This is a genomic window from Micromonospora arida (assembly GCF_003857035.1).
Lineage (GTDB): Bacteria > Actinomycetota > Actinomycetes > Mycobacteriales > Micromonosporaceae > Micromonospora > Micromonospora arida.
In genome coordinates this window covers 1-56552 of record NZ_QGSY01000168.1, presented here as the reverse complement: position 1 = coordinate 56552, position 56552 = coordinate 1, and the positions used below count along the sequence as shown (strand labels likewise).

The 56552-nt window shown below is 71.2% G+C and carries 52 protein-coding genes, 1 pseudogene and 1 riboswitch (1 of these 54 running past the window's edge); of the genes and pseudogenes, 13 read left to right on the top strand and 40 right to left on the bottom strand.

All coding sequences use genetic code 11. The features are described 5' to 3' along the window. From DLJ58_RS14205 to DLJ58_RS14195, 3 genes are all read left to right on the top strand, one after another. Positions 1–851 carry the final stretch of a cation-translocating P-type ATPase gene (locus DLJ58_RS14205; RefSeq protein ID WP_244218933.1) on the top strand. It extends 1765 nt beyond the left edge of the window, so the window shows 851 of its 2616 coding nt (coding positions 1766–2616); the start codon falls outside the window, past its left edge; it ends in the stop codon at positions 849–851. Positions 852–901: 50 nt separating this feature from the next. Then, a complete protein-coding gene (locus DLJ58_RS14200) occupies positions 902–1792 on the top strand; it encodes a universal stress protein (RefSeq protein WP_124856566.1) in 891 nt (296 codons plus the stop codon). A gap of 168 nt (positions 1793–1960) precedes the next feature. Further along, the gene (locus DLJ58_RS14195) at positions 1961–2833 is read left to right on the top strand and encodes a universal stress protein (protein ID WP_124856564.1); all 873 of its coding nucleotides are present in this window, start codon (positions 1961–1963) and stop codon (positions 2831–2833) included. Here DLJ58_RS14195 and DLJ58_RS14190 read toward each other — a convergent pair. The 7 genes from DLJ58_RS14190 to DLJ58_RS14155 all read right to left on the bottom strand — a co-directional run bounded on the left by DLJ58_RS14190 (position 2826) and on the right by DLJ58_RS14155 (position 9838). Next, positions 2826–3461, bottom strand: coding sequence for an FMN reductase (locus DLJ58_RS14190; RefSeq protein ID WP_124856562.1), 636 nt, complete (start codon positions 3459–3461; stop codon positions 2826–2828). The genes DLJ58_RS14195 and DLJ58_RS14190 overlap by 8 nt on opposite strands. Further along, positions 3458–4600, bottom strand: coding sequence for an LLM class flavin-dependent oxidoreductase (locus DLJ58_RS14185; protein ID WP_091402257.1), 1143 nt, complete (start codon positions 4598–4600; stop codon positions 3458–3460). The genes DLJ58_RS14190 and DLJ58_RS14185 overlap by 4 nt, the downstream gene beginning before the upstream one ends. A 162-nt stretch (positions 4601–4762) precedes the next feature. After that, on the bottom strand, positions 4763–5038 hold the full coding sequence (locus DLJ58_RS14180) for a ubiquitin-like small modifier protein 1 (RefSeq protein WP_112584619.1): 276 nt from the start codon (positions 5036–5038) through the stop codon (positions 4763–4765). Between the two features lie 2 nt (positions 5039–5040). After that, positions 5041–6126: a WD40/YVTN/BNR-like repeat-containing protein gene (locus DLJ58_RS14175; RefSeq protein ID WP_124856560.1), complete on the bottom strand. Its 1086-nt coding sequence runs from the start codon at positions 6124–6126 to the stop codon at positions 5041–5043. 85 nt (positions 6127–6211) lie between these two features. Further along, the gene (locus tag DLJ58_RS14170; RefSeq protein WP_124856558.1) at positions 6212–6856 is read right to left on the bottom strand and encodes a DNA-3-methyladenine glycosylase; all 645 of its coding nucleotides are present in this window, start codon (positions 6854–6856) and stop codon (positions 6212–6214) included. A gap of 224 nt (positions 6857–7080) precedes the next feature. Further along, complete coding sequence (locus DLJ58_RS14160) at positions 7081–8214, bottom strand: helix-turn-helix domain-containing protein (RefSeq protein WP_244218932.1); 1134 nt, start codon at positions 8212–8214, stop codon at positions 7081–7083. 412 nt (positions 8215–8626) lie between these two features. Beyond that, a complete protein-coding gene (locus tag DLJ58_RS14155; RefSeq protein ID WP_124856556.1) occupies positions 8627–9838 on the bottom strand; it encodes a helix-turn-helix domain-containing protein in 1212 nt (403 codons plus the stop codon). A 152-nt stretch (positions 9839–9990) separates the two neighbouring features. Between DLJ58_RS14155 and DLJ58_RS14150 the strand changes: the two genes are divergently transcribed. Beyond that, the gene (locus tag DLJ58_RS14150; RefSeq protein ID WP_124856554.1) at positions 9991–10353 is read left to right on the top strand and encodes an effector-associated constant component EACC1; all 363 of its coding nucleotides are present in this window, start codon (positions 9991–9993) and stop codon (positions 10351–10353) included. An 8-nt stretch (positions 10354–10361) separates the two neighbouring features. Continuing rightward, positions 10362–11507 carry a caspase family protein gene (locus DLJ58_RS14145; RefSeq protein WP_244218935.1) on the top strand — a complete coding sequence of 382 codons (1146 nt, stop codon included), beginning with the start codon at positions 10362–10364 and terminating at the stop codon, positions 11505–11507. Here DLJ58_RS14145 and DLJ58_RS14140 read toward each other — a convergent pair. Both DLJ58_RS14140 and DLJ58_RS14135 read right to left on the bottom strand, forming a co-directional pair. Next, complete coding sequence (locus tag DLJ58_RS14140) at positions 11495–14149, bottom strand: site-specific DNA-methyltransferase (RefSeq protein WP_208741086.1); 2655 nt, start codon at positions 14147–14149, stop codon at positions 11495–11497. The genes DLJ58_RS14145 and DLJ58_RS14140 overlap by 13 nt on opposite strands. A 32-nt stretch (positions 14150–14181) precedes the next feature. Then, positions 14182–17241, bottom strand: a complete 3060-nt coding sequence (locus DLJ58_RS14135) for a BPTD_3080 family restriction endonuclease (RefSeq protein WP_124856548.1) — start codon at positions 17239–17241, stop codon at positions 14182–14184. Between the two features lie 194 nt (positions 17242–17435). Between DLJ58_RS14135 and DLJ58_RS14130 the strand changes: the two genes are divergently transcribed. Then, a complete protein-coding gene (locus tag DLJ58_RS14130; protein ID WP_124856546.1) occupies positions 17436–17861 on the top strand; it encodes a DNA-binding protein in 426 nt (141 codons plus the stop codon). Positions 17862–17953: 92 nt separating this feature from the next. Continuing rightward, positions 17954–18307, top strand: a complete 354-nt coding sequence (locus DLJ58_RS14125) for an MmcQ/YjbR family DNA-binding protein (protein WP_091402014.1) — start codon at positions 17954–17956, stop codon at positions 18305–18307. Positions 18308–18350: 43 nt separating this feature from the next. Here DLJ58_RS14125 and argH read toward each other — a convergent pair whose 3' ends face one another. The 17 genes from argH to DLJ58_RS14040 form a co-directional block, all read right to left on the bottom strand. Continuing rightward, positions 18351–19814: an argininosuccinate lyase gene (gene argH / locus DLJ58_RS14120; protein ID WP_124856544.1), complete on the bottom strand. Its 1464-nt coding sequence runs from the start codon at positions 19812–19814 to the stop codon at positions 18351–18353. Positions 19815–19890: 76 nt separating this feature from the next. Beyond that, positions 19891–21102 carry an argininosuccinate synthase gene (locus DLJ58_RS14115; protein ID WP_124856543.1) on the bottom strand — a complete coding sequence of 404 codons (1212 nt, stop codon included), beginning with the start codon at positions 21100–21102 and terminating at the stop codon, positions 19891–19893. After that, positions 21099–21614 carry an arginine repressor gene (locus DLJ58_RS14110; RefSeq protein ID WP_091402010.1) on the bottom strand — a complete coding sequence of 172 codons (516 nt, stop codon included), beginning with the start codon at positions 21612–21614 and terminating at the stop codon, positions 21099–21101. Before DLJ58_RS14110 ends, DLJ58_RS14115 begins: the two co-directional genes overlap by 4 nt. After that, the gene (argF, locus tag DLJ58_RS14105) at positions 21611–22594 is read right to left on the bottom strand and encodes an ornithine carbamoyltransferase (RefSeq protein WP_124856541.1); all 984 of its coding nucleotides are present in this window, start codon (positions 22592–22594) and stop codon (positions 21611–21613) included. The genes DLJ58_RS14110 and argF overlap by 4 nt, the downstream gene beginning before the upstream one ends. Continuing rightward, a complete protein-coding gene (locus DLJ58_RS14100) occupies positions 22591–23820 on the bottom strand; it encodes an acetylornithine transaminase (protein ID WP_124856539.1) in 1230 nt (409 codons plus the stop codon). The genes argF and DLJ58_RS14100 overlap by 4 nt, the downstream gene beginning before the upstream one ends. Then, on the bottom strand, positions 23817–24722 hold the full coding sequence (gene argB, locus DLJ58_RS14095) for an acetylglutamate kinase (RefSeq protein WP_091402003.1): 906 nt from the start codon (positions 24720–24722) through the stop codon (positions 23817–23819). Before argB ends, DLJ58_RS14100 begins: the two co-directional genes overlap by 4 nt. Positions 24723–24836: 114 nt before the next feature. Beyond that, positions 24837–26009: a bifunctional glutamate N-acetyltransferase/amino-acid acetyltransferase ArgJ gene (gene argJ / locus DLJ58_RS14090; protein ID WP_124856537.1), complete on the bottom strand. Its 1173-nt coding sequence runs from the start codon at positions 26007–26009 to the stop codon at positions 24837–24839. Beyond that, positions 26006–27007 carry an N-acetyl-gamma-glutamyl-phosphate reductase gene (gene argC / locus DLJ58_RS14085; RefSeq protein WP_124856535.1) on the bottom strand — a complete coding sequence of 334 codons (1002 nt, stop codon included), beginning with the start codon at positions 27005–27007 and terminating at the stop codon, positions 26006–26008. The genes argJ and argC overlap by 4 nt, the downstream gene beginning before the upstream one ends. Positions 27008–27193: 186 nt before the next feature. Beyond that, on the bottom strand, positions 27194–29740 hold the full coding sequence (pheT, locus tag DLJ58_RS14080; RefSeq protein WP_124856533.1) for a phenylalanine--tRNA ligase subunit beta: 2547 nt from the start codon (positions 29738–29740) through the stop codon (positions 27194–27196). Positions 29741–29780: 40 nt separating this feature from the next. Next, entirely contained in the window at positions 29781–30860 is a 1080-nt protein-coding gene (pheS, locus tag DLJ58_RS14075; protein WP_124856531.1) for a phenylalanine--tRNA ligase subunit alpha, read from the bottom strand. Between the two features lie 219 nt (positions 30861–31079). Then, the gene (locus DLJ58_RS14070) at positions 31080–31877 is read right to left on the bottom strand and encodes a TrmH family RNA methyltransferase (RefSeq protein WP_124856529.1); all 798 of its coding nucleotides are present in this window, start codon (positions 31875–31877) and stop codon (positions 31080–31082) included. A gap of 83 nt (positions 31878–31960) precedes the next feature. Then, entirely contained in the window at positions 31961–32353 is a 393-nt protein-coding gene (gene rplT, locus DLJ58_RS14065; protein ID WP_030488429.1) for a 50S ribosomal protein L20, read from the bottom strand. A 31-nt stretch (positions 32354–32384) separates the two neighbouring features. Next, positions 32385–32579: a 50S ribosomal protein L35 gene (rpmI, locus tag DLJ58_RS14060; protein WP_007458415.1), complete on the bottom strand. Its 195-nt coding sequence runs from the start codon at positions 32577–32579 to the stop codon at positions 32385–32387. Between the two features lie 20 nt (positions 32580–32599). Next, the gene (infC, locus tag DLJ58_RS14055; protein ID WP_091401946.1) at positions 32600–33250 is read right to left on the bottom strand and encodes a translation initiation factor IF-3; all 651 of its coding nucleotides are present in this window, start codon (positions 33248–33250) and stop codon (positions 32600–32602) included. 403 nt (positions 33251–33653) lie between these two features. Further along, the gene (locus tag DLJ58_RS14050) at positions 33654–34127 is read right to left on the bottom strand and encodes a PH domain-containing protein (RefSeq protein ID WP_208741083.1); all 474 of its coding nucleotides are present in this window, start codon (positions 34125–34127) and stop codon (positions 33654–33656) included. Positions 34128–34336: 209 nt separating this feature from the next. Next, on the bottom strand, positions 34337–35182 hold the full coding sequence (gene hisG / locus DLJ58_RS14045) for an ATP phosphoribosyltransferase (RefSeq protein ID WP_030488425.1): 846 nt from the start codon (positions 35180–35182) through the stop codon (positions 34337–34339). Positions 35183–35231: 49 nt separating this feature from the next. After that, positions 35232–35495 (bottom strand): phosphoribosyl-ATP diphosphatase, encoded by a 264-nt coding sequence (locus DLJ58_RS14040; RefSeq protein ID WP_030335709.1) that lies wholly within the window; start codon positions 35493–35495, stop codon positions 35232–35234. A gap of 133 nt (positions 35496–35628) precedes the next feature. Here DLJ58_RS14040 and DLJ58_RS14035 point away from each other — a divergent pair, with 133 nt between their 5' ends. The 3 genes from DLJ58_RS14035 to DLJ58_RS14025 are packed head-to-tail and all read left to right on the top strand — an operon-like array spanning position 35629 to position 38081. Beyond that, a complete protein-coding gene (locus DLJ58_RS14035; protein WP_124856527.1) occupies positions 35629–36492 on the top strand; it encodes an ABC transporter substrate-binding protein in 864 nt (287 codons plus the stop codon). Next, the gene (locus DLJ58_RS14030; protein ID WP_124856525.1) at positions 36489–37334 is read left to right on the top strand and encodes an amino acid ABC transporter permease; all 846 of its coding nucleotides are present in this window, start codon (positions 36489–36491) and stop codon (positions 37332–37334) included. The genes DLJ58_RS14035 and DLJ58_RS14030 overlap by 4 nt, the downstream gene beginning before the upstream one ends. 3 nt (positions 37335–37337) lie before the next feature. Continuing rightward, on the top strand, positions 37338–38081 hold the full coding sequence (locus tag DLJ58_RS14025) for an amino acid ABC transporter ATP-binding protein (protein ID WP_112584601.1): 744 nt from the start codon (positions 37338–37340) through the stop codon (positions 38079–38081). 37 nt (positions 38082–38118) lie between these two features. Here DLJ58_RS14025 and ribH read toward each other — a convergent pair whose 3' ends face one another. From ribH to rpe, 7 genes are all read right to left on the bottom strand, one after another. Further along, positions 38119–38619, bottom strand: a complete 501-nt coding sequence (gene ribH, locus DLJ58_RS14020; RefSeq protein ID WP_091401939.1) for a 6,7-dimethyl-8-ribityllumazine synthase — start codon at positions 38617–38619, stop codon at positions 38119–38121. 2 nt (positions 38620–38621) lie between these two features. After that, positions 38622–39887: a bifunctional 3,4-dihydroxy-2-butanone-4-phosphate synthase/GTP cyclohydrolase II gene (locus tag DLJ58_RS14015; protein WP_112584600.1), complete on the bottom strand. Its 1266-nt coding sequence runs from the start codon at positions 39885–39887 to the stop codon at positions 38622–38624. Then, the gene (pnuC, locus tag DLJ58_RS14010; protein WP_124856523.1) at positions 39884–40573 is read right to left on the bottom strand and encodes a nicotinamide riboside transporter PnuC; all 690 of its coding nucleotides are present in this window, start codon (positions 40571–40573) and stop codon (positions 39884–39886) included. The genes DLJ58_RS14015 and pnuC overlap by 4 nt, the downstream gene beginning before the upstream one ends. Further along, on the bottom strand, positions 40573–41217 hold the full coding sequence (locus tag DLJ58_RS14005; RefSeq protein WP_124856521.1) for a riboflavin synthase: 645 nt from the start codon (positions 41215–41217) through the stop codon (positions 40573–40575). The genes pnuC and DLJ58_RS14005 overlap by 1 nt, the downstream gene beginning before the upstream one ends. A gap of 1 nt (position 41218) precedes the next feature. After that, positions 41219–42280 (bottom strand): bifunctional diaminohydroxyphosphoribosylaminopyrimidine deaminase/5-amino-6-(5-phosphoribosylamino)uracil reductase RibD, encoded by a 1062-nt coding sequence (gene ribD / locus DLJ58_RS14000; RefSeq protein ID WP_124856520.1) that lies wholly within the window; start codon positions 42278–42280, stop codon positions 41219–41221. Between the two features lie 166 nt (positions 42281–42446). Beyond that, positions 42447–42617, bottom strand: a riboswitch (FMN riboswitch). A 78-nt stretch (positions 42618–42695) separates the two neighbouring features. After that, complete coding sequence (locus DLJ58_RS13995; RefSeq protein WP_124856518.1) at positions 42696–43652, bottom strand: response regulator; 957 nt, start codon at positions 43650–43652, stop codon at positions 42696–42698. A gap of 1 nt (position 43653) precedes the next feature. After that, entirely contained in the window at positions 43654–44334 is a 681-nt protein-coding gene (rpe, locus tag DLJ58_RS13990) for a ribulose-phosphate 3-epimerase (protein WP_124856516.1), read from the bottom strand. Positions 44335–44588: 254 nt separating this feature from the next. On the opposite strand from rpe, the gene DLJ58_RS13985 reads away from it, so the two are divergent. After that, entirely contained in the window at positions 44589–45479 is an 891-nt protein-coding gene (locus DLJ58_RS13985; RefSeq protein WP_124856514.1) for a septum formation family protein, read from the top strand. An 82-nt stretch (positions 45480–45561) separates the two neighbouring features. Then, positions 45562–46452 (top strand): septum formation family protein, encoded by an 891-nt coding sequence (locus tag DLJ58_RS13980; RefSeq protein ID WP_124856580.1) that lies wholly within the window; start codon positions 45562–45564, stop codon positions 46450–46452. A gap of 51 nt (positions 46453–46503) precedes the next feature. Here the strand turns inward: DLJ58_RS13980 and DLJ58_RS13975 are convergent, their stop codons facing one another. The 5 genes from DLJ58_RS13975 to DLJ58_RS13955 all read right to left on the bottom strand — a co-directional run bounded on the left by DLJ58_RS13975 (position 46504) and on the right by DLJ58_RS13955 (position 53366). Further along, positions 46504–47982 (bottom strand): RsmB/NOP family class I SAM-dependent RNA methyltransferase, encoded by a 1479-nt coding sequence (locus DLJ58_RS13975; RefSeq protein ID WP_112622036.1) that lies wholly within the window; start codon positions 47980–47982, stop codon positions 46504–46506. Continuing rightward, a complete protein-coding gene (fmt, locus tag DLJ58_RS13970) occupies positions 47937–48863 on the bottom strand; it encodes a methionyl-tRNA formyltransferase (RefSeq protein ID WP_112639917.1) in 927 nt (308 codons plus the stop codon). The genes DLJ58_RS13975 and fmt overlap by 46 nt, the downstream gene beginning before the upstream one ends. Positions 48864–48868: 5 nt before the next feature. Continuing rightward, positions 48869–49426, bottom strand: coding sequence for a peptide deformylase (gene def / locus DLJ58_RS13965; RefSeq protein WP_124856512.1), 558 nt, complete (start codon positions 49424–49426; stop codon positions 48869–48871). 45 nt (positions 49427–49471) lie between these two features. Beyond that, on the bottom strand, positions 49472–50740 hold the full coding sequence (locus tag DLJ58_RS13960) for a cytochrome P450 (RefSeq protein ID WP_124856510.1): 1269 nt from the start codon (positions 50738–50740) through the stop codon (positions 49472–49474). Positions 50741–50882: 142 nt separating this feature from the next. Further along, complete coding sequence (locus DLJ58_RS13955; RefSeq protein ID WP_124856508.1) at positions 50883–53366, bottom strand: ATP-binding protein; 2484 nt, start codon at positions 53364–53366, stop codon at positions 50883–50885. A 238-nt stretch (positions 53367–53604) separates the two neighbouring features. Here DLJ58_RS13955 and DLJ58_RS13950 point away from each other — a divergent pair, with 238 nt between their 5' ends. Further along, positions 53605–54885 (top strand): chymotrypsin family serine protease, encoded by a 1281-nt coding sequence (locus tag DLJ58_RS13950; RefSeq protein ID WP_124856506.1) that lies wholly within the window; start codon positions 53605–53607, stop codon positions 54883–54885. Positions 54886–54959: 74 nt separating this feature from the next. Here the strand turns inward: DLJ58_RS13950 and DLJ58_RS13945 are convergent, their stop codons facing one another. Further along, on the bottom strand, positions 54960–55943 hold the full coding sequence (locus DLJ58_RS13945; protein WP_124856504.1) for an AAA family ATPase: 984 nt from the start codon (positions 55941–55943) through the stop codon (positions 54960–54962). Positions 55944–56200: 257 nt separating this feature from the next. Then, positions 56201–56552 (bottom strand): annotated as a pseudogene (locus DLJ58_RS13940) (primosome assembly protein PriA); the annotation flags it as partial.

Here is a 56552-nt window from a genome sequence, read left to right as displayed (position 1 = left end):
CGGACCTGCAGGCCCGCGGTCACGTGGTCGCGATGACCGGCGACGGAGTCAACGACGCGCCGGCGCTGCGCCGCGCCGACATCGGGGTGGCGATGGGTGGCGGCACCGAGGTCGCCCGGCAGGCCGCCGACCTGGTCCTCGTCGACGACGACCTGTCCACAGTGGCCGCCGCCATCGGTGAGGGCCGCCGCATCTACGACAACATCCGCCGGTTCCTGCGGTACGCCCTCTCCGGCGGGGTGGCCGAAATCCTGGTGATGCTCATCGGCCCGCTGTTCGGGCTGGCCGTACCACTGTTGCCCGCACAGATCCTCTGGATCAACCTGCTGACCCACGGCGTGCCCGGGGTGGCCCTCGGTGCCGAGCCGGCCGAACCCGGCACCCTGCGCCGGACGCCCCGCTCGCCCCAGGAGTCGGTGCTCGGCGCCGGGCTCGGTCGGGACGTCCTGGTCACCGGCGCGCTGATCGCCGCCGTGGTGCTCGGCGCCGGTGTGGTCGCCGCCGCCCGGGAACTGCCCTGGCAGTCGGTGGTCTTCGTGGTGCTCGGGCTGGCCCAGCTCGGCGTGGCACTGGCCGTCCGGGCACCCCGGCCAGCGGGCGCGCGGCGCGGCAACCCCGGCCTCCTCGTCGCGGTCGCAGTGTCGGCACTGCTGCAGGTCGGCGGGGTGCTGTTCGCCCCGCTGCGGGACCTGCTCGGCACCGACCCCCTGGCACCGACCGTGCTGCTGGCCTGCGCGGTGGTCAGCGCCCTGCCCGGGTTGGTGCTGCGGCTGACCCGTCGCCGTCCGACACCGCCGAGCGACCGGGTCGACGGGACCAATGGCCCCCGGTTACTTACCTTCCGCCCCTGACCGTCCGGCCCGCACCGCAGGAGGATGAAGACGGAACTAAGGAGGACGTGATGACCAACAGATCCGGTGCCCCCGTGGTGGTGGCTGTGGACGGCTCGACATCGGCGCTGGAGGCGGTGCGGCTCGCCGCCCGGGAGGCCGCGACGCGCGGCCGCCCGCTGCGGGTGGTGCACGCGTTCATCTGGTCGCTCTACGGCGTGTCGTTGACACCGGCGCCGGGCGCTCCCGTCAACGCCGGGTTCCGGCACCAGGCGGAGCAGTTGGTCGCCGAGGCGGTGACCGAGGCCGGCAAGGTCGCACCGGAGGTCGCCGTCACCGGCGCGGTCGTCGAGGGCGCGGCCGCGCCGGTGCTGCTGGCCGAGGCGCGGGACGCGGCCCTGCTGGTGCTCGGCAGCCGGGGCCTGGGCGGCTTCGGCGGGCTGCTGATCGGCTCGGTGGCGGTGCAGGTCTCCGCCCACGCCGACTGCCCGGTGCTCGTCGTCAAGGGTGAGGCCCGCGCCGACGGGCCCGTCCTGGTCGGAGTCGACGGCTCGGCCCTGTCCGCCCAGGCTCTGGGGTTCGCCTTCGAGGAAGCCTCGCTGCGGGACACCGAACTGGTGGCCGTGCACGCCTGGATCATCCCGGTCGCGCCGAGCGACCTCCTGCCGGTGGCCTACGACGTGGAAGCGCTCGCCGCCGAGGAGGAGCGGGTGCTCGCCGAGGCGATCGCGGGCTGGTCCGAGCGTTACCCCGACGTGCCGGTACGGCGCCGCGTGGCGTACGGCGCCCCAGCGCGGATGCTCGTGGAGGAGTCGGCCGCGGCGCAGCTCACCGTGGTCGGTGCACGCGGCCGTGGCGCGCTGGCCGGCATGCTGCTCGGCTCGGTGAGTCACACGGTGCTACATCACTCGCACAGCCCGGTGGTGGTCGTGCGGCACCGCCGCGAGGATCGCAAGCACTGACACCTCCTCCCCCTCCGCGCCGGCCGTTCCCCCCACGGCCGGCGCGGACCGCGTTCGCTGTCACGTCACAACGCCTGGCCGGCGCGTTCGGTCGGCCGGTGCCGGCGCGTTCGGCGCCGTGACGGCTGCGAACCGCCGACAATGACCTGACCGACCCAGGGAGCGCCGATGAACCGACCTGTCGTGGTGGGCGTGGACGGATCGCCGTCCAGCCTCGTCGCCGCCGAACACGCGGCGCGGGCCGCCGTGCTCCGCTCCCGACCGCTGCTCCTGGTGCACGGCTATCTCCATCCGTCCGGCTACGGCGTGCCATTCAACCCGTACGACCTCGGGGTGCCGGCGCCGTCGGAGGAGGCCCAGCAGATGTTGGAGCGCACGGCGGCCGAGCTGACCGGCCGGTGGCCCGGCCTCGCCGTCGAGGTGCGTCAGGTCCTCGGGGGCCCGGGGGCCACCATGATCGAGGAGTCCCGCCGGGCGGATCTGGTCGTGGTGGGCAGCCGTGGCCTGGGCGGGTTCACCGGGCTGCTACTCGGCTCGGTCGGCACGCAGGTGGCCGCGCACGCGCACTGCCCGGTGCTGGTGGTCCGCCCGGACGAGCAACCGATTCCGGTGGACGGTCCGGTGATGGTGGGCGTGGACGGGTCCGAGTCGTCCCGACTTGCCGTGGGTCTGGGCGCCGACGAGGCGGCGCTGCGGGACGTGCCGCTGGTGCTGGTGCACGTCGGTCCTTCGGACGGGGACCGGGCGGTGCCGGAGGACATCGAGGAGTCGCAGGCCGCGTACCAGGCCGAGGTGGTGCGACTCCTGGCCGACGCCTCCGCCGTGGTGCGCGCCGAACACCCCGACCTTGTGGTCCGCGAGCATCCGGTCCGGGCGACCGGCGCGGCCCAGGGGCTCATCGAGGCCAGCGGCACGGCGTCGCTGCTGGTCGTGGGCACCCGGGGCCGGGCCGGGTTCGCCGGTCTGCTGCTCGGGTCGGTCAGTCAGGCGGCGATCCAGCACGCGCACTGCCCGGTGCTGGTCGCCCACCCGGTCAGCTGACCGGCGCGTCGTCACCTCGGCCGAGCATCTGCAGGAAGTCGGTGGTGAGGGCGAACGGGTCGGCCGGCCCGGTGGCCGGTGGCCGGCGCTCGATCTGGTCGGCCAACTCCCCGGCCGAACGTCGGATCCGAGCCCGCAACGCGCCATCGGCGGTGCCGTCGGACCAGTCCTCCGGGGCGGCGAAGACGGCGGTCGGGACGACCACCGACCGAAGGTAGGCGAACATCGGGCGGACGGCGTGCTCCAGTGCCAACGAGTGCCGGGCGGTGCCGCCGGTCGCGCCGATCAGCACCGGGCGGTCGACCAGCGACTCGGAATCCAACACGTCGAAGAAGGACTTGAACAGCCCGTTGTACGAGGCGCTGAAGATCGGGGTGACGGCGATGAGCCCGTCCGCCCCGGTCACCGTGTCGATGACCTCGCGCAGCGCTGCCGGCGCGAACCCGGTGAGCATGTTGTTCACCACGTCGTGGGCGTACTCGCGCAGGTCGACGACGTGCAGCTCCACTTCGGAGCCCCGCCGGACCAACTCGTCGCGGGTGGCCGCGGCGAGCTGGTCGGCGAGCAGCCGGGTCGACGAGGGCTGACTCAGCCCCGCCGAGACGACTGCCAGGGTGCGGCGGGTCATCGGGTCGCCCCCTCCGGCGCCTTGCCGGTCACGTCGTCGACGGCGTGCACGGTGCTGTCCTTGGCACCGCCCGCGGCGGCGACCAGCGAGGCGTGCGTCGGCGCCGCCGGCACGTGCGCCGGGCGCAGCGCGGCGAACTCCTTGCGCAGCACCGGCACGACCTCCTCGCCGAGCAGGTCGAGCTGCTCCAGCACGGTCTTCAGCGGCAACCCGGCGTGGTCCATCAGGAACAGCTGCCGCTGGTAGTCACCGACGTACTCGCGGAAGCCGAGCGTGCGGTCGATGACCTGCTGCGGGCTGCCCACGGTCAGCGGGGTCTCCCGGGTGAACTCCTCCAGCGACGGCCCGTGCCCGTAGACCGGGGCGTTGTCGAAGTAGGGCCGGAACTCCCGGACCGCGTCCTGCGAGTTGCGGCGCATGAACACCTGCCCACCGAGGCCGACGATGGCCTGGTCGGCGGAGCCGTGGCCGTAGTGCGCGTACCGCTGGCGGTAGAGCGCGATCATCCGCTGGGTGTGCTCCTTGGGCCAGAAGATGTGGTTGGCGAAGAAGCCGTCGCCGTAGTACGCGGCCTGCTCGGCGATCTCCGGGCTGCGGATCGAGCCGTGCCAGACGAACGGGGGCACGCCGTCGAGCGGGCGCGGCGTCGAGGTGAACGACTGCAACGGGGTGCGGTACTTGCCCTTCCAGTCGACCACGTCCTCGCGCCACAGCCGGTGCAGCAGGTCGTAGTTCTCGATGGCCAGGGGGATGCCGGCGCGGATGTCCTTGCCGAACCACGGGTAGACCGGGCCGGTGTTGCCGCGGCCCATCATGAGGTCCACCCGGCCGTCGGACAGGTGCTGGAGCATCGCGTAGTCCTCGGCGATCTTCACCGGATCGTTGGTCGTGATCAGCGTGGTGGCGGTGGACAGCAGCAGCCGCTCGGTACGCGCCGCGATGTAGCCGAGCATGGTGGTCGGCGACGACGGCACGAACGGCGGGTTGTGGTGCTCGCCGGTGGCGAAGACGTCCAGACCGACCTCCTCGGCCTTCAACGCGATCGCGACCATCGCCTTGATCCGCTCATGCTCGGTCGGCTCCCGACCGGTGGTCGGATCGACCGTGACGTCACCGACGGTGAAGATTCCGAACTGCATGACCAGCTCCTCGCGTGTCAACCGGGTGCCGTCGTGGTACCCGGACGCAGCTCACAACTTATTTGACGACGCAACTATTCCACCGGCGGGACGCCCCGCAGTGGCGCCGGTCACCCCCGTAGCCGGACATCCGGTCCGAGACTGCCCTCGGTGTCGACCCGGTCAGCCGCCCGCCACCGAGGGCAGCACCTGCACCTCCGCGCCGTCCTTGACCGGGGTGGCCAGACCGCCGGAATGCCGGCAGTCTTCCCCGTCGACGAAGACGTTGACGTAGCGGCGCAGCTCGCCACGCTCGTCGCGGATGCGCCGGGCCAGCCGGGGGTGCGCGACCGCCATCTCGTCGAGGACCGCCCGCAGCGTCCCGGCAGCGGTGACGTTCAGCCGACTCGCGCCCCCGGCCTCGCCGCGCAGCGGGCCGGGCAGCAGCACGGTGACCACGCTCAGACCTCCGCTGCGCGAACGCAGAGCACGTCGGGCAGGTGCGCCGCGACAGTCGACCAGGAGTCACCCTCGTCGCGGCTGGCGAAGACCGAGCCGGAGCGGGTGCCGAAGTAGACGCCGCCCGGGGTGGCGTCGTCGGCGCACATCGCGTCCCGCAGCACCGCCGGATAGAACGGGCCCTCGGGCAGCCCCACCGACAGCGGCTCCCACTTGCCGCCGGCGTCGGCGGAGCGGAACACCCGGCAGCGGTGGTCGGTCGGGAACCGCTCGCCGTCGGCCACCAACGGGAAGGTCCACACCACGCCCCCGCGCCCCGGGTGGGCCACCATCGGGAAGCCGAAGTCGCTGGGCAGCCCATCGGCGATCGAGGACCAGGTGCGGCCGTCGTCATCGGAGCGGTAGACGCCGTGGTGGTTCTGCGCGTACAGCCGCTCGGGATTGCCGGCGTCCCGGGCGACCTTGTGCACGCACTGGCCGAACTCCGGCCACTCGTCCGGCATGAAGTAGGCACGGATGCCGGTGTTGCCCGGTGCCCAACTCGCCCCGGCGTCCTCCGAGCGGTAGACCCCGCCGGTGGACATGGCGACCAGCAGCCGAGCCGGGTCACGCGGATGGGGCAGCACGGTGTGCACTGCCTGACCACCGAAGCCGGCCTCCCACTGCGGGCGGTGCGGGTGGTCCCAGAGGGAACGGACCAGCTCGAAGCTGCGGCCACCGTCGGTGGACTTGAACAACGCCGAGGGCTCGGTGCCGGCCCAGATGACGTCCGGCTCGTCGGGGCCGGCCGGCATCAACTGCCAGACACGGCCGAGGGAGACGCCGGTGTCGGCCGGAAACGCGACCGGCGCCTCGTCGGGCTCGTCCCAGGAAGCGCCGAGGTCGTCGCTGGTGGCGACGCTGGGGCCGAAGTGTGAGCTGGTCATGCCGGCGAGCAGCCGCGGGGTGGAACGACGGGTGTCGACCGCCACCGCGTAGACACCGGTCATCGGAAAGTGCGGACCGGTGATCTCCCAACTGCGCCGGCCGTCGGTGCTGGTGGCGAGAAACAATCCCTTGGCTGTGCCGATCGCGAGCAGTGTTGCCATGACGTCCTCCGAACCGTCGGTGAGCAGGTCCGGTGATTATGGCCACACCCCCCGACAACCTCCGCCGCCCACACGCCGGGGGCGCTCAGCGCCGGATGCGGGGCACGTGCCGGCGGTACGCGCTGACCGTGGGATCGCCGTCGAGCCAGAACCGCCAGGGCAGGTCGTGGGCACCGGTCACGCCGACCCGGGGACCCGCCACCACCGCCTCCGGCGGCACCGGCCGGGCCGGGGGCCGCAGCCGGACCGGCCCGTCGCCGAGCAGGTACGCCCCGTACGCCTCGCGGTCGACGCCGAGCGCGGAGCAGAGCCGGGCCGGCCCGCGGGCCAGGTCCAGGTCCCGCCGGATGGCCGGCCGGCGCTCCCGTGCCGTGGCCAGCCCGTCGACCACCTCACCGGCACGCAGCAGCACGGCGGAGGCCTCCCCCTCGACCCCGGTGACCACGTTCATGCACCAGTGCATCCCGTAGGTGAAGTAGACGTAGGCGTACCCGGCGGGGCCGAACATCACGGCGTTGCGCGGGGTGCGGCCCCGGTGGGCGTGCGAGGCGGGATCGCCGCCACTTCCCGCGTACGCCTCGACCTCGGTGATCCGGGCGGTGACCCCGCCGACGTGCAACCGGCAGCCCAGGAGCCCGCGCGCCGCCGGCAGCAGCGGGCCGGCGAGCAGGTCCGCCAGCGCCCCCAAACCCGCCTCGGCAGTGGGGGTGTCATCCGGCGTGATCTGCACGATCTAACGGTACCCAGGCGTTCGGCGTCTCAGTTACGGAGTGTCGCGCCAGCGCAGCTGCCGGATCGTTTCGAGCACGTCGCGGGCGGCAATAGCGGGCGGGCAGTCGGGTGAATGGCACAACGCACAGGTGCCGTCGAGGGCGGGACGGTGGTCGCGGAGAGTCCAACGGGCCGTTAGGGCCAGCCGGTTGAGGATCTGAGCCAGAGACAGAAACGGTGCGGTCATCCCACCGGCACCTGGAGTGCAACGGCGAGTGGAATGATCGCGCTCGGCGCGTCTGGGCTCCGCATCACCTGGGCAAGCACATCGCGGGCGACGGGCCGGTACCGTACCTCGGCCGGTGCGGCCTCCAGCAGGAGCTTCCCGGCGGCGGCCGGCTCGTCTGCCTGGAGGTGGGCGCGGGCGGCGTCGACCAGGTGGGCTGCGCGGTGTTCAGCCGGCAGCCACCGCCAGCCAACACTACCGACCGTCTTCTCGTGCCAGGCCAGCGCCTCACCTGTATCGCCCAGCTCCAACGCCACCAGCATCCGCGCCGCTGCGCTGGCGGTGGGTCCGAACCCGGTTCGGTGATAGTCGTGGCCGTCGCCCACCCGCGCCGCCAGCTCCACTGCCTCGTCGATCAGGCGCGCCGTGGCCTTCTCGTCACCGTGCTGGGCCGCCGCGAGAGCGGCCTGCACGAGCAGCGTGCCGCAGAGCGACAGCTGCGCCGCCGGGCCACCCTCAAGGTCCGGCGGGGCGACGCGGTACGCGGCAGCCAGCATGATCGGCACCGCCGAACGTGCCCGGCCGGCGCGCATCACCTGTCCGAGCTGCACCGCCGCGGCTGCCACCAGGACCGCGTCGCCGGTAGCAATCGTCATCGCTCGGTCGGCAGCGAGCCACGCCAGTTCGGTCTCACCCAGTTTCACTAATAGTGATGCGGTCACCCGGTACATCTCCACCAGCGACACCCGCATCGCCCTGGGCTCTCGGACGTAGCCGCGCTGCACCGCGACCACCAGGTCCGGCAACCCTTCGATCAACTGCGGGTACCGCGCGTGCTGATAGGTGGTCCAGGCATGCTCGACGCTGGCTGCGAGTTGCGCCGCCGGAAGCACGTCCCGGCCCGGCACCCGCCGGTCCAGAGCCATCTCGTACGTCGATAGCGCCGCCCGGACCCGCTCCACGCCGTAGGCCCGCTCACCTGTGTCAGAGGGTTGAGTGTCGCGATCGAGCAGGATCGCCGGGTCAATCCGGAGGATAGCGGCGATGTCAGCGATGGTGGAGATCTTGTTGAGCGACCGGGCGCCACGCTCGATCTTGTCCACCCAACTCTTCGACTTACCCACCCGGTCGGCGAAGACCTGCTGGGACATTCGGCGCCTACCTCGCCAGTACGCCACACGTCGACCGATGGGCAAAAACTCACTGCCCACGACGCCACCGCCGGTCCGGCACAGCCCGAGTCGTCTCCTCTACCGGAATCCGCTGGGCCTCGGCCTGAGCGAGCAATCGGCCTCTCGCCGCCCCCCGTTCTACAGCCTCAATGTGGTCACCCCTACTGGGTGTACCGGTGCCTTCCTGGCCGCTCATACCAACTCCCTCGCCATCGGAAGCGGCGGCAGACCGCCCGGCCGACTCCCGGGGGCGATCCGCCACTGCGTGCTCGTGGCTCGATTGGAGGACACAGCCGCCCTGACCAGGAACTCCCTAACGCCACTGTCCGAGTACGCTAAGCAACCATGCTGAGGGGATGGGGTACGCGGCGTACCCGGTGACCAGGTGTACCTAGTCAGTCGTGCCAATTCGACGTGCGAGGTCGAGCGCCTCGCCGCGTATCGCCGCCGGCGCTTCATGGCATAGCCGGGTGACCATCTCCTGGGCAGCAGGCGAGAAGCGGACTGTCTCCGGCGACGTTGCATCGGCTCGTCCGAGCAAGTGCAACGTCGCTTCCCGGGCACCCTCCAGGTCCGCCGAACGGGCCAGTTCCACATAGTGCCTTCCGCGGCGCTCGGTCGACGGGATCGTCGCCGGGTCAAGGGTGTGGGCACGGCGCTGCGCCTCGTCAGGGTCACCGAGATCCACTGCGCACATGATCGCGTACACATCAACCAGGGGCCGCGACACCCGGGTCCGCAGACCCACAAAGCCGTCGGGCAGGGCCCGGTCTACGACCAACCGCGCGGCGTCCCAATCCGACCAGGCGCCTTGGTCGCCGGTGCGGGCGCGGGTGAGCGCAGCACAGAGATGCAGGTCGGCCAGCATCTCAGCCCATTCTGTACCGCCCTCCGCAACGCGGGGCTCGATCAGCCCGCGCGCCTCACGAAGCCGCTCCAACGCCTCGTCACCCCGGCCGACCGCACGCAGCAGATGCGCGGCGTACCAACTCGCCTGCGCGATGGCCAGCGGGTCGTCCGCATCCAGGGCAGCGGCCATCCCGCGATCGACGGTCAACCAAACCAGTTCGCGGTCGCCATGCCAAGCGAGGTACGCCTGCGCAAGGTGATAGGCCTGCGCGAGCAGGGCGAGGCTCGCCCGCCGCTCGTCGCCCGAGTGCAGCCGAGCGGCCCGCTGGGTGGTGTCAAGCAGGCCGGGCAGGACATCCCCCGCCGCCGTCCGCTGGTGTCGAGAAGTGTGCCAGGTCTGCCAGGCGGAGTCGATCGCGCCGCGAAGGTAGTCAATGCTTTCCGGTTCGCCGTCGAGGACGATGTGCCAGGCGGTCAACGCACGTCGAACCTCGTGGACAGCGGGATGGCTGGCTCGACCGTCGAGAGACAACGACACAGATGGACCGAACAGATCGCCGAGATCCCGGACCCCGAGTTGCGGCGCCAACTGCTGTGCGGCCCGCAGGGTCAATGACCGACGGCCGTTCTCGATGAACTTCACGGTAGTCGCCGAAAGCCCGCTCAAGTTGGCTAGACGTTCCCGGGACAGCCCGGCGGCTCGACGTAGACGCTCGACACGCTGGCCTGGCGTGGGCTGCTGCTGACTGGTCACGAACGACACCTCACCTACTGGGGTACATCGTGTACCTCACCGTACGCGCGAGCCTCATCGGCGGGAAGAGTTGTGAGTCGATCAGCTAGACAAAGACCGAACGGTCGGCCACGTGCGTAAGCTGACGTTGCTCGCTAATGGATAATGGCGTCATGGCATTGATCAACGTGTCGCTACTCGACGGCAGCCCGAGTGATTTACATTCCCTGTTCAGTTGGCTTCAGCGCACCGACGAACTCCGCGGGAGAGTACGGACGCTGCCTCGCCAACCCGGCCCGCACGAGATGGGCGGCGCCGTGGAGATCGTCTCCGTGGCGCTGAGCAGCGGTGGCGCGGCTGCCGTTCTGGCCGGCGCCCTGACGACGTGGCTGCAGACGCGGCGCGCTCGGATCAGCGTGGAGTTCGTCGTCAACGAAACGGGCGAAACCCTTCGGAGGGTAGAGGTCGAAGCCCGTAACGAAGCCTCGGTCAAGGAGTTGTACGACTCACTAGTCTCGGAGCGGACGCTGCCGTGAGCGCGAGGATGCCGGAACGACAGACGTCGCGGGCGCTACTCATAGGGTCGTCACGGTTCTCCAACCAGGACCTGCACGATCTTCCAGCAGTGGTCAACAACGTGCAGGCGTTGGCCGAAGCGCTCACCGATCCGACTCTTGGCGGCTTCGATCAATCGGGTTGTCGAATGCTGACGGACCCAACGACGCAGCAGATCGGAGACCAGCTCCATGCTGTCGTGGACGAGGCATTGGACACGCTCGTGTTGTACTACGCAGGCCACGGGGTCCTCAGTCAGCGTGGTGACCTGTTTTTGGCCATCGAAGGCACCGATCCCGACTCGCGACGGGTGCACTACTCAGGTGTGCCGATGGAATGGTTCCGGTCCGCGCTCGCCGACAGCCCTGCGCATAACCGAATCCTGATCCTGGATTGTTGTTTTTCCGGGCACGCCGCACAGGCGATGTCTGGTACCGCCTCGGCGGTCAGTGGAAAGCTCGACATCCGTGGCACGTACACCTTGGCCTCCGCACCTGCACACCAGACAGCGGTCGCACCGGTCGGTGCGCAGTTCACGGCCTTCACCGGCGAATTGTTGAACACGCTGCGGCAGGGCGTCCCAGGTGGAGGGCGGCTGCTGACGCTCGGCGAGATCTACCCCGCGCTGACCCGGGCGCTGCTAGCGAGCGGCATGCCGCGTCCGCAGCGTCTCGGCACTGATCTGGCCGACCACATCGCCCTGACCCGCAATCGCGCCTATCGCCCAGCGACTTCACCGGCTGCCAAGCCGAGGCAGGCGTCAGACTCGCGTCGAAGTGCAACGGTGCCATCCCGGCGAGTCACCCAGGAGCAGGATCCGAAGGTCGCCGCCGAGTTCCACGCCGCCATGCTGGAGGGTTACCGCAAGGCCAAGAAAGAGCTGAACTACAACGCCGCCTACTTCCTGAAGATGGTGCAGGAGGTAGGCGGGCTGGAAGCGGCCCGGCGGTTAATCAGGGCAAGCTCGGTGTCCAGCGGCTTCACCACGCTGTGGGAGAAGGGCCGACTTGATCTTGCCGTGGAAGCGGTGGTTCTACAGGACCGCTTCGCTGGGCTGTTCACCGATGAGGAGATCGAAATTGCCCGCGATCGGTTGGCAGCATACGGCTACCACCTGCCAGCTCAGACCTCGTAGACCTTGACCACCTCGTCGCCGTAGTGATTGACCACCTTCACCGCGATCTTCCCGGACTCGGGTCGGGGGAACGCGCGGGACCGGTGCCCGTAGAGGCTGGCCCAGGCCGACTCGTCGATTTGCGCCCGGAGTGCCTTTCGTAGCCGCTCGTACGGATCCAGCCCGTCCGGCTTACCCTCACGGCCTGCGAAGTAGATGTGGCGGACGAAAAACTCTTCCCCGTTGTAGTCAGTGTCGATCATCCACAGAGCAATGTCTTCAACCCCGTTATCCGGCCGCAGCTCACCCGTGGTGGGGTTGTAGACGTCGACGCCACGGACCTCGACCACGAGCCCATCCGGTGCTGGGTCGATGGCGATGTCCGGCTCACCGAAGACCATGAAGAGGTTTGCCGTCCCGGTCTTCTTCAACAAAGTGTCGCCCATCGCCAGGTCCGCGTTCATTCGAACCAGCAGCACGGGAAGCCGGCCGAGCTGACGCTGCTCCGCAACGGTGGCGAAGTCGTCGCCCTCCGGCGCGAACTCGCCAGCAGCCTCGCTGGCACGCCCGCCGAAGCTGAACGCACACACCAGCAGCAGGTCGAACCCGACACCCCGGAGCGCCTCTCGGGCCGCGTCCTTGACCCAGTCGGCATCCACCGTGCCGTACTGCGGGCCGACACTCACGGCGATCCGCGCCGACGTACCGTCGTCGTTACGCCGGGCAGCTTCCGCGTGAATGAGCTTCCCCGGGTGCGGAGCCAGCGACGCGAACTCCAACCGTTCGTTGCGCCAGCCGTTCTGCACGCCGGCCTTGGCGAGGTTGTCCAGGATCGTCTTGTGGTACGCGTTGACGTCGGTACCGCTAGGTTGTTCCTCGCCCACCGAGAACGTCGCTGGACGGTGCGGTGACAGGCTCTCGACGGTGAACCTGCCGGCGACGCGGACGCGCTTCTTGTCCTCGTACGGCCGGTCGTACAGCAGCTCAGTGTCGGCGTGCCGGGCAATCGCCGCGTCGATCTCCTGGCGGGTCATGCCCTCCTTGATCTCCGGGTTGTTGGCAATGGATTTGAGGGTCACGTGCGGCACGCGCTCGTAGACGAAGCCCTTTCGGATGTCTTGACCAGGGGCGCTGGGCGGCGGTTCAGCGCCGGACAGCTGCCGCTCCTTGGCCCGGCCCTCGACGGAGTCCGCCAGCAGGTAGGCGGGGTACTTCGCGCCGATAAGCCGCTGCCGGGCGAGCGTGATCGCGACCCGGGAGGTGTCGATGGTGATCCACCGCCGCCCCCACTGCTCAGCCACATACGCAGTCGTGCCGGATCCACAGGTCGGGTCCAGCACCAAGTCTCCTGGGTCGGTTGCCATTAACATGCACCGTTGGACGGCAGTAGCGGAGGTCTGCACGACGTAGACCTTCGGGTCCACACGACTTTGGACCCCTCCGACGTCACTCCAGTTGTTGCTTAACGGAAAGGCGGCGAAGTCATCAAGGAACCGGACGTAGCTAAGAGAATTCCCGGTTCTTTCTACCCGCTTGGCTAGGGTGAGCTTTCGCATGCCTTCGCGGTGAGTCTTCCACTCCCCCGAATTCGGAATAAAGCTCTTACCGTCGATTTCAACTGGATAGTATCCGGTACGCGCTTCACGTACGCGGGGACTCGTTAAATTGTCCAGCCGATACGGTCGGCCAGTAGATAATGAGTCAGCACTCAACGGAAGACGCTGTCCGTTCGGCAGCTCAACTCGGTCGTATTTGTCAGCGCCAGCCCCTCGCAAGACTTTAGCCTGAAAAGGCCGACGGTATTTCACCACGCTTTTGTCTTTCGCGTACCACAAGATGAAATCACTGGTATTAGGCAATAGCTCCGCGGTTGCTCCACCAGTCTTGCTATATGTAATCAGCGAAACGAAGTTGTCTAAACCAAAGATTTCGTCCAGGAGGCACCGGACCAAGTGGACGTTCTCGTCGCCGATCTGGACGAAGATGCTGCCGGACTCCGTGAGCAGGTCGCCGGCGATCAGCAACCGGTCCCGCAGATACGCCAGGTAGGAGTTGATCCCCAACTCCCAGGTGTCCCGGAAAGCCTTGATCTGCTCAACCTCACGGGTCACGTCGGCAAGGTTGCCGTCCTTGACGTCCCGCTTCCGCGCCGACATTTGCCAGTTGGAGCCGAACTTGATGCCGTACGGCGGGTCGATGTAGATCATCTGTACCTTGCCGCGCAACCGTTCCTTCTCCGCGAGCGAGGCCATCACGCGCAGCGAGTCGCCGAGGATCATCCGGTTCGACCAGTTGGCCTCGTGCTGGTAGTACTCGACTGACTGCCAGTCGTCCAAGCCGTCGAAGTCTGCGTAGTCGTCAGCGAATAGGCCGAGCTGCTCGTTCCCCCGATCGCGGGAACTCTCGCTGGCCCTGCGCACCTCCTCGACCAGAGTGCGCGGGGCGATCTTTTCCTGGATGTAGATTGGTGGTGCCTCGACCACCAGATCTTCGGCGTCTTGCTGCTCCTTGCCGATCCAGACGAGCTGCGGGTCCAGACTTGAGTCGCGCTTCTTGACAACCTGCTCGATCCGGGCAGCATCGGGTGAGACGAACTCCTGGCCGTCAGCGGTCGGCAGATGCACTCGCCGGTCGGTCGGGTGCGCGATCGCTTGGACGGGCACGCCGGCGGCAGGCTTGCGACTCCTCGGGGGCATCAGACCAGTTCCTCCTCGGCGGACATGGCATCAGTAAGCGCCGAGGCACCTTGCAGGGCAAACAGCGCATCGATAGCAGGTCGAAGATCTCGTTTGGCGGTGGTCGGGTCATGGAGCTCGCAGAAGCTCCAGCGCCCGAAGGTGCCGCTGTTGTTGACCGCAGGCACCCAGAGTTTGCGGGCGGCCCACGCCTTTTGCGCGGCCTCGGCCTGCGACTTGCGGCCGCCGGACACCTCGACGATCAGAGTGCGGGTGATCCCGTCGCCGCCATCGGCCAACTTCAACAGGAAGTCGGGGTAGAACCGCCGGCTCCGGCCGGCGTGCTCGTACGGGATGAAGAAGTCGAGGTGATCGTTGCGGACGTATGCGGCGACCTGGTCCTCGGGTAACGACTCAATCGCCTGCGCCACCGCCCGCTCCCAGGCGTTGCCGTCCTTGCCGTCCAGCGTCACGAGGTTGACCTGACACCGCCTCGGGTCCGTCGGCCAGACCTCCCTGATCGTCCGGAAGTCCACCGTGGACGTGGTGCCGATCGGGTCGGTCGTCCGCAGAACCGGCAGCACCCACCGCTCCCGATCACCCTGCCGAACGATCGACTGCCAGATTTTCTCCACTGCCTCGGCCTCGCGCAGCAGGATGAGACCGATCGCCTGGTCGTCACGAAGGTCGACACAGCGCCGCAGCCACTCCTCGGCGATCTCCAGTACCTGCGGGAAGTACCACGGCCGCAGATCACCCTCATCGGTACGCAACTTGCGTTTGAGCACCTCGCTGGCCAGCCGGTACGCCACGAACTGTCCACGGTAGCGCTTCAACCTTTCAAGGTCATGGACTTCCTCATCGCCGATCTGTCCCGCCATCGTGGTCTTCGTTGGCAGGTCGGCTCGGGACAGGGTCAATCGCAGGCCTGGGTCCGAGAAGTCGGCAACCAGCCGCTCGTCCGGCACCTCCAGGTGGTAGCCGACCACCCGAGGGAAGGTGATCTCCAGCTTGCCCGCGTCCCGGTCCGGCTCGGCGCGCACGTTGCGAACCGGCTTCATTGGAAGCTCGCGGGTCACGGCCACAGTGGGGATGAACTGGAACGGAACCCCATAGACATCCGCATATTCGGGAGTGAACATGCCGTTCTCGTCGGCGACGTACGAGCGCCGCCGCAGGCCACGGCCGACCACCTGTTCGCACAGCAGTTGAGTGCCGAAGGCTCGGACTCCCAGGATGTGGGTGACCGTGTTGGCGTCCCACCCCTCCGTCAGCATGGAAACGCTGACGACGCACCGCACGGGTTCACCGAGCTTTCCCGGTTTCCCGACGGTGTTCATCACCTCTCGCATCAGTTCCGCATCGCCGATGTCGTCGGCGGTTCGACCGGGGAACCGCTCGGCGTACTCCTGCTTGAACTCGGCGATCTCACGGTCCGCCGCGCGCCGGAACTCCGGTGACAGGCTGCCGGACTCGAACTCCGCAGCGTCGACGAGGATCGTCCTCGGTCGATTCCGCCACTGCCCGTCGATCACGTTGCTGAACAGGGAGAGCTGTCCGGCCGTCGGTAGCAGGGCACCACCCTGTTCACGGTCGTAACCGCCGATCCACTCATAGACCGCCTTCGAGATCGTCGTGTTGCTGCAAACGACGATGAACACGGGCGGCGGTTGCCCGTGCGATGCCGCCGCTGACTTCTCCCAAGCCTCGAAGGCCCTTACGTAGGAGCCGTAGAGACTGTGCAGGGCGGCGGTCAACGTGCCGGGCAGATCCATTGCGGTGAAGCCCTGGTTGGACCTACGTCCGCCCTTGGGCAGAGCGTCCCGCACCTCTTGCCACAGATTCAGGTACGTCACCCGGTTGGCGACCCGGTCGTCGTCCACCGGCACCCGGGGAATCTTGACGATGCCGGCCTCGATGGCGTCGATCAGGGAGAAATCGCTGACCACCCAGGGAAAGAGCGTGCCTTCGCGGTAGCCGGAGCCGGACAGGAAGAACGGCGTCGCGGAGAGGTCGTACACCTTCTTAATGCCGATCTTGGCCCGAATTGCCTCCAACCCGTTGAACCAGACCCGAGCCTCCTCTGCCCGGTCGGCGGCTTCCTTACGGTCCTCGCCCCGCAGGTTCTCGACGGTGTCGGCGTCCGGCTCCGGGTCGCCGATCCGTCCCCGGTAGCAGTGATGCGCCTCGTCGTTGAAGACGACGATCTCCGAAGACCCGCCGAGCTCGCGGAGCACCCGGCTGACCATCTGCGCGGGTGACTCCTGGAAGGGATTGGGTCGACCAGGCGCGACCAGGAGCTTCGTGTTCCCGGTCGCGTTGCGACCGAAGCGGGTCTCTCGGAGTTGGAAGGCATGGAAGTTGGTGATAACGATCTTTGCCTGGCCGAGGTCGTCGATGAATTCGACCGGCACCAGGTCCCGCTCGCGGTAGTAGTTCCCGGTGTCCTCGGGAAGTAGAACCCGCAACCGGTCGCGGATGGTGAGGCCGGGTGCCACCACCAGGAATCGCTTGGCGAACGTCTTGTCATACGGTGCATGGACCTTGTTGACCGTCTGCCAGGCGATCAGCATGGCCATCACGACCGTCTTACCGGTGCCGGTCGCCATCTTCAACGCGACGCGCGGCATCCCGTTGTTGTACTCAGCGTTGTGCGCGTCCAGATCGTTGTTGATCCAGCTTCCGTGCCACTTGGTCGCGCCCTCGGCCAGGAAGATCGCCGTCTCGACAGCCTCAAGCTGGCAGAACAAGACTTTGTTGTCCCGCTCCGGATCGCTCCAGTACTCCAGCAGGCGCCGAGTCACCGGCGTGACGTTGGGCCAGCCGGCCTCCCGCCAAGCGTCGACACGTTCACGGACGTCGTTGACCTGCTTGTTGGGCTTGATGTCGTCTTCGGTGAAGACCTGCAGCTCAAGTTGCTGCCCCCGCTTGCGGGGCCGGGGCACCGGAATGAAGAAACTCGACGGGCGCCGCTTCTCCTCAATCCGGTCGGTAATGCCGTCACGGTCGAAGGCGAAATGCCGGTCCGGCCGCCCGTACGGTGAGTTGATGATCGGGTTGTCGATGACCCGGTCGCTCACCGCTAGACCTCCCGGTTGAGTGCGATGTTGCAGAACAGAGCGACAGCCTATACCGGGTGTTAAGGACTCTCGGCACGGCACCTGTCCCCAACATCGGCATGCGGGGAGTGTCAAGGAACCAGAATCGACAACGCCAACCCGCCGCGCATCAACATTGTGTTGACAACCTGGCGTTCATGCGGTGTGCTCGGGGTATGACGACCGAGGACATCTTCACCGCACCGGACCCGGGCCGAGCCCGCGCCCACCGGACGTACGAGGCGTTACAGCGGATCAGCGAGCGGCACGCCGGCACCGACACCCAGCGGGGCCGCTGGGCCCACCCCTACGTGCTGGACCCGTGGGAGGCGGTCGCCCTGGTCACCGCGCTGGCCGCCGGCGGGGCCGAACGCGAACCCGCCGAGGAGCCGATCGACGCCGCCGACCTGACCGCCGCGCTGACCCTGCTCCCCCACGTCCGCGCCGAGCTGGACGCCCTGGAGGCCGGCCTGCTGACGCTGGCCCGCGACCGGGGGCTGACCTGGCAGGCGATCGCGTACGGGCTGGGGCTGGGCAGCGCGCAGGCGGCCCGGCAGCGCTACGAACGGGTTGCCGCCCGCTCCGCCGAGCAGACCGCCTGAACCGGCGCCCCCCGAACCGACGCCCGGATCGGCACGCCGCGCCTGCGACGGCGGTTGGGCGGGCACACTGTGCGCACGACGAGGAGGCACCCATGGAGCGCGCGGAGATGCTGGCGTACTGCCTGGCCAAGCCGGGAGCGTGGCTGGACCAACCGTGGGAGGGCGACGAGGTGGTGAAGGTGGGCGGCCGGATCTTCGCGTTCCTCGGCAGCGACAGCGGCAAGCCGACGGTCGGCATCAAGTGCGGGCCGACCCGGGAGGTGGCCGACGAGTGGCTGCACCGACACCCCGGCGACGCCAGCGTGATGCCCTACATCGGCCGGTCCGGGTGGAACACGCTGCGCCTGGACGGCGGGATCGACGACGAGGAGCTGACCGAGGCGGTCGACTCGTCGTACGACATGGTGGTGGCCAAGCTCCCCAAGCGGGAGCGCCCGACGGCCTGAACCGCCGCGGCGCCGACGGCCAGCGCCGACGCCACGGCACAGGTCAGCGCGGAACGACCCGCTCGGAGGCCCACTCCCGCCAGCTGGCCAGCCGGTCCGCCGCGGCGGCGAGCTGGTCGGCGACCGGGCCGGGGCCGGTGGAACCGGGCGTGGTCCGGGCAGCGAGAGCCGAACGGACCGACAGCACGTCGCGCACCGACGGGTCGAGGTGCCCGCTGATCGCGGCCAGGTCCTCGTCGGAGACGTCGTTCAGCTCGCACTCCCGAGCCGCGCAGAGCGCCACCAACTGGCCGGTGATCTCGTGCGCGTCGCGGAACGGCACGTTGCGTCGGACCAGCCAGTCGGCGACCTCGGTGGCGAGGGAGAAGCCGACCGGGGCGGCGGCGACGAGGCGGTCCACCCGGACCGTCATCGTGGAGATCATTCCCGCCAGGGCCGGAAGCAGCAGCTCCAGGGTGTCGACCGCGTCGAAGGCCGGCTCCTTGTCCTCCTGCATGTCCCGGTCGTAGGTCATCGGCAGGCCCTTGAGCATGGTGAGCACTGTCATCAGGCCGCCGACCAGACGCCCGGACTTGCCCCGGGCCAACTCGGCGATGTCCGCGTTCTTCTTCTGCGGCATGATCGACGAGCCGGTGGCGAAGGAGTCGTCCAGCTCCACCCAGCCGAACTCGTGTGAGGTCCAGAGCACCACCTCCTCGCCGAGCCGGGACAGGTGCACCCCGATCAGGGCGGTGGTGAAGAGGAACTCGGCCACGAAGTCCCGGTCGGCTACGGCGTCCATCGAGTTGGCGAACGACGTACGGAAGCCCAGCTCCTTGGCCACGGCCACCGGGTCCAGGGGGAGCCCGGAACCGGCCAGGGCACCCGCGCCGAGCGGGCTGATCGCCGCCCGGTGGTCCCAGTCGCGCAGCCGCTCCAGATCGCGCAGCAGTGGCTGCACGTGGGCGAGCAGCCAGTGCCCGAAGGTGACCGGCTGGGCGTGCTGGAGGTGGGTCATGCCCGGCGCGGCGGTGTCGATGTGCCGCTCCGCCTGCTCGACCAGCGCCTCCGCCAACTCGACCAGGCGGCTGGCCACACCCCGGGCGTGATCGCGCAGGTAGAGCCGCAGGTCGGTGGCGACCTGGTCGTTGCGGGACCGGCCGGCGCGCAGCTTGCCACCGAGGCTGCCGAGACGCTCCAGCAGACCACGCTCCAGCGCGGTGTGCACGTCCTCGTCGTCGATGGTGGGGCGGAACGTTCCGGAGGCGCAGGCCGCCTCCAGGTCGTCCAGCGCGGCCAGCATCCGGCCCAGTTCCTCCGGATCGAGCAGGCCGGCGCCGGCGAGGACCCGGGCGTGCGCCCGGGAACCGGCGATGTCGTACGGGGCCAGGCGCCAGTCGAACTGCACGCTCACCGACAGTCGGGCGAGCGCCTCGGCGGGGCCACCCGCGAACCGGCCACCCCAGAGGCTCGTCCGGTTGGTGGCGGCGCTGTTCTCGGTCAGGCTCTTGTCGTCCACGTCGCCCATCATTGCGTTGGTTGCCTCTCGCTCGCGACTGCGGGGCCCGCTCGCCGCGCTTGTTCAGTCTCCGCGCTCACACGTGTCACTGGCCGTCACCGCCCAACCGGGCGTCCCGAGCGGCGGCCATCCGGCTCGGCAGCCCCCACAGCTGCACGAAGCCCTTGGCCAGGGACTGGTCGAAGGTGTCGCCGGTGTCGTAGGTGGCCATCTGGAAGTCGTAGAGGCTCGCCTCGGAGCGCCGGCCGGTCACCGTGGCCCGGCCGCCGTGCAGGATCATCCGTACCTCGCCGCTCACGTGCCGCTGCGCGTCGTCGATGAACGCGTCCAGCGAGTCCTTCAGCGGCGAGAACCACAGCCCGTCGTAGACGAGTTCGCCCCAGCGCTGGTCGACGCCCTTCTTGAACCGGGCCAGGTCCCGCTCGACGGTCACCGCCTCCAGCTCCTGGTGGGCGGTGATCAGCGCGATCGCGCCGGGCGCCTCGTACACCTCTCGGCTCTTGATGCCGACCAGGCGGTCCTCGACCATGTCGAGCCGGCCCACGCCCTGAGCGCCGGCGCACCGGTTGAGCTCCAGGATCGCCTGGTACGGGGTGACCGTCTCACCGTCGATCGCCACCGGCACGCCGCCGTCGAAAGTGATCACGACCTCGTCGGGGTCGCGCTCCTGGGCCGGGTCGGAGGTGTATGAGTAGAGGTCCTCGACGGGGGCGTTCCAGATGTCCTCCAGGAAGCCGGTCTCCACCGCGCGCCCCCACAGGTTCTGGTCGATCGAGTACGGCGACTTGGCCGACACGTCGATCGGCAGCCCCTTCTCCTCGGCGAAGGCGATCGCCTTGTCCCGGGTCCAGGCGAAGTCCCGGGCCGGCGCGATGATCTTCAGGTCGGGGGCCAGCGCGTTCAGACCCACCTCGAACCGGACCTGGTCGTTGCCCTTGCCGGTGCAGCCGTGCGACACGATCGTGCCGCCGTGCTTGCGCGCCGCCGCCACCAGGTGCTTGACGATCAGCGGCCGGGACAGCGCCGACACCAGGGGGTAGCGGTCCATGTAGAGCGCGTTGGCCCGGATCGCCGGCAGGCAGTAGTCGGCAGCGAACTCGTCGCGCGCGTCCACCACCTCGGACTCGGCGGCGCCGCAGTCCAGGGCACGCTGCCGGATGGCGTCGAGATCCTCACCGCCCTGCCCGACGTCGACCGCGACCGCGATCACCTCGGCGCCGGTCTGCTCGGACAGGTACGGAATGGCGACGGAGGTGTCCAACCCGCCGGAGTACGCGAGCACGACCCGATCGGTCATGACGTGGTGTTCCCTTCAGCGGTGTCTTCCCGGCGGGCCCAGCCGGCGAGCTTGTCTCCGAGTGCGGCCCCGCCGACGGCCTCCCGGGCCACGACGAGGATGGTGTCGTCGCCGGCGATGGTGCCGACGATCTCTGGCAGGCCCGCCCGGTCCAACGCGCTGGCCAGGTACTGGGCTGCGCCCGGCGGTGTGCGCAGCACGGCGATGTTGCCGCTGGAGTCGACCCCGTTGAGCAGTTCGCGCAGCAGCCGTACCAGCCGGGCCGGCGCGGCCTCGGCGTCGCGCAACGGCCGCTGCCCGTCCTCGGGGATCAGGTAGACGGCCGGGCCGTCGCCGCCGCGCACCTTGACCGCGCCCAACTCCTCCAGGTCCCGCGAGAGGGTGGCCTGGGTGACACCCACGCCGTCGGCGGCGAGCAGGTCGGCCAGTTCGGTCTGCGACCGGATCGACCGGTCGCGGATCAGCTCCACGATCCGGGCGTGCCGGGCCGCGCGAGTCAGCGGCGCGGTCATCGCGGCCCCCCGGTGGCGGTGTCGCCGGTCGCGGTGTCGCCGGTCGCGGCACCCCCCGTCGCGGTTCCCAGCAGGAACGTCAGCAGCGCCTTCTGCGCGTGCAGCCGGTTCTCCGCCTGGTCGAAGACCGCGCTCTGCGGGCCGTCGAGCACCTCGTCGGTGATCTCCTCGCCGCGGTGTGCGGGCAGGCAGTGCAGCACGATCGCGTCCGGTGCGGCCTGACCGAGCAGCTCCTTGTTGACCTGGTACGGCAGGAACGGGGTGATCCGGTCCAACCCGTCGGACTCCTGCCCCATCGACGTCCAGGTGTCGGTGGCCAGCACGTCGGCGTCGCGTACCGCCTGGGCCGGGTCGGTCAGCACCCGCACCGACCCGCCGGTCTCCGCGCCGATCCGGGCGGCCCGTTCCACCACTGCCGCGTCCGGCGCGAACCCGGCCGGGCCGGCGATCCGCACGTGCATCCCGGCGGTCGCCCCGGCCAGCAGGTACGACTGCGCCATGTTGTTCGCGCCGTCCCCCACGTACGCCAGGGTGCGCCCGGCCGTGCCACCGCACCGCTCCCGGATGGTGAGCAGGTCGGCCAGCAGTTGGCACGGGTGGAAACCGTCGGTGAGCGCGTTGACCACCGGCACGGTGGCGCCCGCCGCCACCTCGGCGATCCGCTCGTCACCGTGGGTCCGCAGCACGATCGCCGCGACGTAGCGGGACAGCACCCGCCCCGCGTCGGCGAGCGACTCACCACGACCGAAGTGGGTGACCTGCGTGTCCACCACCAGGGGGTGCCCGCCCAGCTCGGCGATGCCGGCGTCGAACGAGATCCTGGTCCGCAGGCTCTGCTTGTCGAAGAGCACCGCCACCGAGCGGGGGCCGACCAGCGGCCGGTGGCCGAACCGGTCCGCCTTCATCCGCGCCGCCAGGTCGAGGACCGCGGACTGTTCGGCCGGCGAGAGGTCGTCGTCGCGCAGGAAGTGCCGGGTCATCGAGTCGTCCCCGTCGTGGTGGTCACTGTGGCTGGCGCGGTCTGCGCGCCGGCGGCGGCCGGAGCGGTCGCGTCCAGTGCGGCGGGCAGTGCCGCGAGGAAGGTGTCCGCCTGGGCAGCGGTGAGGATCAGCGGTGGGGCCAGCCGGATCACACCCGGCTGCACCGGGTTGACCAGGAAGCCGGCTTCCCGCAGCGCCTCGGCCAGCACCGACGACACCGGCGCGGTGAGCGCCACACCGAGCAGCAGACCGGACCCGCGCACTTCGGCGATCAGCGGGTGACCCAGCGCCTCGATGCCGCGACGCAGCCGCTCACCGACCCGCTTGACGCTGTCGAGCAGGCCCTCGTTGGCGATGGTCGCCACCACGGCGAGCGCCGCCGCGCAACTGACCGGGTTACCGCCGAACGTGGTGCCGTGCGAGCCGGGGGTGAGCAGGTCCGCGGCGGGGCCGAAGGCCAGCGTCGCGCCGATCGGCAGCCCGCCACCCAACCCCTTGGCCAGGGTGACCACGTCCGGCTCCACACCCTCGGCCTGGTGCGCGAACCAGTGCCCGGTGCGCCCGACGCCGGTCTGCACCTCGTCGAGGACCAGCAGCGCGCCGTGCCGGGCGGTGATCCGCCGGGCCGCGGCGAGATAGCCGGCCGGCGGGACCAGCACACCGTTCTCACCCTGGACGGGTTCGAGGATCACCATGGCGGTGGCCTCGGAGACGGCCGCTTCGAGGGCGGCGACATCGCCGTAGTCGACGTGGGTCACCTCGCCGGGCAGCGGCCGGAACGGGTCGGCCTTGGCCGGTTGGCCGGTCAGCGCGAGGGCGCCCATGGTGCGGCCGTGGAAGCCTCCCCTGGTGGCCACCACGTGGGTGCGGCCGGTGCGCCGGGAGAGCTTGAACGCCGCTTCGTTCGCCTCCGCGCCCGAGTTGGCGAAGAACACCCGGCCCGGTCGGCCGGCGAGCGCCAACAGCAGCTCGGCGAGGGCGACCGGCGGCTCGGCCACGTACAGGTTGGAGACGTGCCCAAGGGTCGCGACCTGCTTCGACACCGCCGCCACCACCGCCGGGTGGGCGTGACCGAGGGCGTTGACCGCGATGCCACCCACCAGGTCCAGGTACTCCCGGCCGGCGTCGTCGACCACGACGGCACCGTGACCGGAGACCAACGCCATCGGCGGCGTGCCGTAGTTGTCCATCATGGACTGCTTCCACCGCTGCGCCAACGTGCTCATGTCGCGTCCGTCCCGTCTCCCGGCACCACCATCGTTCCGAACCCTTCCGAGGTGAACACCTCAAGCAACGTGGAGTGCGCCACCCGGCCGTCGACCACGTGCGCGGCGGGTACTCCCCCACGCACCGCCCGCAGACAGGCCTCCATCTTCGGCACCATCCCCGACTCCAGGCTGGGCAGCAGCTTGGCCAGGTCGTCCGCGGCGATCTCGGAAACCAGGCTGGTGGTGTCCGGCCAGTCCGCGTACAGGCCGGCCACATCGGTGAGCACGACCAGCTTGCGGGCCCGCAACGCGATGGCCAGCGCCGCGGCGGCGGTGTCCGCGTTGAGGTTGTGCAGCACACCCTCCACGTCCGGCGCCACCGTGGAGATCACCGGAATCCGACCGGCCTCGATCAGATCGGTCACCGCGGACACGTCGACCGACTCGACGTCCCCGACCTGGCCCACGTCGACCGGCACCCCGTCCACGTACGCCGGACGCCGCACCGCTGTGAACAGCCGGGCGTCCTCACCCGAGAGGCCGACGGCGTACGGACCGTGCGAGTTGATCAGGCCCACCAGCTCCCGGCCCACCTGACCGACCAGCACCATCCGGACCACGTCCATCGCCTCGGCGGTGGTCACCCGCAGACCACCCCGGAACTCGCTGGCGATGCCGAGGCGACCCAGCATGGCGGAGATCTGCGGACCGCCGCCGTGCACCACCACGGGCTTCAGGCCGGCGTAGCGCAGGAAGACCATGTCGGCCGCGAACGCCCGCTGCAACTCCGGATCGGTCATCGCGTTGCCGCCGTACTTGACCACGACCGTCGAGCCGGTGAAGCGTGCCAACCAGGGCAGCGCCTCGATCAACGTCTCCGCCTTGACCTGGGCGCGGGCCAAATCGCTGCTGAGACTCATGTCGCCGGCCTTTCGTTCGCGACTGCGGGACTCCGCTGCGCTGCGTTCCTCGCGCTCACCGCGCCCGCCTTCCGTTCGCGACTGCGGGACTCCGCTGCGCTGCGTTCCTCGCGCTCACGTGGAGTAGGCCGAGTTCTCGTGCACGTACGCGTGGGACAGGTCGTTGGTCCAGATCGTGGCGGCCGACGTACCCGCGTGCAGGTCGATCCGGATGGTCACGTCCCGCCCGGTCAGGTCGACCTTCGACCGGTCCTCGGCGGCGGCGCCGCCCCGGCACACCCACACCCCGTTGACCGCCACGTCCACCTCGTCCGGCTCGAACGCGGCGGCGGTGGTGCCGACGGCGGCGAGGATCCGACCCCAGTTGGGGTCGTTGCCGAACAACGCCGTCTTGACCAGGTTGTTGCGGGCCACCGTACGGCCGACCTCAACCGCCTCGTCCTCGTCCGCCGCGCCGACCACGTCGATGGCGATCTGCTTGGTGGCACCCTCGGCGTCGGCCACCAACTGCTGGGCCAGGTCGTGACAGGCCGCGGTGACGGCGGCAGCCAGCTCGGCCGGCGTCGGCTCGATGCCGCTCGCGCCGCTGGCCAGCAGCAGCACCGTGTCGTTGGTGGACATGCAGCCGTCGGAGTCGACCCGGTCGAAGCTGACCCGGGTGGCCGCCCGCAACGCCTCGTCCAGCGTCGCCGGCCCAGCCACCGCGTCGGTGGTCAACACGCAGAGCATGGTGGCCATCCCGGGCGCGAGCATCCCGGCGCCCTTGGCCATGCCGCCGACCGTCCAGCCACTCCCCCGGGCCACAGTGGTCTTCGGCCGGGTGTCGGTGGTCATGATCGCCTCGGCGGCGGCCGGGCCACCGTTGCGGGACAGCCCACGGATCGCCGAGCGGACGCCTGGCAGCAGCTTCGGCATTGGCAGCCGCTCACCGATCAGGCCGGTCGAGCAGACCGCGACCTCACCGGCGCCGAGGATCAGCCGTGGGCTGACCGAGGTCAGCGCCGCGGCGGTGTGCTCGGCGGTGGCGTGCGTGTCCTGGAAGCCCGCCGGGCCGGTGCAGGCGTTGGCGCCACCGGAGTTGAGCACCACGGCGCGGACCACACCGCCCTGCACGACCTGCTGGGTCCAGAGCACCGGCGCGGCCTTGACCCGGTTGGTGGTGAAGACACCGGCCACTCCGGCGTCCGGGCCGTCGTTGACCACCAGGGCGACGTCCGCGCCGCCGCTGGTCTTGAGGCCGGCGGCCACACCGGCCGCCCGGAACCCCCGAGGGGTGGTGACGCTCAAGGGGTGACTCCCCATATCGACAGGCCCGTCGTCTCCGGCAGGCCGAGCATCAGGTTGGCGTTCTGTACGGCCTGACCGGCCGCGCCCTTGCCCAGGTTGTCCAACGCGCTGAGCACGATCAGACGACCCGAGTCGACGTCGACGGTGGCCTGTAGGTGACATGAGTTGGAGCCCAGGGTCGCGGCGGTGTGCGGCCAGCGGCCCTCCGGCAGCACGTGCACGAACGGCGCGTCCGCGTACGCCCGGGCCAGCACCTCCTGCGGGTCGACGCCGCGCGCCGGCGCCGCGGTGACGGTGGCCAGGATGCCGCGCGGCATCGGCGCCAGGACCGGGGTGAACGACAGCCCGGTCGCGCCGGTGGCCTGCTTGATCTCCGGGACGTGCTGGTGGGTGCCCACCCGGTACGGCGACAGGTCGCCCATCACCTCGCTGGCCAACAGGTGCGCCTTGGCCGCCCGGCCGGCGCCGGAGGTGCCGGAGGAGGCGACCACCACGACGTCGGCGGGGTTGGCCGCGCCGTCGGCGATCAGCGGCGCGAGCGCCAGGGTGATCGCGGCGGCGTAGCAGCCGGTGTTCGCCACCCGGGTGGAGTCGGCGATCAGCTCCCGCTGGCCGGGCAACTCGGGCAGGCCGTAGGTCCACTGCCCGGCGTGCGTGCCGCCGTAGTACTGCGCCCAGGCGTACGGGTCGGCGAGCCGGTGATCGGCGCCCAGGTCGACGATGCGCACCTCGGCCGGAAGCTGGGCCGCGAGGGCCGCCGACTGGCCGTGCGGCAGGGCCAGGAAGACCAGGTCCGCGTCGGCCAGGATCGTCGGATCGGTCTCGGCGAGCACCAGGTCGAGCCCGGTGAGCTGCGGGTGCACCACGTCGACGCGGTGCCCGGCCTGGCTGTGTGCGGTGGCGGCGACAAGGTCGAACTCCGGGTGCCCGGCGATCAGGCGCAGCAGCTCACCACCGGCGTACCCGCTCGCTCCGGCGACCGCGACTCGGATCCCCATACTCACCTCCGCATGACTATGCAGCGAAGATTAACAAGGACGACTCACGAGTGCAAATTCATGCAGCCGAGTGCATGATGATGTGAACCCCGCCCACTCCGCGATCTTGCACTTGCCGCCCCTGCACAACCGACGAAAAGGTGCGTATCGGCAACACGAAATGCAAGATCGCGGGAGTGGGCTCCGTCAGGCGCCGCGCAGGGTGGCGCCGAGGCGTTCCGCCGCGACGGCGACCGCCGCGTCTCGTGCCGCGACCGCCTCCTCGACGGTCAGCGTCCGGTCCGGTGCCCGGAAGGTCAGCTTGTACGCCAACGACCGGCGCCCCTCGCCGAGCTGCGCGCCGGAGTACACGTCGAACAGCCGCACGTCCTCCAGCAGCTCACCGGCGCCCGCCTCCAGCGCCCGGCGCACCTGCTCCGCCGGAACCGAGTCGTCCACCACCAGGGCCACGTCGATCAGCGCCGGCGGGAAGCCGGAGACCGTCGGCGCGGGCGTCACCGGGGTCGGCGGCAGCGTGTCGAGGTTCAGCTCCATCGCGCTGGTGCGGCGGGGCAGCTCCAACGCCGCTACCACCACCGGGTGCAGCTCGCCGGCGTGTCCGACGACAGAGCCGTCGACCCGCAGCTCGGCGCAGCGGCCCGGGTGCCACGGGGCGTACTCGGCGGCACGCACCTCGACCCGCTCGTCGGGGATCCCGGCGGCGGCCAGCACGTCCCGGGCCGCCTCGATCGCGTCCGCCCAGCCGGCCGGCCGGCCCGGCCCCCACCAGCCGGCGGGGTCGATGTCCCCGGTGAGCACCACCGCGACGTGCACCGGCTGCGCCGGCACCACCGCGTCGGCGGCCGCGAACTCCTCGTCCGTGGGCCGCCGGTCCACGCCCATCGCCGGCGGGCTGCCGGCGCCGACGCGCGGGTGGAAGACCGCACCGATCTCGTAGAGGGCGAGGTCGCGGTGACCCCGGCCGAGGTTGCGCTTGAGGATGCCGAGCAGCGGGCCGAGCAGCGTGGTGCGCAGCAGCGGCTCCTCCTCGGACAGCGGGTTGGCCAGCCCCACCGCGGGCCGACGCGGGTCGTCGGCCGGCAGGCCGAGCTGGTCGGCCAGCTCCGGCGACACGAACGGGTGCGCGAGCACCTCCACGTACCCCCGCTCCGCCAGCGAGTTCGCGACCGCCCGGCGGCGACGCTGCCGGGGGGTCAGACCACGACCGGGGGGCGCGGTCGGCAGCACCGACGGCACCTTGTCGTACCCGTCGAGGCGGACCACCTCCTCGACCAGGTCGGCCGGATCGGTCAGGTCGGGCCGCCAGGTCGGCGGGGTCACGCTCAGCACCGTCCCGACGCCACTGGCCACGCCGACCGCGCCCGGGTCCTCGGACAACCGGTCCGCGCCCTGCGCGACCGTGCAGCCGACCCGCTCCAGCAGGGCGACCACCCGCGCCGGCGGGTACTCGACGCCGACCCGCCGGGTCGGCAGGTCCGCCGGAAGGCTGATCGGGGTACGCGGCCGGACGTGATCGATGTCCAGGATCTCCGCGCCCGGCGTGCCCCCACCGTGCTCGGTGAGCAGCCGCACGGCACGCTCCAGCGCGACCAGCGCCACGGCCGGGTCGACGCCCCGCTCCCAGCGCTTCGCGGCCTCGCTGAACAGCTTGTGCCGGCGGGCGGTGCGCCCGACCATCGCCGGGTCCCAGTGCGCCGCCTCGAAGAGCACCGTGGTGGTGCCGGCGACGACCTCGCTGGTCTCGCCGCCCATCACCGCGGCGAGGGAGATCGGACCACTGTCGTCGCAGATCACCATGTCGTCGGCGGTGAGCACCCGGTTGACCCCGTCGAGGGTGGTCAGCTTCTCCCCCGCCTCGGCGCGGCGGACCACCAGCGGCCCGGCGATCCGGTCGGCGTCGAAGGCATGCATCGGCTGGCCCAGCTCCAGCATCACGTAGTTGGTGATGTCGACGGGCAGGGAGATGCTGCGGATGCCGGCGGTGACGAGCCGCTGCTGCATCCAGGACGGTGTGGGCGCGGTCGGGTCGACCCCGCGGACCAGGCGGGCCGTGAACCGGTCGCAGCCGACCGTGTCGCGGACCTCCACCGGGTACGCCGGCGTCTCGGTGCCGACCGGGGCCGGCGCCAGGGCCGGGTCGCGCAGCGGCACGTCGAACGCGTGCGACAGCTCCCGGGCCAGGCCGCGCAGGCTCAGTGCGTACCCCCGGTCAGGGGTGATCTCCAGATCGAGGACGACGTCGTCGAGGCCGACCACGGGACGCGCGTCGTCGCCCGGCTTGGCCGTCACGTCCGACCCCAGCACGATGATGCCGGAGTGGTCGTCGCCCAGGCCCAGTTCCTTGGCCGAGCAGATCATGCCCGCCGAGTTGTGCCCGTACGTCTTGCGGGCGCCGATGGCGAAGCCGCCGGGCAGCACGCCGCCGGGCAGGATCACCACGACCCGGTCGCCCGGGGCGAAGTTACGGGCACCGCAGACGATCTCCTGCGGCTCGCCGGTGCCGTTGGCGGCACCCACGTCGACCCGGCAGAACCGGATCGGCTTCTTGAAGCCGGTGAGCTCCTCGATCTCGCGGACCTCACCGACGACCAGTTGGCCGGTGACGCTCTCGGCCAGGTCCACCACGGACTCGACCTCGATGCCGAGGTCGACCAGGGCCTGCTCCAGGTCACCGGTGGGCAGGTCGGCGGGGAGGTCGACGTACTCCCGCAACCAACTGACAGAAACTCGCATGACTTCAGACCACCGTTCCCGTGTCTCGTACCCGCATCGCCTACGCCCCGGTCCCGAGCGCGCGGCTGAACCGCACGTCGCCCTCGAAGAGATGGCGGATGTCGCTGACCCCGTGCCGGACCATCAAGGTCCGGTCGATGCCCATGCCGAAGGCGAATCCGGAGTAGACCTCCGGGTCGACGCCGCAGGCGCGCAGCACCCGGGGGTTGACCATGCCGCAGCCACCCCACTCGACCCACTGTGGCCCGTCACGGTGCTCCGGGAACCACACGTCGAACTCCGCCGACGGCTCGGTGAACGGGAAGTAGTGCGGCCGCCACCGGGTCTTCGCCTCCGGGCCGAACATCGCCCGGGCGAAGTGGTCCAGCGTGCCCCGCAGGTGGGCCATCGTGATGCCCTTGTCGACCACCAGGCCCTCGGCCTGGTGGAACACCGGGCTGTGGGTGGCGTCGATCTCGTCGGTGCGGTAGACGCGGCCCGGCACGATCACGTAGATCGGCGGCTTGCGGCTGAGCATCGTGCGGGTCTGCACCGTCGAGGTGTGCGTTCGTAGAACAAGGCCCGAGCCCGCGGAGCCAGCAGCGGGTGCGATGTGGAAGGTGTCCATCAACCCGCGCGCCGGGTGGTCGGCGGGGATGTTCAACGCGTCGAAGTTGACCCACTCCAGGTCGACCTCGGGCCCCTCGGCCACCTCGTAGCCCATCCCGACGAAGAGGTCGCTGATCGACTCCATCAGGACGCTCAACGGGTGCCGGGCGCCGCGCGGACGCCGGTCGTAGGGCAGGGTGACGTCCACCCGCTCCTCGACCAGCACCCGCTCGGCCTGCTCGCGCTCCACCACCTCGGCGCGCTCGGCGTACGCGGACTCGATCGCCCGGCGGGCCTCGTTGACCCGCTTGCCGGCGTCGGACTTCGCGGCCGGCGGCAGCGCGCCGATCTCCCGGCGCGCGAGGGAGACCGGTGACCGGTCACCAAGGTGCACCGAGCGCAGCGCGGTCAGCGCGTCCGGGTCGGCGGCGGCCTCGAACGCCTTCGTGGCGTCCGCGACGGCCTCGGCCAGGGCGGCGGGGTCGAGCAGGGCGACCTGCTTCGGGTCGTACGGATCGTTGCGGTAGCTCATGGCGTACGGGCACTCCCTCACGGCGGCGCCAGCCCTCACCGGGGCGGCTAGGCGAGTCTACGGACGCGCGGCTGTGCCGCAGCCCGCCGGTAGGAGTTGCGCAGGGAGCAGGTCAGGCCCGCCGCCCGCCGACACCGGCGGGCTGGCTAAACGAACGCCGTGTCGCGTTCATGGACGGACGCTCTCCCCTGCTGTCAGTCGCGCCGCAGGCGTTCACCCTCAGCGCTGTGCTCTCGCTGAAGCGTACAGGCAGACCGCGGCGGCGGCAGCCAGGTTGAGGCTCTCCGCGCGCCCGTACAGCGGCACCCGCACCGTGGTGTCGGCGGCGGCGGTCAACTCCTCGGGCAGGCCGTGCGCCTCGGAACCGAACAACCAGGCGGTGGGCCCGACGAGCCGGCCGTAGTCGGTCAGGTCGTCCAGGTCGCTGTCGCCGTACCCGGTGGTGGCGAAGATGGACAGCCCGGCGGCGCGCAGTGCGTCGACCACCGCGACCGGGTCGGTGGCGCGCACCACGTCGACGTGGAAGAGGCTGCCGGCCGAGGCCCGCACACACTTGCCGTTGTACGGGTCGACGGCGTCTCCGGCGAAGATCACCGCACCCGCACCGGCCGCGTCGGCGGTGCGCAGCACCGTGCCGGCGTTGCCCGGGTCGCGGATCTCGGCGAGCACCGCCACCAGCCGGGGCGCACCCGCGAGCGCCTGTTCCAGCGAGACGTCCAGGTGCCGGCAGACGGCCACCAGCCCCTGCGGGGCGACGGTCTCGGCCAGTGCTGCGATGGCGTCGTCGGTCACCTCGGAGACCGGCACGTCGGCGCGGGCCGCCGTGGCGGCCAACTCCGGATACCGGTCGAGCGCGGTGGTCGTACCGAACAGTTCGGTGACCACCCCCGGCCGTGCCAGTGCCTCGCGGACCGCCTGCGGGCCCTCGGCCAGGAAACGGCCGGTGGCGTCGCGGTCCCGGCGGCGCTGCAGGCGGCGGGCGGCGACAACCCTGGGGGTACGCGGGGTGAAAGCCATGATGTGCGCTCCTCCGGCACGATTGAGGCGCCCCCCGGACGGCGGTGCCGACACGGGAGACGCCTCGCTCTGGTGCGTGGGGATCAGGCGGCCTGAGCCGCCGCGCCGCCGGTGCCCTCGGCCGTGACCGCGGCCCGGGCCAGCTCGACGATCGCCGCGAAAGAGGCGGCGTCGTTGACAGCCATGTCGGCCAGGATCTTGCGGTCGACCTCGATGCCGGCCAGACGCAGGCCCTGGATCAGACGGTTGTAGGTCATCCCGTTTGCCCGGGCACCCGCGTTGATCCGCTGAATCCACAGCTGCCGGAAGTCGCCCTTGCGGTCGCGACGGTCCCGGTAGGCGTACTGCATCGAGTGCAGCACCTGCTCCTTGGCCTTGCGGTACAGGCGGGAGCGCTGACCGCGGTAACCACTCGCGGACTCCAGCAGGGTACGACGCTTCTTCTGGGCGTTTACAGCCCGCTTGACGCGTGCCATCTCAACTCCTAATTACGTAAGGTGGCGCGCGTCAGCGGCCGAGCAGCTTCTTGATGCGCTTGACGTCGGCCTTGGCCAGCACGACCGTGCCGGTCAGCCGGCGGGTCTGGGTGGAGGGCTTCTTCTCCAGGTTGTGGCGGAGGCCGGCCTGCTGGGCAACGATCTTGCCCTTGCCGGTCACCTTGACCCGCTTACCCATACCCGTGTGGCTCTTCATCTTCGGCATGTGGAACGTCTTCTCCCCTGTTACTCGCCGCTGGTGTCGGCGGCGAGGCCGGTGTCACCGGCTGCTGCGGTCTCGCTGACCGCCGCGGTCTCATCGGCTTCCGGAGTGGCGGACTCGTCCGCTGCCCGGTCCCGAGGTCCGCCGCGAGACGCCGTAGCGGCGACCGCGGAGGCCTTGACGGCCCGATGCGGGGCGAGAACCATGATCATGTTTCGGCCGTCCTGCTTCGGAGCGGCCTCGACGTATCCCAGTTCCGTGATCTCGGATTCGAGCCGGCGCAGGAGCCGGTAACCCAGCTCCGGGCGGCTCTGCTCGCGACCGCGGAACATGATCGTCACCTTGACCTTGTCGCCCGCCTTGAGGAACCGCACCACGTGACCCTTCTTGGTCTCGTAGTCGTGCGGGTCGATCTTCGGCCGAAGCTTCATTTCCTTGATGACGGTCTGCTGCTGATTACGCCGCGCTTCGCGCGCCTTGAGTGCGCTCTCGTACTTGAACTTGCCGAAGTCCATGAGCTTGCACACCGGCGGGCGCGCCATCGGCGCAACCTCGACCAGGTCCAGATCGACGTCCGCGGCCAGCTGAAGAGCGCGCTCCAGCGGGACGATGCCCACCTGCTCACCCTCTGGGCCGACCAGTCGGACCTCACGTGCCCGGATCTGCTCGTTCACGCGTGGTTCGACGCTGATGGGGCCTCCTCGAGTCGTTTCTGCTCTTCGCCGACCCCTGCGGCTCCCGGGAGGGAACCGACCTGAAAAGCAGAAGGCCCCGGCGCATGCCAGGGCCCGCTCGACCGGTCAGCACGATCACAAGGATCGCGCATCCGGGACCGGGACATGCCCGGAACCGGTGACCGGACCCGGCCACCGTAGCGGCGACTCGGGTGGGAGCAGGCGCTCCGCTTTCAAGGCTGTCTGCTCGCACGCGGAGACAGCCTGGTCGACTCGATAACACTACACCGGCGCCCCGGCGACCCCCAAACCGGGCACCACCTGCGGCCACGCCGCGCCGCGTCGCGTCGCCGCCGCGCCGTCACCACGTCGCGGCGCGCGCCAGGATCTGGGTTCGGCCGGGTCAGCGGCCGACGGCGCGCTCGGCGAGGCGGGCCTGGTGGGCCTCGTGCAGCCGGCGCAGCGCGCGGACCCCGTCGACGGCCAACTCCTTGTCGGCGGCCTGCAACGCGACCATCGGCAGCAGATCGTCGTCGTGCAGCTCCAGGCTGGCCCACGGCGCGCCCCGGTCGAAGCGGACGCCCCGGACAACCTCCCAGGGCAGTTCGTAGGAGCTGATGACGTTACGGACCCGGATGCTCCGTGCGTCCGCCTCCACCCGGGGACGGGTGAACAGCAGGAAGCCCAGCGCCCCGAAGATGCCCAGGCCGATCATGGCGATCTGGTCACCGCGCTGGAAGCTGCCGTAACCATCGCCGGTCGGGCCGCTCAGCGACGTGGCGACCAGGCCGAACACCACCACCAGGGCAACCGCCGCCGACCAGCAGACCACGCGGATGCGGCGGGGCTTCAGGCGGACCAGCTCGGTTTCACTCACCCCACCAGTCTGCCATCCGCACTCGGTCATCGAACGCACCACCCGCCGATCCATCACCCCTACCCCACCAGCCACCAGCCGCCTCAAGATCGCGCTCGATCCAGGATCCAGTGGCCTCCGTCGAGATCGAGACCACTACTTCAATGATCGAGCGCGATCTTGCCGGGGGCGGGTCCGTCGGGAGGGCCCGGGCGCCGAGGCCCCGACGATCAGAGGCGGCAGGCGTGGATGTTGGTGACGAGGATGGCGCGGGCGCCCAGTTCGTACAGCTCGTCCATGATGCGGTGCACGTCGTCGCGGAGCACCATCGCCTGCACCGCCACCCAGCCCTCACGGTGCAGCGGCGACACGGTGGGCGACTCGATGCCCGGGGTGAGCCCGCTGGCCCGGTCCAGCAGACCGGCCGGCACGTCGTAGGCGAGCATCACGTAACGGCGGGCCACCAGCACGCCGTGCAGGCGACGCAGCAACTGCTCGGCCTGCGGTTGGGCGGGCGCGCCGGCGCGCCGGACCAGCACCGCCGACGAGCGCAGCAGCGGCTCGCCGAAGACCACCAGGCCCGCCTGACGCAGGGTCGCGCCGGTTTCCACCACGTCCGCGATCACGTCGGCGACACCGAGGCGTACGGCGTTCTCCACCGCGCCGTCGAGGCGGATCACGTCGGCCTTGACGCCCACCTCGCCGAGGTGCCGTTCGACCAGCCCCGGGTACGCGGTGGCGATGCGGTGACCGCCGAGCTCCTGCACAGAGGCGATGTCGTCGGGGCGGGCGGCGAAGCGGAAGGTGGCCCGGCCGAAGGCGAGGTCGACGACCTCCTCGGCCGGCGCGGCCGAGTCGATCAGCAGGTCCCGGCCGGTGATCCCGAGGTCGAGGTCACCGGAGCCGACGTAGGTGGCGATGTCCTTCGGGCGCAGGTAGAAGAATTCGACGTCGTTCGCCTCGTCCCGGCAGACGAGGTCCTTGGGGTCGGTGCGCTGGCGGTAGCCCGCCTCGCGCAGCATCTGTGCGGCCGGTTCGGCCAGGGTGCCCTTGTTGGGAATGGCGACACGCAGCATGACGGAGTGCTCCTTGGATCCGGTTGGTGATCAACAGGGGTGGGGGCACTCACAGATGTCGGTAGACGTCCTTGAGCTCGAGACCGCTGGCGAGCATCAGCACCTGGACCTGGTAGAGCAGTTGGGAGATCTCCTCGGCGGTGCGCTCCGGCCCCTCGTGCTCGGCGGCCATCCACGACTCGGCCGCCTCCTCGACGACCTTCTTGCCGATGAAGTGCACGCCCTTGTCCAACGCGGCGACGGTGCCCGAGCCCGGGGTGCCGGCGGCGGCCTTGGCCTGCAGCTCGGCGAACAACTCCTCGAACGTCTTCACGGGGAACGATTCTTCCAGCCACCCGGATGACCCCCCACGTCCGGGTCCGCCAAAATCCAGCAAGCGGACAATTCCCTACCAACATGGTGGGACAATTGTCGATCGACGCCCATGGAGCTCTACGCTGTCCGCCATGGCCAGCCGCTCACGTCTCCTCGCGCTCACCTTCGCCGGTGCCGTCGTCGTAGCCACCGCCGGATGCGCGCCACAGGACGAGAAACCCACCCCCAATGTCACCGCCGCGCCGTCCTGCGCCAAGGACAGCCTGCCCACGCGTACGCCGGGCAAGCTGACCATCGCCACCGACCAGCCCGCGTACGAACCGTGGTTCGCCAAGGACAAGCCGGACAGCGGCGAGGGCTTCGAATCCGCTGTCGCGTACGCGGTGGCCGAGAAGCTCGGCTACGCCCGCGGCGACGTCACGTGGACCCGGGTCAAGTTCGACACCGCCATCGCGCCGGGGCCGAAGGACTTCGACTTCGACATCAACCAGTTCTCCATCACCGACGAGCGCAAGCAGGCGGTCGACTTCTCCGCGCCGTACTACCTGGTGCGGCAGACCGTCATCGCGTTGAAGTCCTCGAAGATCGCCGGCCGGAAGTCGCTGGCCGAACTGCGGGACGCTCGGCTCGGCGCGCAGGTCGGCACCACCAGCTACCAGGCGATCACCGACGTGATCAAGCCCACCGCCAAGCCGCAGGTCTACAACAGCAACGACGATGCCAAGAAGGCCCTTCAGAACGGGCAGTTGGACGGTCTCGTGGTGGATCTTCCGACCGCCTTCTACATCACCGGCGCGGAGATCACCGACGCGACGATCGTCGGGCAGGTGCCGCAGGTCGGTACGCCCGAGGCGTTCGGGTTGCTGCTGGACAAGAACTCCCCACTGACCTCCTGCGTGAGCGGGGCGGTCGGTCAGCTCGCCGCGGCGGGCACGCTGAAGGAGCTGGAACAGAAGTGGCTCGCGCAGGTGGCGGGGGCGGCCGAGCTGCGGTGACGCTTCTGGATCACGTGCCCTCGGAGGCGCAGCTGCGGCGGTCGGCGTACCGGCGTCGGCAGACCGTCTACAGCGTGCTCGTCGCGGCGTCCTCGACGGCGGCGCTCGGCACGCTGCTGGTGATCGCGGTGACCGGGGCGCCGGGCTGGGACCGGGTCCGGCGGTCGTTCCTGGATCCGGAGATCGCCCGCGACGCGCTGCCGACGGTGCTGAGCGGGCTCTGGCTCAACGTACGGCTGCTGGCCTGCTGTGCGGTCGGCGCGCTGCTGCTCGGGCTGGTGATCGCCGTGCTGCGGACGCTGCGCGGGCCGGTCTTCTTCCCGGTCCGCGCGCTGGCCGCCGGCTACACCTACACCTTCCGCGGCCTGCCGCTGATCATCGTGCTGTACCTGCTCACCCTCGGCGTGCCGGGGCTGCGGTTGCAGGGCATGCCGCCGGTGCTGGTGCTGGGTGGGATCGCGTTGGTCCTCACCTACGGCGGCTACCTCGCCGAGGTGTTCCGGGCCGGCATCGAGTCGGTGCACTCCAGCCAACTCGCCGCGGCCCGCTCGTTGGGCCTGACCTACCGGCAGACGATGCGGCACGTGGTCCTGCCGCAGGCCGTCCGCCGGGTGGCGCCACCCCTGCTCAACGACGTGGTGGCGTTACAGAAGGACGTCGGGCTGGTCTCGCTCGCCGGGCCCATCGACGCGGTCCGCGCCGCGCAGATCGCCACCGCCCAGACCTTCAACTACACGCCGTACGTCGTGGCGGGAGTCCTCTTCGTCCTGCTCGCGATCCCGCTGATCGCGGTCACCGACTGGGTGACGCTGCGCGCGGCCCGCCGACAGTCGGGAGGCTGACCCATGGCGTTGTTGCGCTGTCGGGGCCTGCGCAAGGAGTTCGGCGGGCACGCCGTGCTCGACCACCTCGACCTGACCGTCGCCGAGCATCAGGTGGTGGCGCTGATCGGCGCGTCCGGGTCGGGCAAGTCGACACTGCTGCGGTGCGTGAACCTGCTGGAGGAGCTGGACGACGGCACCATCGAGCTGGACGGGGAGGACATCTCCGATCCCCGGGTGGACCCCGATCGGGTCCGGCGGCGGATCGGCATGGTGTTCCAGGCGTACAACCTCTTTCCGCACCTGAGCGTGTTGGACAACATCACCCTCGCGCCGCGCCGCGTACACCGGCGGGGCCGGGCGGAGGCCGAGGCGCAGGCCCGGGAACTGCTCGACCGGGTGGGGCTCGGCGCCAAGGCGGACGCCTACCCGGACCGGCTCTCCGGCGGGCAGCAGCAGCGGGTGGCGATCGTCCGGGCGCTGGCCAACTCACCTCGACTGATGCTGCTCGACGAGGTCACCTCCGCGCTCGACCCAGAGCTGGTCGGCGAGGTGCTGGCGATGATCCGCGACCTGAAGGCCGACGGCATGACCATGGTGCTGGCCACCCACGAGATGGGCTTCGCCCGGGAGGTCGCCGACGAGGTGTGCTTCCTCGACGCCGGGCGGGTCATCGAGAGCGGCCCGCCCGAGCAGGTGCTGGGCGAGCCGACCCAGCCTCGTACCCGGCAGTTCCTGCGCCGGATCATCGAGGCCGGCCGTCTCTGAGGGCCCGCCTTCAGAGACGGCCGAAGCGGCCGAGGCGTCAGCCGCCGAAGCCGACCCGCTGGGCGTTGCCCGCCGCCACCGTCCGCACGGCCAGCGCCGCGTCGAGCGCCGCCACTGTGGCGGCCCAGCCCTTGTCCTCCGCCGAGCCGGGCAGACCGGCGCGGTCGCGGGCCTGCTCGATGGTCTCCACGGTCAACACTCCGTGCGCCACCGGCTTGCCCTCGTCCAGCGCCACCCGGGTCAGCCCGTCGGTGACCGAACGGCACACGTAGTCGAAGTGGGCGGTGGACCCACGGACCACCACGCCGAGGGCGACCACCACGTCGCAGCGGCGGGCGAGGGCCTGCGCGACCACCGGCAGCTCGACCGAGCCGGCGACCCGGGCGACCACGGAACGCGCGCCGCACGCCTCGGCGGCGGCCACCGCACGCTCCAGCATGTGATCGGTCAGCTCGCCGTGCCAGCGGGCGGCAACGACCCCGACGGTCAGCCCCGCGGCGTCGACCGCCTCGACTCCCGGCTCACCGAAACCCGCCATCGTCATGCTCCGATCTCGTCGTTGGCGACCGGACGCCCCAGCGGCGCCTCGGACACCTCGTCCAACTCGTCCAGCAGGTGACCCATCCGGTCCCGCTTGGTGCGCAGGTAGCGCATGTTCTCCGGGTGCGCGCCGACCGGCAGCCCCTCGCGGCCGGTGATGGTCAACCCGTACCCCTCCAGCCCGGCCCGCTTGGCCGGGTTGTTGGTCAGCAGCCGCATCGACCGCACGCCCAGGTCGTAGAGGATCTGCGCGCCGGTGCCGTAGTCGCGGGCGTCGGCCGGCAGGCCCAGGTCGAGGTTGGCGTCGACGGTGTCGCGGCCCAGGTCCTGCAACTGGTACGCCTGCAGCTTGTGCAGCAGGCCGATGCCGCGCCCCTCGTGCCCACGGACGTAGAGCACCACGCCCCGGCCTTCCTGCCCGACCCGAGCCAGTGCGGCGTCCAGCTGCGGCCCACAGTCGCAGCGCAGCGAGCCGAACACGTCCCCGGTCAGGCACTCGGAGTGCACCCGGACCAGCACGTCCTGGCCGTCACCGATGTCACCCAGGACCATCGCGACATGTTCGGCCGGGTCGTGCTCGGCGCGGTAGCCGAGCGCCCGGAACACCCCGTGCTTCGTCGGCATCCGGGCGTCGGCGACCAGCTCGACCTGCTTCTCGGTACGCCGCCGGTAGGCGATCAGGTCGGCGATGGTGACGAGCGTGAGGCCGTGCTCGGCGGAGAACTTCTCCAGGTCCGGCAGGCGCATCATGGTGCCGTCGTCGTTGACCAGCTCGCAGAGCACGCCGGCCGGACGCAGCCCGGCCAGCCGGGTCAGGTCGATCCCCGCCTCGGTGTGCCCCGGTCGGCGCAGCACCCCGCCCTCGCGAGCGCGCAGCGGCACCACGTGCCCGGGGCGGGCCAGGTCGGTCGGGTCGGTCGCCGCGCCGGCGAGCAGCCGGCTGGTGTGCGCGCGGTCGGCCGCCGAGATGCCGGTGCTGACCCCCTCGCGGGCGTCCACTGTCACCGTGTACGCGGTGCCCCGCCGGTCCTGGTTGGTGTGGTGCATCGGCGGCAGGTCGAGCCGGTCGGCTTCGCTCTCGGTCAGCGCCACGCAGACGTAGCCGGAGGTGTAGCGGACCATGAACGCCATCAACTCCGGCGTGGCCAGCTCGGCCGCGAAGATCAGGTCGCCCTCGTTCTCCCGGTCCGCGTCGTCGACCACGACGACCGGCCGGCCGGCCGCGATGTCCGCGATCGCCTGCTCGATATCCCCAAAGCTGGTCATGCGACAGCCTCCGTGTAGATGGGCGTACGGACGGTCGCCGGTCGGACGGCGCGGGAGGTGCGCCACCAGGCGGCGAAGCCCCAGACGCAGAGGGCGCCGTAGATCAGGTACATGACGGCCGACGGGTAGAACCCGCCGCGTAGCAGCAGCGGCACGCCGACCGCGTCCACAGCGATCCAGAGCAGCCAGAACTCCACCCAGCCGCGGGCCATGCCGTACGTGGCCAGCAGGCTGCCGGTGAGGATCCAGGCGTCGGGCAGCGGGCCCCAGGAGCCCAGAGCCTTGAGCAGCGGGTACGCCGCGGCGGTGCCGATCACTGCGGCCACCAGCAGCATCAGTCGCTCCCGTCCGGTGGCCCAGCGCGGCACGACCGCCGCCTGCCCGGCGTCGGCGCGACGGTTGCGCTGCCAGCGCCACCAGCCGTAGACGCTGACCGCGAAGAAGAACACCTGCCGGCCGGCCTGCCCGTACAGGTCGTGCTCCTGCGGGGTGGCGAACACCCCGCCGAGGAAGACGGTGAGGAGCAGCGCGTTACCGATCATGCCGACCGGCCACGCCCAGACCAGCCGGCGCAACCCGAGCAGCGCCGAGACCAACCCGAAGGCGTTGCCGACGATCTCCCTGGCCAGCACCGGCGAGCCGGCGACGTGCACCTGCGCGTCCAGCAGCCAGCTGAGCGGGCCCATCAGGCCACCCCGCCCGGGTCGGAGGCCAGCTTGCGAGCGTCGGCGTCGGTGAGCCGGTCGCCGAGCAGCCGCTCCACGTACTTGGCCAGCACGTCGACCTCCAGGTTGACCGGGTCGCCGACGCCCTTCGCGCCGAGCGTGGTCAGCTTGAGCGTGGTCGGGATCAGCCCGACGGCGAACTCGTCCGCGCCGACGGCGGCGACGGTCAACGAGACGCCGTCGATGGTGATCGAGCCCTTCTCCACCACGTACCGGGACAGGGCGGCGGGCAGTCGGAACCGGACGGTCTCCCACTGCTCGGCCGGCTCCCGGGAGATCAGTTCACCGACGCCGTCGACGTGGCCCTGCACCAGGTGCCCGCCGAGCCGGCTACCGAGCGCGGCGGCCCGCTCCAGGTTGACCGGGTCCCCGGGGCGCAGCGCGCCCAGCGCGGAGCGGCGCAGCGTCTCCCCCATCACGTCGGCCGTGAAGACACCGTCGGCCACCTCCACGACGGTCAGGCAGACACCGTTGACGGCGATCGAGTCGCCGTGCCGGGCGTCGGACGTGACCAGTGGGCCGCGTACGCCCAGCAGCGCCGAATCGCCTGCCGTCGGCGCGACCCGGACGATCTCGCCCAATTCCTCGATGATGCCGGTGAACATCTCAGCCCTCCCTTTTCCGGGGCAAAGCGGTGATCCGGAGATCCGGACCGATCTGCGTAACGTCGACGAACTCCAGATCGATGGCCTCGGCGATGGTGGTCACTCCCGCGTCGACCAGAGCGGTCGGGCCGGCGCCGAGCAACCGCGGCGCGACGTACCCGACGATCTTGTCGACCAGGCCGGCCTCCAGGAACGCGCCGGCCAGCCGGGGGCCGCCCTCCAGGAGCACCGCGCGGACCCCGCGCTGGTGCAGCGCCGCGAGCAGCGCCGACAGGTCGACCCGGCCGTCCGGGTCGGCGCCGACCTCGTCGGCGGTCGCGATCCACGTCCGTGCGGCGCCGTCGCGGACCCGGGCGTCAGCCGGGGTACGCCCCGAGCTGTCCACCACCACCCGCAGCGGCTGCCGGATGGCCAGGCTGCCGTCGCGCAGGTTGCGGGCTGTCAACCGGGGATCGTCGGCGAGCACGGTGCCCACCCCGGCGATGACCGCGTCGACAGTGCCGCGCAGCGCGTGCACGTCGATCCGGGCCGCCTCCGAGGTGATCCACATACTGGTGCCGTCGGCCGCGGCGGAGCGCCCGTCGAGCGTGGCGGCGTATTTCCAGATCACGTACGGCCAGCCCCGGCGCATCGAGGTCAACCACGCGACGTTGCCGGCCTCGGCCTCCTCACCGCGTACCCCCAGATCGACCCGGACCCCGGCGGCGCGCAAGGTGGCGGCACCCCCGGAAGCGACCGGGTTCGGGTCGGGGACGGCGATGACCACCCGACCCACCCCGGCCTGGACGAGCGCGGAACTACAGGGGCCGGTGCGGCCGGTGTGATCGCAGGGTTCCAGAGTGACGACAGCGGTGCCGCCCTTCGCCCGCAGCCCGGCCTGCGCCAGGGCGACGATCTCGGCGTGCGGCCCCCCGGCGTACGCGTGGAAGCCCTCGCCCACGACCTCGCCGCCCTCGTCGAGGAGCACGCACCCGACCACCGGGTTGGGGCTGGTGGTGCCGAGCCCGCGCGCTGCCAACTCGATCGCACGCCGCATCGCCTCATCAACGGAGACGCTGGCCATTGCGCTGCCCCTGCCCTCTCACTCGCCGGTCCGCGCGCGGGCGGTCAGGGAGGCGGTGGCCATGGGGCCACGGGCAGGCGGTGGCGGATTCCGGGAACGGCACAGCCGCCCCGGGGGGTCGGCACGGCACGCTGAAGCCAGCGGCCGGCTCGGACCCGTCCGTCCCGCGCGCTGTCTCCCATCCGGACTGTCTGGGCGCGGACGAACCGCCCCCAACCGTCGGCCCCGGATTTTCACCAGGTCCACCGGACGGCAGAGCCGTCCGGGTCGCGGGCTGACCACGGTTGGACCGTGGATCACCGCCGGTTCGGAATTTCACCGAGTCCCGCCAGCGCGTGGTGGGTACACGGGAAGTCTTACACGCCGATCCGGCTCCGCCGCCACCTAGGCGAGCTACTTCACAGCGGTATCACGCTCAGGTGACGCCGCGACGCCGGTCCACCGCCACGTACGAGCCCGGTTGGCTCTTGGCCACCGTCTTCATCTCCGAGGCCACCGCGATCGCTTCGAGCGGGTCGGTGAAGCGCTTGCCGGCGTCGGAGAGGGACACCCCGATGGACAGCGTGACCAGGGCCGCCCGCCGGATGTTGCCGCGTCGATCCTTCAACTCGACGAAGCCGCGCTCCCGGTCGGTCGGGTCGTAGAGCGTGTCGGCGGCGGTCTCGAAGTCGACGACCGCCCGGGACGTCAGTGGGCGCACCTGGTCCGGGGCGCAGACGATGACGAAGTCGTCACCGCCGACGTGACCGAGGAAGGCCGGAGGCAGCCCGACGCCCACCACCGCCCGGTGCAGGCTGCGGGCGAGCGCGGAGATGAAGTCGTCGCCGCGCACGAAGCCGTACCGGTCGTTGACGCTCTTGAACCGGTCGATGTCGACGTAGCCGACGGCGTAGTCCACGCCGTTTCGGACCCGATCGCTGATCTCCCGACGGATCCGGCTGTTGCCGGGCAGCCCGGTCAGCGGGGAGACCTCCCGGAACTCCTTGTTGCGGCGCAGCGTGGACGAGACCCGGGCCACCAGCTCGGCGGTGTCGAACGGCTTGACCAGGTAGTCGTCCGCGCCGGCGCTGAGCCCGTGCACCTTGTCGACGGTCATCCCCTTGGCCGTCAGCATGATCACCGGAAGGGCGGACGTCATCGGGTCGGCGCGCAACCGGCGGGTCAGCTCCAGCCCGTCGATCCGGGGCATCATGAGGTCGACCACCGCCAGGTCCGGCCGCTGGCGCTCGATGATCTCCAGGGCCTCCTGGCCGTCGCTGGCGTGGATCACCTCGAAGCCGTGCAGCCGCAGGTTGAACTCGACGAACCGGGCGATGTCCTCGTCGTCGTCCACGACGAGAATGATGTCCTTGCGGTCGGCCTCGGGCTCCACCTCAGGCCCCGGGCGCCGCGCGTTCCGCCAGTGCCCGCAGGTGCCGTACCGCCTCCGCCGGGTCGGCGGCCCCGTACACGGCGGTGCCGGCCACGAACGCGTCGGCGCCCGCCGCGGCCGCCTGCTCGATGGTGTCGGCGGCGATCCCGCCGTCCACCTCGATGCGCAGCTCCAGGTGCCCGGCCGACACGTGCTGCCGGGCCGTCCGCACCTTCTCGAGCAGCTGCGGAATGAACCGCTGCCCACCGAAGCCCGCCTTGATCGTCATGATCAGCAGGGTGTCGAAGCTGGGCAGCAGGTCCAGGTAGGGCTCGATCGGGGTGTCCCGGTCGATGGCCAGGCCCGCCTTCGCACCGGCCGAACGCAGGTCCTTGGCGAGCGCCACCGGGTCGTCGGACGCCTCCGCGTGGAAGGTGACGTTGTACGCCCCGGCGTCGGCGTACCCGGGGGCCCACCGGCGCGGGTCCTCGATCATCAGGTGCACGTCGAAGGGCATCGCCGTGACAGCCCGCAGGCTCTGCACCACGGGCAGCCCAATGGTCAGGTTCGGCACGAAGTGGTTGTCCATCACGTCGACGTGCAACCAGTCCGCGGCGTCCTCGATGGCGCGGACTTCTTCGGCGAGGCGGGCGAAATCGGCGGCCAGGATGCTCGGCGCGACGATCGGCGGCGGTACGGTCACGGGGCCAGTGTACGAACGTGGCGACCCGCCACCCGCATCGCGGCACCATCGGGGACGCGCTGTGATCCAGCAGTGACCACTGGTGCAGAATTGGACGCTCCGGACCCCCGAATCCGGACGAACAGACATCAGCCACTGGCCGATCGACGGAAACGCGACGACACTCCAACCGGGACGGTGCCGTAGGCTGCACGCCCGCCGGGGTCTCGCCGCGGGGCGCGGCGACCGGCCGCCAGCTCCCGGGAGGGCGGACGATGCGACGGTGGCTTCCAGCGCTGGTGCTGGCCAGCGTCACGACGATGCTGCTGGCCGGCTGCACGCCGGCGCGGGGCGCGGACGGTGATCTCACCGACGACTGGCCGACGCTGCGGGTTCCGAAGCCGTTCGCCCCCGCCACCGACACCTGCCTGCCACGGATCGCCACAGTCGTGCAGGCCAGCACGTACGAGACGGTGGACTGCGCGCGCAACCACCTGGCCGAGACCATCCACGTCGGCACCTTCGTCGGGCCCGACGCGCTGACCGAGGCCCGACCGGAACCCGGATCGTCGGCGCTGAGCACGGCTCGCGCCGAATGCGACCAGCGGGCCCGGGAGGTGCTCGGCGGCGACTGGCACACCGCCCGACTCGCGTTGTCCCTCGCCTTGCCGTCCGCGCCCGCCTGGGCCGGCGGCGCCCGCTGGTTCCGCTGCGACCTCAGCGAGACCGGCAGCATCGACAACACCCGCCCGGTGAACCGCACCGGCAGCCTGCGCGGCGCGTTGATCGGCGACACGCCACTGACGCACCGCTGCTTCGACCCCAAACTGATCGGCGACAACCTCAACTACATGGCGCCGGTGCTCTGCACCGAGCCGCACCGCGCCGAGTTCGTGGGCGTCTACGAGGAGCGGGACATGAGCTGGGCGGAGTTCACCAAGTCCGCCGAGCAGGCGCACCAGCGCTGCATGGCCCTGATCGCCGAGTACGCGGCGGTACCCAACAACAGCGAGCTGCCGTACCGGGCCGGGTCCATCTACTACCCACCGTCACAGCGGGAGTGGGAGGAGGGCGACCGTGGGGTGCGCTGTTTCCTGTGGAGCGACGACCGCAAACTCACCCGCTCGATGCGCGGCGCCGGTCCCGAGGGACTGCCCGCGATCTGAGCGTCGTTGCCGTATGCTGCTGCGCCGTGGCGCCATCGACCGGCTGGGTCCGGTCGGGGGCCAGCAGCGGCGGGAGGTCGGAATGCGACGGTGGCTGGCGGCGTTCGCCGGGGGTGGGGCGCTGGCCCTGGCACTGGCCGGGTGCGGCGCACCCGCCGGAATCGACACTGACCTCATCGACGACTGGCCGGCGCCCGTCGCGGCGCAGCAGTTCGTCCCCGCTGCCGACGTCTGCCACCAGAGTTCCCAGCAGGTCGGCTTCCTGACCGGTTACAACCCGACGGCGTGCACCGAGGCGCACCGGGTGGAGACCATGCACGTCGGCACCCTCACCGGCCCGGGCGCCGACGGCGGCACTCCCCCGCAGCCCGGCTCGGCCGGCATGCGGGCCGCGCAGACGGGGTGCGACACGGCGGTCAACAAGGCGGTGGGGGCCGACTGGCGTTCCGGGCGGCTCGGCCTGACCGTCGTGCTGCCGTCACCGCAGGCCTGGTCGGGTGGGGCCCGCTGGTACCGCTGCGACGTCACCGAGATCGCCAGCATCGACGACACCGCGGTCGACCTGCGCACCGGCAGCCTCCGGGGCGCGCTGTCCGGAGCGGCCCCGCTGGCGTACCGCTGCTTCAACCCGAAGCTGGTCAAGGACGACATCGACGAGATGGTCCCGGTCTCCTGCACCGCCAAGCACCACGCCGAGTTCGTCGGCGTCTGGCAGGCGCCGGACACCAGCTACGCCGAGTTCACCCGCAGCACCAAGCGGACCCACCGGGCCTGTCAGACGATGATCGCCAAGTACGCCAAGGTTCCGGACAACTCCCAGCTCGACTTCCGCGCCGGCACGATCTACTACCAGCCGTACGAGGAGGAGTGGCGCAACGGGAACCGGGGCGTGCAGTGCTTCCTCTGGATCTCCGACCGGAACCTGACCCGCTCGATGAAGAACGCCGGCACCAAGGGCCTCCCGGTCACCTGAGCGCGCACCGCGTCCGGCCGGTCGGGTGACCGGCCGGACGCGTGGGTCGGATCAGCCTCGGCGCAGGACGGCGAGGAACATCGCGTCGGTGCCGTGGCGGTGTGGCCAGAGCTGCACGGTCGGCCCGTCACCGAGACCGGGCATGCCGGCCGGCAGCAGCGGGCGGGCGTCCACGAAGTCCACCGCAACCCCGCTGCGGCGGGCCGCCTCGGTCACCGTCACGTGCGTCTCGACGGTGTGCGGCGAACAGGTGACATAGGCGACCAGGCCACCCGGGCGGACCGCCCGCAGTGCCGCGCCGAGCAGTTCCCGTTGCAGCCGGGTCAGCGGCGGCAGGTCGGACGGTTGGCGACGCCAGCGCGACTCCGGCCGACGACGCAGCGACCCCAGCCCGGTGCACGGTGCGTCGACCAGCACCCGGTCGAAGTGCTGCTCCGGCAGTTTCGGGTCGCCGCCGACCTCACGGCCGTCCATGGTCAGCACGGCCACCGGCAGGTCCCGGGTCGCCAGGGAGACCAGCCGGGCGCGGTGCTCGGCCACCTCCACCGCGGTCACCCGGGCACCGCGCTGCGCGGCCAGCGCGCCGAGCAACCCGGCCTTGCCACCCGGGCCGGCGCACAGGTCCAGCCAACGTCCGTCCGGGCCGTCCAGCGGCGCGTCGGCGAGCGCGGTGGCCACCAGTTGGGAGCCCTCGTCCTGGACGTGGGCCCGGCCGTCGACCACCGCCGGGATGTCGCCCGGCGATCCGCCGGGAAGATAGACGGCGTACGGCGAGAAGGCACCGGGGGCACCGCCGACCTGGTCGGCGAGCTCGACCGGGTCGATCAGGCCGGGCCGGGCGCACAGGTGCACCGGCGGGCGCTCATTATCCTCGATCAGGAGGCGCTCCGTCTCACCCAGATCGCCGCCGAGCGCCTCGGAGAAGGCCCGCACGATCCACTGCGGGTGGCTGTACGCCAACGCGAGGTGCCCGACCGGGTCGGTCTCCATCGGTGGAGCGAGCTTCGCCACCCAGGCGTCCGCGTCACGGCTGGACACCTCGCGCAGTACCGCGTTGGCGAAACCGGTAGCCCCCGGTGCGACCGAACGGACCAGGTCCACCGTCGACGAGACCGCGGCGTGCGCCGGCACCCGGGTGTGCAGCAGTTGGTACGCCCCGAGCCGCAGCGCGTCGCGTACCGGCGGGTCGATCCGGGCCACGTCCCGGCCGGCCGCGTCGGTCAGGATCGCATCCAACGTGCCCAGGTGGCGCAGGGTGCCGTAGGTCAGCTCGGTGGCGAAGGCCGCGTCCCGACCGAACAGCCCCTCCTCCCGCAGGATGATGGGCAGCACCAGGTTGGCGAACGCGTCGTCCCGGTGCACCGCCGCCACCGCCTCGTACGCGGCGCGGCGCGGTCGGTCCAGCGGTGGTCGGACCGGGCGGCGATCCCCGCCACGGCCGGTCGACGGGCCGGAGCGCGTCGGTCGGGTTCCCTCCGGTGCCGTCACGCGAAGTCCTCTCCTGTGCCGACCCGGACGCCGCGCGCCCAGTCGGTCGCGTCCATCGCCCGCTTGCCCGCGGCGCGGACCTCACCGAGGCGTACCGGCACCGTCGCCGTGCCGGCCAGCACCCGGGACTTCTCCACCAGCAACTCCCCCGGCTTCAGCTCGGGGCCGTCGGGCACCGGGACGACCGGGCCGAGCTTCACCCGCTCGTCGCGGAACGTGGTCCAGCCGCCCGGCGCGGGCGTGCAGGCCCGGATTCGCCGGTCCACGGCGAAGGCCGGGTCGCCCCAGCGCACCCGCGCGTCGTCCACTGTCAGCTTCGGCGCCAGCGACACCCCGTCGGCCGGCTGCGGCTCGGCGCGGGCAGTGCCGTCGGCGATCGCGTCGAGCACCGCCACCAGCAGCCCGGCGCCGGAATCAGCGAGCCGCCCCAGCAGGTCGCCGGAGGTGTCGGTGGCGCGGATCTCGTCGGTCAGCGTGCCGTAGACCGGGCCGGTGTCCAGACCCTCCTCCAGCTGGAAGACGCTGGCCCCGGTCAGCTCGTCGCCGTGCAGCACGGCGTGCTGCACGGGCGCGGCGCCACGCCACGCGGGCAGCAGGGAGAAGTGCAGGTTGATCCAGCCGTGCCGGGGGATCTCCAGGGCCGCCGGCGGCACCAGCGCGCCGTAAGCGACCACCGGCACGCAGGCCGGCTCCAGCTCGCGCAGCCGGTCGAGGAACTCCGGGTCGCGGGGTCGGGCCGGCGTGAGCACCTCGACGCCGTGCTCGTCGGCCCACGCGCCGACCGGCGAGCGGGACAGGCCCCGCCCACGCCCGGCGGGCGCGTCGGGCCGGGTGACCACGGCCACCAGCTCGTGGCGGGAGGCGGCGACGGCGGCCAGGGCGGGAACGGCGACGGCCGGCGTACCGGCGAAGATCACGCGCATCCGGGTCAGCGCCCCAGACCGAAGGGGTCGCTGATGTGCGGGCTGAGCTTGACCGTGGGCGGGGCCGCGGCGTCGTACCACTCGGCCTGGCGGATCGCCTTCATGGCATCCTTGCGCCCCTCCGGGTCCAGTCGGTCCAGGAAGAGCACCCCGTCGAGGTGGTCGGTCTCGTGCTGCACGCAGCGCGCCATCAGGCCGGTGCCGACGATCTGCATCGGGTCGCCGAACGAGCTGAAGCCCTTGGCGACGACGTTCTGCCGACGCTTGGTGTCGAAGTAGAGCCCGGGGATCGACAGGCAGCCCTCCGGGCCGTCCTGCTCCTCCTCGTCGGGGAACTCCAGCACCGGGTTGATCAGGTGCCCGAGGACATCGTCGACGTCGAAGGTGAACACCCGCAGGCTCACACCGAGCTGTGGCGCGGCCAGGCCGGCGCCGTTCTGCTCACGCATCGTGTCGGTGAGGTCGGCGACGAGCCGACGTAGCTCGGCGTCGAAGTCGACCACCGGATCGGCCGGCGTGCGCAGCACCGGATCCCCAAACAGACGGATGGGCTGGACGGTCACGCGGGACGGCTCCTTCTTCGGACGGACGAGCGGTGCCGTACCAGTCTACGGAGTGCCCGGCCGGGCGCCGGGCGGCGCACCTCGCTCAACCACCGCCGGTGTGCCCAGCGTCACCGGGACGCTCTCGTAGCCTCGCAGAGTGAGCCGGGTGCGGTGCCGGGGAACCTCGGCCAGGGCCAGCTCGGGCAGGCGGCGCAGCAGCATCGGGAAGGCCAACTGCGCCTCCAGCCGGGCCAGGCCCGCGCCGAGACAGTAGTGCGGGCCGGCGCCGAAGGACAGCGGGTGCGCCTGCGCACGGGTCGGGTCGAAGCGCTGCGCGTCGGAAAACCGGCGCGGGTCGCGGTTGGCGGCACCCAGCAGCAACAGGGTCGTACTGCCGGACGGCAGGTCGAGCCCGCCGCAGCGCACCGGCGCGGTGCTGGTCCGGGTGGTCAGCTGCACCGGGGAGTCGTAGCGCAGCAGCTCCTCCACGTACGCCGGGGCAAGGTCCGGATCGGCGCGCAGCGCGGCAGCGGCCTCGGGGTGACCCAGCAGCACGACAAGACCGTTGCCGAGCAGGTTGGTGGTGGTCTCGAAGCCGGCGACCAACAGCACCACCAGGTTGGCCAGCAACTCGGGACCGGTGAGCCGGTCGCCACCAGCGTCGTGCACCTGGACCAGCGCGGTGGTCAGGTCGTCGGCTGGCGCACGACGCCGCGCGACGACCAACTCGACGAAGTAGTCGCGCAGCTCGGTGGCGCCGGCGTCGGCGACGGCCAGCTCCTCGGGGGTGATCTCCGGCTCCAGCACCCCGGTCAGGTCACCGGCCCAGCGGCGGAACAGCGGCCGATCCGCCGCCGGCACGCCGAGCAGCGCGCAGATCACGCCCACTGGCAGGGGGTACGCGAAGTCGGCCAGCACGTCGACCGGGGCGTGGCTCTCGGCCTTTGCCACCATCGAGTCGAGCAGTTCCTCGGCCTGGACACGCACCACGTCGCGCATCCCGGCGACCCGGCGCGGGCTGAACGCGCCGGAGGCGAGCCGACGCATCCGACTGTGGTCGGGCGGGTTGGTCCGCAGCATCGACCGGGCGATCGACGACACCGCGGGGCTCTCCCGCCAGTTCGGCCACATCTGGTCACGCAGCGCGTCGTCCAGCACCCCGAGGCGGGGATCGCGGAGCAGCTCGTCGACCTCCGGATAGCCGGTCACCACGTAGAGGCCCGGCATGGCCTGCACCACCGGCCCGTGCGCGCGCAGCCGCTCGTAGGTCGGGTACGGATCGACGCGCCCCTGCGGCGACATGAGCAGTGTGAGCGCCTCGGCAGCGTCCATGGTCGGCCTCCCCGTCGATGCGTCGGAGACCCCATCATCCCGGTGGTGGCCGCTCCCGGCAGTCCCCGTCGTGGCGGCGCGGGCACGGCTGGGCTCGGCGCGGGGCCACGATGTGCTCGATCCGCCGGGCGGCGCACCTCGCTCAACCACCGCCGGTGTGCCCAGCGTCACCGGCGGGCTCCCCGGCCAACAGCTCCCGCACCCGCTCGGCGTCCGGGTGGCCGAGATCGTCGAGGATGACCAGGGCCCGCCGCCAGGTACGCGCGGCGCCGGCCGCGTCCCCCACCGCCTGCCGGCTCTCGCCGAGCCGGGACAGGGTGTCCGCCTCGTCGTAGCGGTCGCTGACCCGCCGGTACAGCCCGAGGGCCCGCTGGAAACAGCGGATCGCCGCCGGGTGGTCGGCCAGTCGGGCGTGGATGAAGCCGAGGCTGTCCCAGGTGTTCGCCTCGCCGTGCCGGTCGCCTGTCGTCCGCAGCAGCGCCAACGCCTCCCGGCAGTGCCCGAGCGCCGGCTCGTACCGGCCGAGCTGGGCGTACGCCCACCCCACCGCGTTACGGGCGCTGGCCTCCCCGGCGACGTGCCGGGCGGCCCGGTACAGCGCCAGGGCCCGCTCGCTCTGCTCCAGGGACTCGGCGTGCCGGCCGAGCCCGTCGAGCATCGCGCCGAACGCCCGGTGGGTGCGCGCCTGCCCGGTGGGGTCATTCAGCTCCGCGAAGATCACCAGGGCTTGCCGGTAGTTCCTCGCCGCCTCGTTCACCCGGCCCAGCCGGGACAGCACCCGGGCGAGGTCACGGTGGGCGTTCGCCTGCCCGGGTCGGTCGCCGACCCGCTGCGCCCCGGCCAGGGCGTTGCGCTGCGCCACGGCCAGGTCCGGCCACCGCCCCCGGCGTTGCAGGAAGTCCACCAGTGTCCAGGCCAGCTGCCACGCGTGACCGTCGAACCCGGCCCGCCTCGCGTGGGCGACCGCCGCGAGCAGCACCGGATACTCGACGCTGAACCAGGCGAGCGCCTGACCGAGGTCGGTGATCTCCTCGGGCAGCACACCCGGCGCGGCGGCGGTGAGGGTGACCGGGTCCCGTCCCGGTTGCAACAGCAGTGCCGCCGCGTGGGCGGTGTGCAGGTAGTGGTCCAGCCCGCGCCGGATCGCGGCCCGCCGAGCCTGCTCCGGTTCGAGACGTTCGACCTGCTCGGCCGCGTACGCCCGGAGCAGGTCGTGCGCGCCGAACCGACCGGGGGCGTGCTCGGTGACGAGGTGCGCGTGGGCCAGTTCGGCCAGCAGTCGGGGCACCTGGGCCCGGGGCAGCCCGGCCAGACTGGCCGCCGCGGCGACCCCGATGTCCGGTCCGGGGTGGCAGCCGAAGAGCCGGAACAGGCGGGCCGCCGCCGAGGTCAGGCTCCGGTACGACCATGAGAAGACGGCCTGCACGTCGGTGCCGGCGTCCCCTCCGTCGAACGAGTCGAGTGGTCGCGGCGCCGCCCGCAGTTCGGCCGCGAGGGCGGCCAGCGGGAACGTCGGCTTCTCCGCACCTCTCGCGGCGAGCACGGCCAGCGCCAGCGGCAGCCGCGCACACCGCTCGATGATCTCGTCCACCGCCTGCGGCTCGGCCGCCAACCGGTCCGTGCCGAGCCGCCGGGCCAACAGTTGCCATGCTTCGGCGGTGCTGAGCAGGTCGACGCCGATCGGCCGGGCGCCCTCGGCGGCGATCAGGCCAGCGAGCCGGTTGCGGCTTGTTACCAGGACCAGGCAGTTCGGGCTGCCGACCAGCAGGGGTCGGATCTGGTCGGCGTCGCGGGCGTTGTCCAGCAGCACCAGCATCCGGCGGCCGGCGAGCAGGCTGCGGTAGAGGCCCACCTGCGCGGGCAGGTGGGTGGGGATGCGTTCGGGTGGTACCTCGAGGGCCTCCAGGAAACCTCGGACCGCCTCGACGGCCGTCACCACCGTTCCGGTGGCGTCGAACCCGCGCAGGTCGACGTAGAGCTGGCCGTCCGGGAAGCGGTGGGCGACCCGGTGCGCGAAGTTGACAGCGAGGGTCGTCTTGCCGACCCCGGCCGTACCGGACAACGTCATGACGGTGACCGACGCCACGCCGTCGTTCTCGGGCGCCACGGCGCGAGCGCATTCGGCATCGAGCTGGGCGAGTTGGGTCGCACGCCCGACGAACCCGGGCAGCGCCGGGGGCAGCTGGCGGGGTATCGGGAACCGGGGGGACGTGGTGCCGGCGCGTGGGCCGCCGACCCCGGCCCGCGCGACCGCCCGCCCGGTGGTGGCGTGCCCCCGGTTCGGGCGTCGGCGTCGCTCCTCGACCCGGTCCCGCGCGGTGGCCAGCACCCCCTGTTCGGCAGGGCTGGCCCCGAGCAGTCGGATGAGAGCGTCGAACCGCTCCGGCGGCGGCAGGATGTTGCCGGCGAAGTACTCCCCGATGATCCCGCGCGACCAGCCGGTCTTCGCGGCCAACTGCCGGTACGTCAGCAGGGTCTCGCCCTGCTGTCGGGCTTCGCGGCGGCGCAGCTGGCGCAGCAACCCGGCCAACTCGGGCAGTGTCTGCGCCTCAGTGCCGACGCGGACCAGCTCGGCTGACCCGTGTGACGTCTGATGAGTTCCGGACGGTACCCACTGCTCAGACATGCGACCCCCACCCCGGTCATCCGGCCCCCCGGACGCGCACGGGCAGGGTAATTCCGGCCCCACGCCGGTCGATAGACGGCCGCCAATGTTTGACAGTTCCACTGCGGACCGTTCCCCGTCCAGCGGTGTCCAGCGGTGTCCAGTCCCGTCCAGGATCCGCCCCCTGGCGTCAACGCCCCTGCCACCGTCCTGGTGCGGGCACGGCCCGCTCCACGACCCCTGGGGGAAGAGGTACCCGATGATCCGTCCACACCCGACCACCCGGCGCCCGGTCGCGATGCTGCGTCGCGTCGCCGTCACCGCGATCAGTCTCGCGCTGCTCGCCGCAGGCCTGACCGCCACACCGGCCACCGCCGCACCCGGGGGCAAGGCCCCCACCACCGGATCGTTCGTCGACAGCACGCCGGTGCCCGGCGGCTTCGCCTCCTGGTCGGAACTGCTCCGGTTGCAGCAGCGCATGAACAACGCCGCCGCCCAGATCACGAACGCGGCGCAGCGCAGCGCCAACTCCGGCTTCGCCGGCATCGTCGCCGACCCCACCACCCGCCACCTCCAGGTCTACTGGAAGGGTGAGCCGCCCGCCAACCTGGTGGCCACCGCCCGGGCCACCGTCGCCACCCAGGTGCTGCCCGCCGCGTACTCGCAGCGGGAACTCATGGTCGCGGCCGACCGGCTACGGGCCGCCGCCGGCAACAAGATCACCACGGTCGGGCCGCGCGCCGACGGCGCCGGCCTGCTCGTCGGCACGCAGGACGGGCTGCTCGGTGCCACCGCGCTGGCCGGTGTGCCGGTGACCGTGCAGACCAGGGTCGCCGCCGCGCCGGCGACCCGATGGGACGACACGGCGCCGTGGTGGGGCGGTGCCGCCTGGCGCAACGCCACCACCGGCGGCGGCTGCTCGACCGGCTTCGGGGTCTTCCAGGGCGGGTCCGCGCGGATCCTCTCCGCCGCGCACTGCGGCAACATCAACAACGCCGCGACCGACCCGACCGGGCAGTCGATGGGCATCGTCGGCACCCGCAACGCCGGCACCGACACCCTGCTGCTCTCCGGCGCCTCGGGCGGCCGGGTCTTCAACAACAGCACCGACGCGAACGGCAACGTGGTCAGTGAGTTCAGCAACCAGGTGATCGGCGCGTCGGCCAGCCAGGTCGGCAACTGGGTGTGCACCTCCGGCGCGTACTCCGGCACCCGCTGCTCGATCCAGGTGAAGGCCCGCAACCTCTGCATCAACGTGCGCGACTTCGGCCAGGTCTGCGGCCAGGTCCAGGCGGAGAACACCCTCCACACCAACGCCGTCGGCCAGGGTGACAGCGGCGGCCCGGTGGAGATCGTGAACGCGGCGAACACCCTCCAGGTCTGGGCCACCGGCACCAACACCGCCATCGACGACACCAACACGTCGACGGCCTGTACCGGCTACCGCCCCACCGGCCGGGTCTGCGCCTGGCGGTTCTACTACGAGGACATCTTCTCCGGCATGGCCGGCGTCGGCGCCTCGGGCGTCGTCCTCGGCTGAGCCGTACCAGCGATCCGCCGTACGACTCGGTGGCCGGGCCGGCGCGCGTACCCCGCGCGTCGGCTCGGCCTCGCTCAGACGCTGGCGCCCGGGTCCCCCGCGAGCACCGCGTCGCCGCGGAGCAGCGCGGGCTCGGGCAGCGGCAGCTGGATCTTGTGAGCCGCCTCCCAGTCGTAGATCAGGCCGGGGCGCACCTGGTTGGCGAAGTATTCGATCGCGGTCATCCCACCCACGACCGGCTCGTCGACCTCGGCGACCAACTGGGCGGGGACCAGGGAGAAGCCGTTCTGCAGGGCGGCGCTGAGGCGGCGGTGGCCGTCGACGACGAAGAAGTACTCGCCGGTGAACCCGATCTTCAGCGGTTCGAGGGCCTCGTCGCCGGCCTCGGCCACCCCACCGACGAAGTCGGTGTCCCACAGACCGCGCAGGGTGGCGATGTCCTCGGTCGGGTAGACCCGGGCCGGGTCCAGCAGCAGCAGCGGCGGCGCGTCGCGCAGCACCTCGGCGCCGAGCGTGCCCTCGTACGCGGCCACGATGTGCTCGATCACCTCGGCGGCGGACGCCCGGGTGGTGTCACAGATCAGGTCATAGTTGCGCAGCCGGGCCTTGTCCACCCCGTAACGGATGATGAACCGGCTGCGCTCGCTCACGCTGCGCTCCCGCAGCTTGGCCTTGGCCTCCTCCAGGGAGGCGTAGCTCTCCGCCGGCCCGGAGGGGCGGGCGAGCACCCGACGGGCCGCCTCGCCCGGCTCGGTGATCATATGCACCTTGAGCGCGTCGGTGAAGAAGTGCCAGGCCAGCCGGGAGTCCATGACGAGGCGCTCACCGGAGGCGGCGATGTCCCGTTGGAGCTGGTCGACGTAGCCGTCGACGGCCTGGTCGAGCTCGGCGTGCAGGTTGAGCTGCAGCGCGGTCATCTGCCGCTGCTGCGCCATCTCCCGGTAGAGGTCCCCCACGCTGACCCGGCGCATGCCGAGCCGCTTGGCGATCTCGACCGACACGGTGCTCTTGCCGCTGCCGAGGTCGCCGTTGAAGACGATCGATTGTCCAACGGTCACGACTGGTCCACCCCTGATCACCGGCTCATTGACATCATCGACCTCGCGCCCGACCGACGCGTTCCCGCCATCGTCGCGCCATCCCGCGACGGCTCCAGCTCGGCGCGGCTGACGCCCCCTCGCGACCTGGAGCCCGTCGTACGCCTTGGCATGACGGGCGATGCTACCACTCGGGCGCCACCGCTTTGCCGGACGCGGTGTGCGAGGCGCCCCGGCCCCGGGCGAGGTCCGCGACCCTCCGCACCGGCCGAAACGCCTCAGAACAGGCTCAGCGGATCGACCTGGAGACGAACCGGATCGGCGGCCTTGCGAGCGGCCCGGACGCCGGCGGCCGAGTGCAACGCCTCGGCGAGCGCGGCGGCCCGGGCCCGGGGCACCCGGACCAACATCCGCTCCCGGCCCTCCTCGGCCGGCACCGGCCCGAGCACCTCGGCGTCGTCCGGCAGCCGGGCCGCGGCCAGCAGGTCCGCCACCGCCTCGGCCGCTCCGGTGACGCTCGCCATCCGCACGGCCGGCGGGTGGTGGTGGTCGCCGACGGCGCGCTCGCCCCCGTGCAGGCGCTGCTGCGCTGGGACGCCGGCTGGTTCGCCGGCCGGCGCCGGGCGGGCC

Excerpts from the sequence above, each read along its gene's own strand:
- DLJ58_RS14200 (WP_124856566.1), top strand. The coding sequence starts at position 902 with ATGACCAACAGATCCGGTGCCCCCGTGGTGGTGGCTGTGGACGGCTCG.
- DLJ58_RS14195 (WP_124856564.1), top strand. The coding sequence starts at position 1,961 with ATGAACCGACCTGTCGTGGTGGGCGTGGACGGATCGCCGTCCAGCCTC.
- DLJ58_RS14190 (WP_124856562.1), bottom strand. The coding sequence starts at position 3,461 with ATGACCCGCCGCACCCTGGCAGTCGTCTCGGCGGGGCTGAGTCAGCCC.
- DLJ58_RS14185 (WP_091402257.1), bottom strand. The coding sequence starts at position 4,600 with ATGCAGTTCGGAATCTTCACCGTCGGTGACGTCACGGTCGATCCGACC.
- DLJ58_RS14175 (WP_124856560.1), bottom strand. The coding sequence starts at position 6,126 with ATGGCAACACTGCTCGCGATCGGCACAGCCAAGGGATTGTTTCTCGCC.
- DLJ58_RS14160 (WP_244218932.1), bottom strand. The coding sequence starts at position 8,214 with ATGTCCCAGCAGGTCTTCGCCGACCGGGTGGGTAAGTCGAAGAGTTGG.
- DLJ58_RS14150 (WP_124856554.1), top strand. The coding sequence starts at position 9,991 with ATGGCATTGATCAACGTGTCGCTACTCGACGGCAGCCCGAGTGATTTA.
- DLJ58_RS14145 (WP_244218935.1), top strand. The coding sequence starts at position 10,362 with ATGCCGGAACGACAGACGTCGCGGGCGCTACTCATAGGGTCGTCACGG.
- DLJ58_RS14130 (WP_124856546.1), top strand. The coding sequence starts at position 17,436 with ATGACGACCGAGGACATCTTCACCGCACCGGACCCGGGCCGAGCCCGC.
- DLJ58_RS14125 (WP_091402014.1), top strand. The coding sequence starts at position 17,954 with ATGGAGCGCGCGGAGATGCTGGCGTACTGCCTGGCCAAGCCGGGAGCG.
- argH (WP_124856544.1), bottom strand. The coding sequence starts at position 19,814 with ATGGGCGACGTGGACGACAAGAGCCTGACCGAGAACAGCGCCGCCACC.
- DLJ58_RS14115 (WP_124856543.1), bottom strand. The coding sequence starts at position 21,102 with ATGACCGATCGGGTCGTGCTCGCGTACTCCGGCGGGTTGGACACCTCC.
- DLJ58_RS14110 (WP_091402010.1), bottom strand. The coding sequence starts at position 21,614 with ATGACCGCGCCGCTGACTCGCGCGGCCCGGCACGCCCGGATCGTGGAG.
- argF (WP_124856541.1), bottom strand. The coding sequence starts at position 22,594 with ATGACCCGGCACTTCCTGCGCGACGACGACCTCTCGCCGGCCGAACAG.
- DLJ58_RS14100 (WP_124856539.1), bottom strand. The coding sequence starts at position 23,820 with ATGAGCACGTTGGCGCAGCGGTGGAAGCAGTCCATGATGGACAACTAC.
- argB (WP_091402003.1), bottom strand. The coding sequence starts at position 24,722 with ATGAGTCTCAGCAGCGATTTGGCCCGCGCCCAGGTCAAGGCGGAGACG.
- argC (WP_124856535.1), bottom strand. The coding sequence starts at position 27,007 with ATGGGGATCCGAGTCGCGGTCGCCGGAGCGAGCGGGTACGCCGGTGGT.
- pheT (WP_124856533.1), bottom strand. The coding sequence starts at position 29,740 with ATGCGAGTTTCTGTCAGTTGGTTGCGGGAGTACGTCGACCTCCCCGCC.
- pheS (WP_124856531.1), bottom strand. The coding sequence starts at position 30,860 with ATGAGCTACCGCAACGATCCGTACGACCCGAAGCAGGTCGCCCTGCTC.
- DLJ58_RS14070 (WP_124856529.1), bottom strand. The coding sequence starts at position 31,877 with ATGGCTTTCACCCCGCGTACCCCCAGGGTTGTCGCCGCCCGCCGCCTG.
- rplT (WP_030488429.1), bottom strand. The coding sequence starts at position 32,353 with ATGGCACGCGTCAAGCGGGCTGTAAACGCCCAGAAGAAGCGTCGTACC.
- rpmI (WP_007458415.1), bottom strand. The coding sequence starts at position 32,579 with ATGCCGAAGATGAAGAGCCACACGGGTATGGGTAAGCGGGTCAAGGTG.
- hisG (WP_030488425.1), bottom strand. The coding sequence starts at position 35,182 with ATGCTGCGTGTCGCCATTCCCAACAAGGGCACCCTGGCCGAACCGGCC.
- DLJ58_RS14035 (WP_124856527.1), top strand. The coding sequence starts at position 35,629 with ATGGCCAGCCGCTCACGTCTCCTCGCGCTCACCTTCGCCGGTGCCGTC.
- DLJ58_RS14025 (WP_112584601.1), top strand. The coding sequence starts at position 37,338 with ATGGCGTTGTTGCGCTGTCGGGGCCTGCGCAAGGAGTTCGGCGGGCAC.
- ribH (WP_091401939.1), bottom strand. The coding sequence starts at position 38,619 with ATGGCGGGTTTCGGTGAGCCGGGAGTCGAGGCGGTCGACGCCGCGGGG.
- DLJ58_RS14015 (WP_112584600.1), bottom strand. The coding sequence starts at position 39,887 with ATGACCAGCTTTGGGGATATCGAGCAGGCGATCGCGGACATCGCGGCC.
- pnuC (WP_124856523.1), bottom strand. The coding sequence starts at position 40,573 with ATGGGCCCGCTCAGCTGGCTGCTGGACGCGCAGGTGCACGTCGCCGGC.
- DLJ58_RS14005 (WP_124856521.1), bottom strand. The coding sequence starts at position 41,217 with ATGTTCACCGGCATCATCGAGGAATTGGGCGAGATCGTCCGGGTCGCG.
- ribD (WP_124856520.1), bottom strand. The coding sequence starts at position 42,280 with ATGGCCAGCGTCTCCGTTGATGAGGCGATGCGGCGTGCGATCGAGTTG.
- DLJ58_RS13985 (WP_124856514.1), top strand. The coding sequence starts at position 44,589 with ATGCGACGGTGGCTTCCAGCGCTGGTGCTGGCCAGCGTCACGACGATG.
- DLJ58_RS13980 (WP_124856580.1), top strand. The coding sequence starts at position 45,562 with ATGCGACGGTGGCTGGCGGCGTTCGCCGGGGGTGGGGCGCTGGCCCTG.
- fmt (WP_112639917.1), bottom strand. The coding sequence starts at position 48,863 with ATGCGCGTGATCTTCGCCGGTACGCCGGCCGTCGCCGTTCCCGCCCTG.
- DLJ58_RS13960 (WP_124856510.1), bottom strand. The coding sequence starts at position 50,740 with ATGGACGCTGCCGAGGCGCTCACACTGCTCATGTCGCCGCAGGGGCGC.
- DLJ58_RS13955 (WP_124856508.1), bottom strand. The coding sequence starts at position 53,366 with ATGTCTGAGCAGTGGGTACCGTCCGGAACTCATCAGACGTCACACGGG.
- DLJ58_RS13950 (WP_124856506.1), top strand. The coding sequence starts at position 53,605 with ATGATCCGTCCACACCCGACCACCCGGCGCCCGGTCGCGATGCTGCGT.